This is a genomic window from Bacillus sp. HY001 (genome assembly GCF_007558965.1).
GTDB classification, from domain to species: Bacteria; Bacillota; Bacilli; order Bacillales; family Bacillaceae_G; genus Bacillus_A; species Bacillus_A mobilis.
In genome coordinates, this window is record NZ_VLTE01000015.1 from 1 (window position 1) to 56898 (window position 56898).

Annotated in this window: 65 protein-coding genes (1 of these 65 only partly in view); 46 read left to right on the top strand and 19 right to left on the bottom strand. The window is 34.5% G+C overall.

All coding sequences use genetic code 11. The annotated features are described in order from the left end of the window. The coding region (locus FOT98_RS09550; protein ID WP_186292107.1) for a helix-turn-helix domain-containing protein at positions 1–203 on the bottom strand (203 nt) is incomplete at its 3' end. Between the two features lie 706 nt (positions 204–909). On the opposite strand from FOT98_RS09550, the gene galT reads away from it, so the two are divergent. Next, positions 910–2400 carry a UDP-glucose--hexose-1-phosphate uridylyltransferase gene (gene galT / locus FOT98_RS09560; RefSeq protein ID WP_144291054.1) on the top strand — a complete coding sequence of 497 codons (1491 nt, stop codon included), beginning with the start codon at positions 910–912 and terminating at the stop codon, positions 2398–2400. A 312-nt stretch (positions 2401–2712) separates the two neighbouring features. On the opposite strand, the gene FOT98_RS09565 is transcribed toward galT, so the two are convergent. Beyond that, complete coding sequence (locus FOT98_RS09565; RefSeq protein ID WP_061676468.1) at positions 2713–3021, bottom strand: ArsR/SmtB family transcription factor; 309 nt, start codon at positions 3019–3021, stop codon at positions 2713–2715. Positions 3022–3129: 108 nt separating this feature from the next. Here FOT98_RS09565 and FOT98_RS09570 point away from each other — a divergent pair, with 108 nt between their 5' ends. Next, positions 3130–4065: an aldo/keto reductase gene (locus tag FOT98_RS09570; RefSeq protein ID WP_063261317.1), complete on the top strand. Its 936-nt coding sequence runs from the start codon at positions 3130–3132 to the stop codon at positions 4063–4065. Between the two features lie 49 nt (positions 4066–4114). Continuing rightward, entirely contained in the window at positions 4115–5290 is a 1176-nt protein-coding gene (locus FOT98_RS09575) for an MFS transporter (protein ID WP_063261318.1), read from the top strand. A gap of 294 nt (positions 5291–5584) precedes the next feature. On the opposite strand, the gene FOT98_RS09580 is transcribed toward FOT98_RS09575, so the two are convergent. Together FOT98_RS09580 and FOT98_RS09585 are read right to left on the bottom strand one after the other, a co-directional pair. Then, a complete protein-coding gene (locus FOT98_RS09580; RefSeq protein ID WP_061676466.1) occupies positions 5585–5809 on the bottom strand; it encodes a hypothetical protein in 225 nt (74 codons plus the stop codon). 84 nt (positions 5810–5893) lie between these two features. Further along, positions 5894–6241 carry a DUF4257 domain-containing protein gene (locus tag FOT98_RS09585; protein ID WP_061676465.1) on the bottom strand — a complete coding sequence of 116 codons (348 nt, stop codon included), beginning with the start codon at positions 6239–6241 and terminating at the stop codon, positions 5894–5896. A 196-nt stretch (positions 6242–6437) separates the two neighbouring features. On the opposite strand from FOT98_RS09585, the gene FOT98_RS09590 reads away from it, so the two are divergent. The 5 genes from FOT98_RS09590 (at position 6438) to FOT98_RS09610 (ending at position 11549) form a co-directional block, all read left to right on the top strand. Beyond that, a complete protein-coding gene (locus FOT98_RS09590; protein WP_061676464.1) occupies positions 6438–6965 on the top strand; it encodes a DinB family protein in 528 nt (175 codons plus the stop codon). A 181-nt stretch (positions 6966–7146) separates the two neighbouring features. Next, positions 7147–8196 carry a ribosome small subunit-dependent GTPase A gene (gene rsgA / locus FOT98_RS09595; RefSeq protein WP_063261319.1) on the top strand — a complete coding sequence of 350 codons (1050 nt, stop codon included), beginning with the start codon at positions 7147–7149 and terminating at the stop codon, positions 8194–8196. 204 nt (positions 8197–8400) lie between these two features. Continuing rightward, complete coding sequence (locus FOT98_RS09600) at positions 8401–10383, top strand: HAMP domain-containing methyl-accepting chemotaxis protein (RefSeq protein WP_063261320.1); 1983 nt, start codon at positions 8401–8403, stop codon at positions 10381–10383. Between the two features lie 194 nt (positions 10384–10577). Continuing rightward, on the top strand, positions 10578–10883 hold the full coding sequence (locus FOT98_RS09605; RefSeq protein ID WP_060490078.1) for a hypothetical protein: 306 nt from the start codon (positions 10578–10580) through the stop codon (positions 10881–10883). A gap of 297 nt (positions 10884–11180) precedes the next feature. Then, positions 11181–11549, top strand: coding sequence for a DUF3979 family protein (locus FOT98_RS09610; protein ID WP_061676460.1), 369 nt, complete (start codon positions 11181–11183; stop codon positions 11547–11549). Positions 11550–11585: 36 nt separating this feature from the next. Here FOT98_RS09610 and FOT98_RS09615 read toward each other — a convergent pair whose 3' ends face one another. Continuing rightward, positions 11586–12626 carry a YkvI family membrane protein gene (locus FOT98_RS09615; RefSeq protein ID WP_063261321.1) on the bottom strand — a complete coding sequence of 347 codons (1041 nt, stop codon included), beginning with the start codon at positions 12624–12626 and terminating at the stop codon, positions 11586–11588. A 241-nt stretch (positions 12627–12867) separates the two neighbouring features. On the opposite strand from FOT98_RS09615, the gene FOT98_RS09620 reads away from it, so the two are divergent. The 3 genes from FOT98_RS09620 to FOT98_RS09630 all read left to right on the top strand — a co-directional run bounded on the left by FOT98_RS09620 (position 12868) and on the right by FOT98_RS09630 (position 15025). Further along, positions 12868–13311 carry a Dps family protein gene (locus FOT98_RS09620; protein ID WP_000105194.1) on the top strand — a complete coding sequence of 148 codons (444 nt, stop codon included), beginning with the start codon at positions 12868–12870 and terminating at the stop codon, positions 13309–13311. 106 nt (positions 13312–13417) lie between these two features. Then, positions 13418–13873 carry a DUF3939 domain-containing protein gene (locus tag FOT98_RS09625; protein WP_063261322.1) on the top strand — a complete coding sequence of 152 codons (456 nt, stop codon included), beginning with the start codon at positions 13418–13420 and terminating at the stop codon, positions 13871–13873. Positions 13874–14080: 207 nt separating this feature from the next. Further along, positions 14081–15025 (top strand): alpha/beta hydrolase, encoded by a 945-nt coding sequence (locus tag FOT98_RS09630; protein ID WP_063261323.1) that lies wholly within the window; start codon positions 14081–14083, stop codon positions 15023–15025. 45 nt (positions 15026–15070) lie between these two features. Here FOT98_RS09630 and FOT98_RS09635 read toward each other — a convergent pair whose 3' ends face one another. Both FOT98_RS09635 and FOT98_RS09640 read right to left on the bottom strand, forming a co-directional pair. Next, on the bottom strand, positions 15071–16072 hold the full coding sequence (locus FOT98_RS09635; RefSeq protein WP_061676457.1) for an LLM class flavin-dependent oxidoreductase: 1002 nt from the start codon (positions 16070–16072) through the stop codon (positions 15071–15073). A gap of 105 nt (positions 16073–16177) precedes the next feature. After that, positions 16178–16369, bottom strand: coding sequence for a DUF3896 family protein (locus FOT98_RS09640; RefSeq protein ID WP_063261324.1), 192 nt, complete (start codon positions 16367–16369; stop codon positions 16178–16180). A gap of 240 nt (positions 16370–16609) precedes the next feature. Here FOT98_RS09640 and FOT98_RS09645 point away from each other — a divergent pair, with 240 nt between their 5' ends. Beyond that, positions 16610–18073 (top strand): flavin monoamine oxidase family protein, encoded by a 1464-nt coding sequence (locus tag FOT98_RS09645; RefSeq protein ID WP_063261325.1) that lies wholly within the window; start codon positions 16610–16612, stop codon positions 18071–18073. 84 nt (positions 18074–18157) lie between these two features. Beyond that, positions 18158–18742, top strand: coding sequence for a GNAT family N-acetyltransferase (locus FOT98_RS09650; protein ID WP_063261326.1), 585 nt, complete (start codon positions 18158–18160; stop codon positions 18740–18742). Positions 18743–18766: 24 nt separating this feature from the next. On the opposite strand, the gene FOT98_RS09655 is transcribed toward FOT98_RS09650, so the two are convergent. After that, positions 18767–19669, bottom strand: a complete 903-nt coding sequence (locus FOT98_RS09655; RefSeq protein ID WP_063261327.1) for an aldo/keto reductase — start codon at positions 19667–19669, stop codon at positions 18767–18769. Positions 19670–19834: 165 nt separating this feature from the next. Here FOT98_RS09655 and FOT98_RS09660 point away from each other — a divergent pair, with 165 nt between their 5' ends. Beyond that, positions 19835–20785: a CobW family GTP-binding protein gene (locus tag FOT98_RS09660; RefSeq protein ID WP_063261328.1), complete on the top strand. Its 951-nt coding sequence runs from the start codon at positions 19835–19837 to the stop codon at positions 20783–20785. A gap of 97 nt (positions 20786–20882) precedes the next feature. Here FOT98_RS09660 and FOT98_RS09665 read toward each other — a convergent pair whose 3' ends face one another. Continuing rightward, a complete protein-coding gene (locus FOT98_RS09665) occupies positions 20883–21353 on the bottom strand; it encodes a GNAT family N-acetyltransferase (protein WP_000172418.1) in 471 nt (156 codons plus the stop codon). 134 nt (positions 21354–21487) lie between these two features. Beyond that, positions 21488–22438: a metal ABC transporter substrate-binding protein gene (locus FOT98_RS09670; RefSeq protein ID WP_063261329.1), complete on the bottom strand. Its 951-nt coding sequence runs from the start codon at positions 22436–22438 to the stop codon at positions 21488–21490. Between the two features lie 266 nt (positions 22439–22704). Here FOT98_RS09670 and FOT98_RS32320 point away from each other — a divergent pair, with 266 nt between their 5' ends. The 3 genes from FOT98_RS32320 to FOT98_RS09680 all read left to right on the top strand — a co-directional run bounded on the left by FOT98_RS32320 (position 22705) and on the right by FOT98_RS09680 (position 24181). Further along, the gene (locus FOT98_RS32320; protein ID WP_168216100.1) at positions 22705–22854 is read left to right on the top strand and encodes a hypothetical protein; all 150 of its coding nucleotides are present in this window, start codon (positions 22705–22707) and stop codon (positions 22852–22854) included. Between the two features lie 115 nt (positions 22855–22969). Continuing rightward, the gene (locus FOT98_RS09675) at positions 22970–23629 is read left to right on the top strand and encodes an oxidoreductase (protein ID WP_061676451.1); all 660 of its coding nucleotides are present in this window, start codon (positions 22970–22972) and stop codon (positions 23627–23629) included. Positions 23630–23707: 78 nt separating this feature from the next. Further along, the gene (locus FOT98_RS09680; protein ID WP_063261330.1) at positions 23708–24181 is read left to right on the top strand and encodes a DinB family protein; all 474 of its coding nucleotides are present in this window, start codon (positions 23708–23710) and stop codon (positions 24179–24181) included. Positions 24182–24581: 400 nt separating this feature from the next. Here FOT98_RS09680 and namA read toward each other — a convergent pair whose 3' ends face one another. After that, positions 24582–25619 carry an NADPH dehydrogenase NamA gene (namA, locus tag FOT98_RS09685; RefSeq protein ID WP_063261331.1) on the bottom strand — a complete coding sequence of 346 codons (1038 nt, stop codon included), beginning with the start codon at positions 25617–25619 and terminating at the stop codon, positions 24582–24584. Between the two features lie 134 nt (positions 25620–25753). Here namA and FOT98_RS09690 point away from each other — a divergent pair, with 134 nt between their 5' ends. From FOT98_RS09690 to FOT98_RS09715, 6 genes are all read left to right on the top strand, one after another. Then, a complete protein-coding gene (locus FOT98_RS09690) occupies positions 25754–26206 on the top strand; it encodes a methylated-DNA--[protein]-cysteine S-methyltransferase (protein WP_063261332.1) in 453 nt (150 codons plus the stop codon). Between the two features lie 7 nt (positions 26207–26213). After that, positions 26214–27227 (top strand): DUF2628 domain-containing protein, encoded by a 1014-nt coding sequence (locus FOT98_RS09695; protein ID WP_080467626.1) that lies wholly within the window; start codon positions 26214–26216, stop codon positions 27225–27227. Positions 27228–27302: 75 nt separating this feature from the next. Beyond that, positions 27303–28964 (top strand): peptide ABC transporter substrate-binding protein, encoded by a 1662-nt coding sequence (locus tag FOT98_RS09700; protein ID WP_061676447.1) that lies wholly within the window; start codon positions 27303–27305, stop codon positions 28962–28964. Between the two features lie 58 nt (positions 28965–29022). After that, positions 29023–29439: a FosBx1 family fosfomycin resistance bacillithiol transferase gene (fosB, locus tag FOT98_RS09705; protein ID WP_063261334.1), complete on the top strand. Its 417-nt coding sequence runs from the start codon at positions 29023–29025 to the stop codon at positions 29437–29439. Between the two features lie 13 nt (positions 29440–29452). Continuing rightward, the gene (locus tag FOT98_RS09710) at positions 29453–29998 is read left to right on the top strand and encodes a short-chain dehydrogenase (RefSeq protein ID WP_063261335.1); all 546 of its coding nucleotides are present in this window, start codon (positions 29453–29455) and stop codon (positions 29996–29998) included. 13 nt (positions 29999–30011) lie between these two features. Then, on the top strand, positions 30012–30623 hold the full coding sequence (locus FOT98_RS09715) for a phosphoserine phosphatase 1 (RefSeq protein ID WP_063261336.1): 612 nt from the start codon (positions 30012–30014) through the stop codon (positions 30621–30623). A gap of 44 nt (positions 30624–30667) precedes the next feature. On the opposite strand, the gene exsB is transcribed toward FOT98_RS09715, so the two are convergent. Beyond that, positions 30668–31210 (bottom strand): exosporium protein ExsB, encoded by a 543-nt coding sequence (gene exsB / locus FOT98_RS09720; RefSeq protein ID WP_063261337.1) that lies wholly within the window; start codon positions 31208–31210, stop codon positions 30668–30670. Between the two features lie 181 nt (positions 31211–31391). Between exsB and cotH the strand changes: the two genes are divergently transcribed. The 8 genes from cotH (at position 31392) to FOT98_RS09760 (ending at position 39171) form a co-directional block, all read left to right on the top strand. Next, positions 31392–32468, top strand: a complete 1077-nt coding sequence (cotH, locus tag FOT98_RS09725; protein ID WP_063261338.1) for a spore coat protein CotH — start codon at positions 31392–31394, stop codon at positions 32466–32468. A 106-nt stretch (positions 32469–32574) separates the two neighbouring features. Then, positions 32575–33192 carry an NUDIX hydrolase N-terminal domain-containing protein gene (locus FOT98_RS09730; RefSeq protein WP_063261339.1) on the top strand — a complete coding sequence of 206 codons (618 nt, stop codon included), beginning with the start codon at positions 32575–32577 and terminating at the stop codon, positions 33190–33192. 104 nt (positions 33193–33296) lie between these two features. Beyond that, positions 33297–33899, top strand: a complete 603-nt coding sequence (gene uptA / locus FOT98_RS09735) for an undecaprenyl phosphate transporter UptA (RefSeq protein WP_000881202.1) — start codon at positions 33297–33299, stop codon at positions 33897–33899. Positions 33900–33995: 96 nt separating this feature from the next. Continuing rightward, positions 33996–35375 carry a putative polysaccharide biosynthesis protein gene (locus FOT98_RS09740; RefSeq protein WP_061676440.1) on the top strand — a complete coding sequence of 460 codons (1380 nt, stop codon included), beginning with the start codon at positions 33996–33998 and terminating at the stop codon, positions 35373–35375. Positions 35376–35559: 184 nt separating this feature from the next. Continuing rightward, positions 35560–36501, top strand: coding sequence for a magnesium transporter CorA family protein (locus FOT98_RS09745; RefSeq protein WP_000932392.1), 942 nt, complete (start codon positions 35560–35562; stop codon positions 36499–36501). 198 nt (positions 36502–36699) lie between these two features. Continuing rightward, a complete protein-coding gene (locus tag FOT98_RS09750) occupies positions 36700–37596 on the top strand; it encodes a permease (protein WP_061676438.1) in 897 nt (298 codons plus the stop codon). Positions 37597–37599: 3 nt separating this feature from the next. Next, positions 37600–38469: a TIGR03943 family putative permease subunit gene (locus tag FOT98_RS09755; RefSeq protein ID WP_063261340.1), complete on the top strand. Its 870-nt coding sequence runs from the start codon at positions 37600–37602 to the stop codon at positions 38467–38469. Between the two features lie 195 nt (positions 38470–38664). Beyond that, positions 38665–39171 carry an acyl-CoA thioesterase gene (locus tag FOT98_RS09760; protein WP_000141167.1) on the top strand — a complete coding sequence of 169 codons (507 nt, stop codon included), beginning with the start codon at positions 38665–38667 and terminating at the stop codon, positions 39169–39171. A 126-nt stretch (positions 39172–39297) separates the two neighbouring features. On the opposite strand, the gene FOT98_RS09765 is transcribed toward FOT98_RS09760, so the two are convergent. Then, entirely contained in the window at positions 39298–39384 is an 87-nt protein-coding gene (locus FOT98_RS09765) for a YjcZ family sporulation protein (RefSeq protein WP_071721689.1), read from the bottom strand. Between the two features lie 160 nt (positions 39385–39544). Between FOT98_RS09765 and cls the strand changes: the two genes are divergently transcribed. From cls to FOT98_RS09785, 4 genes are all read left to right on the top strand, one after another. Then, positions 39545–40729 carry a cardiolipin synthase gene (cls, locus tag FOT98_RS09770; protein ID WP_063261341.1) on the top strand — a complete coding sequence of 395 codons (1185 nt, stop codon included), beginning with the start codon at positions 39545–39547 and terminating at the stop codon, positions 40727–40729. Between the two features lie 31 nt (positions 40730–40760). Then, entirely contained in the window at positions 40761–41219 is a 459-nt protein-coding gene (locus FOT98_RS09775) for a spore coat protein (protein WP_063261342.1), read from the top strand. A gap of 186 nt (positions 41220–41405) precedes the next feature. After that, on the top strand, positions 41406–41585 hold the full coding sequence (locus tag FOT98_RS09780) for a hypothetical protein (RefSeq protein WP_001045960.1): 180 nt from the start codon (positions 41406–41408) through the stop codon (positions 41583–41585). A 103-nt stretch (positions 41586–41688) separates the two neighbouring features. Beyond that, positions 41689–42309 carry an NAD(P)-dependent oxidoreductase gene (locus FOT98_RS09785; RefSeq protein WP_061676433.1) on the top strand — a complete coding sequence of 207 codons (621 nt, stop codon included), beginning with the start codon at positions 41689–41691 and terminating at the stop codon, positions 42307–42309. A gap of 24 nt (positions 42310–42333) precedes the next feature. On the opposite strand, the gene FOT98_RS09790 is transcribed toward FOT98_RS09785, so the two are convergent. The 3 genes from FOT98_RS09790 to FOT98_RS09800 form a co-directional block, all read right to left on the bottom strand. Continuing rightward, on the bottom strand, positions 42334–42816 hold the full coding sequence (locus FOT98_RS09790) for a DUF456 domain-containing protein (protein ID WP_000217326.1): 483 nt from the start codon (positions 42814–42816) through the stop codon (positions 42334–42336). 1 nt (position 42817) lies between these two features. Further along, complete coding sequence (locus FOT98_RS09795) at positions 42818–44125, bottom strand: hemolysin family protein (RefSeq protein WP_063261343.1); 1308 nt, start codon at positions 44123–44125, stop codon at positions 42818–42820. Positions 44126–44333: 208 nt separating this feature from the next. Continuing rightward, entirely contained in the window at positions 44334–45203 is an 870-nt protein-coding gene (locus FOT98_RS09800; RefSeq protein WP_063261344.1) for a hypothetical protein, read from the bottom strand. Positions 45204–45447: 244 nt separating this feature from the next. On the opposite strand from FOT98_RS09800, the gene cbpA reads away from it, so the two are divergent. The 4 genes from cbpA (at position 45448) to FOT98_RS09820 (ending at position 48810) form a co-directional block, all read left to right on the top strand. Next, positions 45448–46095: a cyclic di-AMP binding protein CbpA gene (cbpA, locus tag FOT98_RS09805; RefSeq protein ID WP_061676430.1), complete on the top strand. Its 648-nt coding sequence runs from the start codon at positions 45448–45450 to the stop codon at positions 46093–46095. Positions 46096–46530: 435 nt separating this feature from the next. Then, the gene (gene brnQ4, locus FOT98_RS09810; protein ID WP_395940765.1) at positions 46531–47868 is read left to right on the top strand and encodes a branched-chain amino acid transport system II carrier protein BrnQ4; all 1338 of its coding nucleotides are present in this window, start codon (positions 46531–46533) and stop codon (positions 47866–47868) included. Between the two features lie 66 nt (positions 47869–47934). Then, the gene (gene csaA, locus FOT98_RS09815) at positions 47935–48264 is read left to right on the top strand and encodes a chaperone CsaA (RefSeq protein WP_063261346.1); all 330 of its coding nucleotides are present in this window, start codon (positions 47935–47937) and stop codon (positions 48262–48264) included. Between the two features lie 18 nt (positions 48265–48282). Beyond that, positions 48283–48810, top strand: a complete 528-nt coding sequence (locus FOT98_RS09820; protein ID WP_063261347.1) for a DUF1572 domain-containing protein — start codon at positions 48283–48285, stop codon at positions 48808–48810. On the opposite strand, the gene FOT98_RS09825 is transcribed toward FOT98_RS09820, so the two are convergent. Together FOT98_RS09825 and FOT98_RS09830 are read right to left on the bottom strand one after the other, a co-directional pair. Further along, a complete protein-coding gene (locus FOT98_RS09825) occupies positions 48783–49088 on the bottom strand; it encodes a permease (RefSeq protein ID WP_132132198.1) in 306 nt (101 codons plus the stop codon). The genes FOT98_RS09820 and FOT98_RS09825 overlap by 28 nt on opposite strands. A 4-nt stretch (positions 49089–49092) precedes the next feature. Continuing rightward, positions 49093–49389, bottom strand: a complete 297-nt coding sequence (locus tag FOT98_RS09830; RefSeq protein ID WP_063261348.1) for a hypothetical protein — start codon at positions 49387–49389, stop codon at positions 49093–49095. 89 nt (positions 49390–49478) lie between these two features. On the opposite strand from FOT98_RS09830, the gene spoIIP reads away from it, so the two are divergent. The 5 genes from spoIIP to FOT98_RS09855 all read left to right on the top strand — a co-directional run bounded on the left by spoIIP (position 49479) and on the right by FOT98_RS09855 (position 54238). Further along, positions 49479–50633 (top strand): stage II sporulation protein SpoIIP, encoded by a 1155-nt coding sequence (gene spoIIP, locus FOT98_RS09835; protein ID WP_063261349.1) that lies wholly within the window; start codon positions 49479–49481, stop codon positions 50631–50633. Between the two features lie 223 nt (positions 50634–50856). Continuing rightward, positions 50857–51354: a GNAT family N-acetyltransferase gene (locus FOT98_RS09840; RefSeq protein ID WP_063261350.1), complete on the top strand. Its 498-nt coding sequence runs from the start codon at positions 50857–50859 to the stop codon at positions 51352–51354. Between the two features lie 11 nt (positions 51355–51365). Then, positions 51366–52106 carry a M15 family metallopeptidase gene (locus tag FOT98_RS09845; RefSeq protein WP_063261351.1) on the top strand — a complete coding sequence of 247 codons (741 nt, stop codon included), beginning with the start codon at positions 51366–51368 and terminating at the stop codon, positions 52104–52106. A 23-nt stretch (positions 52107–52129) separates the two neighbouring features. Beyond that, a complete protein-coding gene (locus tag FOT98_RS09850; RefSeq protein ID WP_063261352.1) occupies positions 52130–52576 on the top strand; it encodes an NUDIX hydrolase in 447 nt (148 codons plus the stop codon). A 186-nt stretch (positions 52577–52762) separates the two neighbouring features. Beyond that, positions 52763–54238, top strand: coding sequence for an amidase family protein (locus FOT98_RS09855; RefSeq protein ID WP_063261353.1), 1476 nt, complete (start codon positions 52763–52765; stop codon positions 54236–54238). 49 nt (positions 54239–54287) lie between these two features. Here the strand turns inward: FOT98_RS09855 and FOT98_RS09860 are convergent, their stop codons facing one another. Continuing rightward, entirely contained in the window at positions 54288–55505 is a 1218-nt protein-coding gene (locus FOT98_RS09860) for an MFS transporter (RefSeq protein ID WP_063261354.1), read from the bottom strand. Positions 55506–55779: 274 nt separating this feature from the next. Between FOT98_RS09860 and FOT98_RS09865 the strand changes: the two genes are divergently transcribed. After that, complete coding sequence (locus tag FOT98_RS09865) at positions 55780–56208, top strand: NfeD family protein (RefSeq protein WP_063261355.1); 429 nt, start codon at positions 55780–55782, stop codon at positions 56206–56208. 2 nt (positions 56209–56210) lie between these two features. Beyond that, positions 56211–56898, top strand: partial view of an SPFH domain-containing protein gene (locus FOT98_RS09870; RefSeq protein WP_000257392.1) — the 5' portion only. It continues 284 nt past the right edge of the window; only the first 688 of its 972 coding nucleotides appear in the window; its start codon is at positions 56211–56213; the stop codon falls past the right edge of the window.

Here is a 56898-nt window from a genome sequence, read left to right on the forward strand (position 1 = left end):
AGCCAAACAAACTCTTTCTTCATGGCAGGAAGTTTGGCAGAGCATGTACCATATGTCAAACCTTTTCCTGTTTCTTTGTATGCATTATCCCATAGAGACAGGAAGTGATTGAATACAAAACGAGAACAACCAATCGTTTTATTAATCAGAATCGCTTGTGCTTTATTTGGATAGATACGAAATTTATACGCTTTATTGATCATCCTTCGTTTCACCTCCATTTCGATATATATCCATTATATACCGAACGCACATTCGATTTATAGTGGGATGATTATGGAAAATTGTCCGGTAACTCTTTACATATGTCGAACAATTAAGATGACTTCCTGCCATCTCTTGTTCGAAGCCAATTCATCTCCCACCTACTCGCTGGGCTACGTCCTTCACGCTCCTTGAGGAAGGAGTCTTCTTGGCTAAATTGATAAAATAAGACGGCGGCGATACCGGAGCAGATACATTTATTATTAAACTGGTGGGTTTAGGGGGAGAGACACAGAGGTAAAGAACAAGGTTTAAGATGAAGGGTAGATTCATAGTTAGTGTAATAATGTCATTGGAAGGTCTATCTCGGTGGAGATAGGCCTCATTGTATTCATTAAATCGCCGGAAATTGTTCTTCCAAAAATGATACTTTGTATGTTTTTAGTGAGATGTTAAAGGTGAAAAGCAAGATGTCTAAAAAATACGACAAGATGTTGATTGTAGAAGTGTTTTTACGTACGTATAATGTAACAAAATAGCTTATTAAACGGGCGATTCAAGTATGTTAATAGCTTCTTCGGAAAAAGCAAAATGTATATTAGAATGGTGGTTATCCTATACATCTGTTCATAAAATTATAAAAGGTACATAGAACTGGCATCGTAACAACATAAACCGCTAAAAGGTTAGAGGAGGTATATACGGATGATATATCAAGCTATCCAGCAGTTAATTGATCGGGCTATTGAAGTTCAATTGATTGAACAAGGAGATGAAATATATACAAGGAATAAAATTCTTTCTTTACTTCGTTTAGATGACTTTGTAGTGGAAGCGTCAGCGCCCGCACCCGCAAAGAAAGCAATTGCGGAGTTATTGGAGGAGTTAATTGAATATGCTTGTACGCATAGAGTTATTGAGGCAATAATGGACGAGAAGGAGATTTTAGCAAGTGCAATTATGGATGTTTTTATGTCCAAACCGTCGGTTATCAATTCTCTATTTTATGAAAAATACGAACAAAATCCGAAGGCTGCAACAAATTACTTCTATGAATTAAGTAAAAACAGCAACTATATTCAAATGAAGCAAATTGCCAAAAATATAAATTATAAAGTACATACGGAATATGGACCCATTGATATTACAATTAATTTATCAAAACCGGAAAAAGACCCGAAACAAATTGCTAGAGAGAGAGTATTGGAAAGTACAAATTATCCAAAATGTTTACTCTGTATTGAGAATGAAGGATATAGAGGCCGAATTGGACATCCAGCACGCTCGAATCATCGTATCATTCGTATGAATCTTACAGATGAAAGCTGGTTTCTACAGTATTCACCGTATATTTACTTCAATGAACACTGCATTGTATTGTCTTCAGAACACCGTGATATGAAAATTGACCGTCAAACATTTTTACGTTTGTTAAAATTTGTAGAAAAATTCCCGCATTATTTCCTTGGTTCGAATGCAGATTTGCCAATTGTAGGAGGATCTATTCTAACACATGACCACTATCAAGGTGGTAGTTATGAATTTGCTATGGCAAATGCATCAAATGACTTCATTTTTGAACTCACTAACTTTCCAGAAATGCAATGTTCTATTATTAAATGGCCTATGTCAGTTATTCGCTTAAGAAGTAACGACATAGAACAAATAGTAAATGCAGGGGAGTACATATTAGAGAGGTGGAAGGGATATAGTGATCCATCCGTTAATATATTTGCATTTACGTATGATGTTCCACATCATACGATTACGCCGATTGCCCGCTATCGGAATAATATGTACGAATTGGACCTTGTTTTGCGAAATAATCGTACAAGTGAAGAACATCCGCTAGGTATTTTTCACCCTCATGCGGAAATACAACATATTAAAAAAGAAAATATCGGTCTAATTGAAGTAATGGGGTTAGCTGTACTACCTGCGCGTTTAAAAACAGAACTTCAGGAAGTAGAAAAATTCTTACTTAATATTCCAAGTGATATTCCAACGCCTCATATACGATGGGCAAAACAATTAAAAATCAAATATGACAATCGGATACATGAACAAAATGTACAGGAGATTATAAGAGAAGAAGTGGGGAGGAAATTTATACAGGCGCTTGAAGATGCTGGTGTTTTTAAACGAGATAACGAAGGGATATCGGCGTTTAAACGTTTTATTCAGACCTTAAATTAGGAAATGAACTTAGTAGTTATAATAATTACCAAATGACCTAATTATATGATAAGGGAGGTAATAATATGGGGAAGTGTGAGCATAAGCAACTAGAGGAATTGAAACAGATAGGTGGCCCTATATTAATGATGTGTATAAAATGTAATCAAATAATTAAAGTGTCCAAGGGATCAAGTACAAAAATAAAGTAAAAAAGAATGAAGCGTATATATTTCTAGTGTGTGAAGAACAAAATTCAAACTGAGTAAAGTTTCACTTTATAAAAAGAATAGAAAAAATAAAGAAACATCCCATATTCATATGAGATGTTTTTTAGTATGGTTCTGTCGCATGTAATACGACGTCTAATAAACCGGGAAATCTAGCATGTAAGTCATCTTCACGAATTGAAATGAAGCGCTGTGTTCCTTCAAGGCGTGTATACATAACACCGGATTCACGTAAAACCTTGAAATGGTGAGATAAAGTTGATTTTGCAATTGGAATGTTTAACGCGCCACAAGATTGTTCATTTTTCTCTAGTAGCATAGTTACAATTTGTAAACGAATTTGATCGCTAAGTGCGTATAAGACAGAAGAGAATTGAATTTCTTCGCGATTTGGATGATAGAGAGTACGCATTTTTTCACCTACTTGTATAAGTTAATATAGTTTGCACTATAACATATAAAGTGGTATATTTCTATTGTTCGAATATATTCGAACAATAGAAATATAGGGGGAGAAAAAATGAAGCATACAAAATTACAAAAGGCAGGACTACATATTTCAAAGTTGGGGTTAGGAACAAACGCTGTAGGGGGGCATAATTTATATGCTGATGTGAATGAGGAAGAAGGAAAACGATTAATAGAAGAAGCTATCCAGCAAGGGATTACATTTTTTGATACAGCGGATTCATACGGTTTCGGTAGATCAGAGGAATTGGTAGGAGAAGAATTGAAAGGAAAACGCCATGAAGTTGTACTTGCTACAAAAGGTGGAATACAGCCGTTATTAAATGGAGAGGTTTATATTAATAATGAACGAAGCTATTTAAGAAATGCTGTGGAAAATAGCTTAAGAAGATTACAAACTGATTATATTGATTTATATTATTTACATTTTACAAATCCAGAAACAAGTTACATAGATTCAATTGGAGAGCTTACTCGTCTAAAAGAAGAAGGAAAAATTCGTTCAATTGGAATATCCAACGTAAACGTAGAGCAATTAAAAGAAGCGAATCAGCACGGACAAATAGATGTTGTACAATCACCGTATAATATGTTGGATCGTACTGCTGGGGAAGAACTTTTGCCATATTGTATAGAATCAGGTATTTCATTTATTCCATACGGGCCTCTTGCCTTTGGGATACTAGGTGGAAAATATACAGAAGATTTTAAATTGAGCGAAGGAGATTGGCGTCAAAGTGTAAATCTATTTGAAGAAAATACATATAAGAGTAACTTTAAAAAAGTTGAAAAGTTAAAAGGCTTAGCTAAAGAAGTGAATCTTGAAGTATCGCATTTAGCTTTAGCGTGGCTATTAAACCAAAAAGGAATTGATACTGTTATTCCTGGTGGGAAACGAGCGGAGCAAATAAGAGAAAGTGTAAGAGCGGTGGAAGTATCATTGAATGAGAAGGTTATGAAAGAGATTGAATCTATTTTAGAAGCTTAGTTGAGAAGAGGGATACTTCCCTCTTTTTATATAAAAGGAGAGGGTTTAAATGAAAAGAGTACTAGCTGTATTCTTTATGATCATGTTTATGATAGGTACAGATACTTTCTTAATTTCACCACTTTTACCGACATTACAAAAGGTGTATCATGTTTCAACTGAGCTATCAGGATGGATGGTGAGTTCATATGCTTTAGGATACGCTGGATTTGCACTTATTGCTGGTCCTATATCAGATGGCTTAAACAGAAAAAAAGTAATGGTAATAGGAATGAGTTTTTTTGCGTTAAGTACGTTTTTATGTGGAATGGCACCGAGTTTTCTATGGATGCTAGCATTTAGATTTTTAGCAGGTGTAAGTGCAGCCTTTGTATCTCCACAAGTGTGGGCATCTATTCCGCTTCTTATAGAGAAAGAGCAAATTGTAAAGGCAATTGGAATTGCAACAGCAGGGTTATCAATCTCTCAAATTTTAGGGCTGCCAGTTGGGGCATATTTGGCAATGATACACTATACAACACCATTTTTCATTATTGGTCTATTATCAGCACTACTTGTCATTCTTATCTATGTAGTATTACCAGAAATACAACCGGTTCATATAGGTGGAAGTAAAACAAACATCTTAAAGCGTTATAAACAATTACTTACTGATTCAAAGGTTTCACTTTCTTATTTTGCATATTTTGTTTTTCAAACTGGTAATTTTGCAGCATTTTCATTCTTTGGCGTATGGCTTTCCATTCAATTTGGCTTACAAGTTCATGAAATAGGAACAGCTATGCTCGTATTAGGATTAGGAAATTTAACAGGGAATATTTTTGGTCCTAGAATCGTAAATAAAATTGGTTATAACCTTTCTTTTTATGGTGGAATTGTATTTACAGCAGTGCTATATGTATTACTTCCTCATGTAAAGAACATTATATTGGTGGAGTTATTGTTTTTTGTTTTGTTTTTTGTGACAGGAATTTTATTTGTATTAATGATGAGACACTTACAAAACATGTCTAGTGTAGCAAGAGGGACAGGAGCCGCGCTTGCAAATGCTTCTATGTATATTGGTCAAATGATTGGAGCGGCAATAGCAGGAATGTTATTTGCAGCATCTCACAATTTTATACTTATAGGTAGCTTTACTGCGTTACTATATGTAGTAGCTTTATTTCTGTTTAGAAGAAGTGAAAAGCTTATTGAGAATAGTGAAACGGGAATTGCATCATAAAGCTTGTATAAATATTTCGCAAATCAGAATTAATAAGAGTGTGAATACATGAATGTGCTTTTTATTACAGTGGTTACTTAAAGTATAGAAATAATAGAAGAAATGTATTGTAACAAAGTTATGAGGAATCCAAAAATAAAAAATCCCTATAAAGATAGGGATTTATATATCGGCATATAGTTCCTTGGAAAAGGATATACTTAGTTTAGCATATCGGACTACTTATATTTGTGAAATAGATGTGAAAGTAATGTGAAAAATAGCGTAATAAAAAGCACTGTTTTAGCTAATGAACTAAAACAGTGCTTTTTTCTTTGATTGAACAGTTGCTGCATTTTCATCATGTATGCCTGCATCTTTAATAATTCGTTGTTTAGCTATATTTAATAGATGATTTACTGCTTCACCAAAATAGTTAGCTTCGTTTTTTGTGCGGGCTTCTCGTAAACATTTATAGTTTTCTAGCAGTTCCTCTTTTTCAGTGTTTGTTAAGAAATCTTCTATTTTCTTTTTTGTCATACGAAACACCCTTTCTTCTGACAAACGACGCAATAGAAAATATTTATTGTTTATTATAGCAATAATTTTTAAAGAAAGTATAGACTAACGTCGTAATAATTTGTCAATTTCTTGAATCTTCTCATCAGCTTTCCCAATCTGTGTATTTTTAGCTTGCTCACCACCAAGCGCTTGGTGCAGTAAGAAAGTCTGACCAGAAATAGCAGTCACAATGGATACTTTTATAATTTCTTTTATTAAGGTGACATCGAATAAAACGAGTCCAAGAAGTGCAGCTAGACTACCAGTGAGAATATCAGTCAAAAAACCAAAGTGAAAAAAAGTTTTCAAACGGCGTGGAAGCAATAACTTGCCTTGGTTATTGATAAGATGGGAAACGAAACCAGTAATGCCACCAACAAGAACAGCAGTTAGCCATTGATACATTTCCATCGAATCCACTCCTTTTAGTGAATAAGATTCGATTCTTTTATATTGATTCCTTTTAATATTTCATAGAAGCATATTGAGAAAGTTTGTTTGGGTTTATTATGTATTCAATTTAATTATAACAGAAAAATCTGATATATTTCAGTCTATTATATGAAGCGGTTATTCCTTAATATGAATGTAGAAAGGGGTGCGTGAGATGAATATAGATTATCGAATAAGAAGTGTGGATGGTTATACAAAAAATATAGGGGAATTAGTAAGCATGCTGGAGCATACGAGGGCTGTAACATTACAGGAAATAAAAGATCTATCAGTTGAGCAATTAGATTTAATTATGCCGAGTGGAGGAAATTCCATTGGAGCGTTATTAAAACATATAGCAGCTATAGAAAAAGCTCATCAACTTATTTCATTTCAAGAGCGCGACTTTACAAAAGAAGAATTAGAAATATGGGAAGACGCACTGTATTTAGGGGAAGCAGGGAGAACAATCCGTGGTCATGACATACAGTATTATGTACAACTTCTGCAAAGTGTTCGAGAAGAATCATTGAAGTATTTGATTGAACAAGATGATGAATGGCTTATGTCAGAAAGAAAGTGGCCTAACGATGTAGCGTATAACCAGCACTATCTGTGGTTTCATGTGCTAGAAGATGAGATTAATCACCGTGGGCAAATTAGAATGATGAAAAATAAATTGTTTGAAAATTACGTTAAATAGAGTAGCTTTTTAAATAAATATTCCATATAATGAGAGTAATTAAAATGAGAACGGGGTGATGTATTATGGTGAAAATAACTTATATGAATAATAAACCAAATACAAAGGTGGATGGAAAGGGCGAGACTGTATAAGTTAGCGCACGATCCTTCCGCTTAGTTAAACTAGGGAGGATATCAATTTGAATCAAAATATTTTAGAATCATTCGGCTGGGATTCTTTTTTTGAGGAACAAGCTGTAGAGAACTTTGAAGTAGGACGTATTTTACTTGAGCATAAGCATATATATCGAATTATTTGTAATGATGGTGAATATATGGCAGAGCTGTCTGGAAAGTTTCGACATGAAGCAGTAACGAAGGGAGATTATCCAGCGGTTGGTGATTGGGTGTATATAAAGAAAATAGAGAATGAAAAGAAAGCAATTATTCATCGTATTTTTCCGAGAAGAAGTTCTTTTTCTAGACAAGAGGCTGGTACTCGAATGGAAGAACAAGTAATAGCAGCAAATGTAGATTATCTATTTTTAGTGAATGCACTTAATCATGATTTCAATGTAAGAAGAATGGAACGTTATTTACTATTAGCGTATGAAAGTGGTGCAATGCCTGTTATTGTTTTAACAAAGAGTAGCTTATGTGAAGATGTGGAACAGAAAATTGTAGAAACGGAAGCCGTGGCAATGGGTGTTCCGATCTTCATCGTTGATAGTTTAGAACATACTGGCATTGATTCGTTGCAGCAATTTGTTTCTTCAGGAAAAACAATTGCTCTAGTCGGATCATCCGGGGTTGGAAAATCGACTTTGCTAAATGCTCTTATAGGAATTGAAGTAGCAAAAACGGGAGATATTCGTGAGGAAGATAGTAAAGGAAGGCATACGACAACTCATCGTGAATTGTTCCGATTACCGAGTGGTAGTTTAGTTATTGATACTCCGGGTATGAGGGAACTGCAGCTTTGGGAAGGTAGCGATGCAATTCAAACAACATTTTCTGATATTGAAGAATTAGCAAAAACGTGCCGTTTTAGGGACTGTAAGCATGAAAATGAGCCAGGATGCGCAGTGCATCATGCAATTGATAACGGAATTATTACGATAAATCGTTTGCAAAGCTATAAAAAATTACAAAAAGAACTGGCGTATTTTATGAGAAAACAAGATGCTGTTCTTGCAAGAGCAGAGCGTGATAAGTGGAAGAAGATTTCTAAGCAGCATAAAAAAATGTAAAAAACCAAAGGGTGGTTCCCTTTGGTTTTTTGCTTTTGTAAATTTTATAATAATATTATTCATATATATGGACAAAGAGAAATTAATTGTTTAAACTTTACAAAGTATTCATCATAATAGGTTATGAAAATAATAATTCGGGAATGGGAAATATTTATAATTCACTAGATTTAACTTTTGAAATTGAAAAGCAGGAGGTTTGTAATGGGTAGACTATTAAATTGGTTTCGTGATATGAAAGTAGCAAAAAAACTACTAATTTCATTTTTTGTCATTTTAATTGCGGCTGTCTCTATTATCGGAGGCATGTCTTATCAAACGGCTAAAAAGAATTTTGAATCACAAATTACGAGCAGTGCTCACGACAATATAAAAATATTAGATAATTTAATCAATCAAATGATTGATGCAAAATTTAATGATGTGAATAATTTTGCACGGGTGATTCAAGGTAATATGTATCAAGGGGATAATCAAGATGAATTAAGAAAGATGTTATCTCAATATATCAATTTAAATAAAGATGTTGAACAAGTATACGTTGCTGGGAATGATAAGAAATTTGTGCAAGAACCAAATATACAAATGGCAGCAGACTATGATCCAACAGAACGTTCTTGGTATAAAGATGCAGTCGCAAAACAAGGTGGTATTGTAATTACTGAGCCGTATAAGGCGCAAGGAAATGGACATATTGTCGTAACGATTGCAAAACAAGCAGAAGATAAAAACGGTGTTGTAGCGATAGATTTAAGTTTAGATAATTTATTAAAAACAACAAAGTTAATCAATATTGGTAAAAAAGGGTATGCTTTCATCTTAGATGGAAAACAAAAAATAATTGCACATCCTCAAGAAAAATCAGGAGAAAAAGCAGCTGATTCTTGGGCGAAGAAAATTTATGAAGATAATCATGGCGCTTTTTCATATACGTATGACGGTAGTGAAAAGCAAATGGTATTTGCTACAAATGTAAAAACAGGTTGGAAAATCGGTGGGACGATGTACTCAAATGAAGTAATTGAAGCTGCTCAACCTGTATTTTATAATATGTTAATTGTTATGTTCATTTCATTAGTTATAGGCGGAGCACTTATTTATTTTGTGACACTTTCTATAACGAAGCCATTAAAAAGATTAGTTACTACTTCTAAAGAAATAAGTGAGGGAGATTTAACGCAAACAATCGAAATTCATTCTAATGATGAGATTGGCCAACTTGCAAAAGGATTCAATGAGATGACAGATGCATTGCGAACGTTAATTGGAAGAATTAATACTTCGGCTGGACATGTTGCAGCAGCATCAGAAGAGCTAACGGCAAGTGTAAGACAAGCGAGTGAAGCGACTGAGCAAATTACAATGGCCATGGATGAAATATCGAGCGGGGCAACAACACAAACGACAAGTGTAGAAAATGGTGCAATGTTACTATTTGATGTAACAGAAGGAATTCAGCATGTAGCAAATAGTTCATCATCAATTAATACAGCTTCTGCTCATACTCGTGAAAAAGCAGAAGATGGCGGGGAACTAGTAGGAAAAACAGTAAATCAAATGCAGTCTATTGCAGAATCTGTTTCGCAATCAGATGAAGTTATACAGTTATTAAATAATAAATCAAAACAAATTGGTGACATACTAGAAGTAATTCAAAATATTGCAGATCAAACAAATCTTCTAGCTTTAAATGCGGCAATTGAAGCTGCAAGAGCAGGAGAGCATGGAAGAGGATTTGCAATCGTTGCAGATGAAGTACGTAAATTGGCGGAGAAGTCTAGCGTATCTTCTAGTGAAATTAGTAAATTAATATGTGAAATACAAGATGACATGAATAAGACGGTAAAATCTATGGGTCATGTAAATGAAGAAGTTCAATCTGGACTTGTTATTGCGAATGAAACGAAGCAAAACTTTACTGAGATTTTACAATCTACAAATGAAATTGCAGATCAAATTAAAACGATGGTCGAAACGGCTAATGGGATGTCAAAAGGTGCAAATGAAGTATCTATTTCAGTAGGTCAAATTGCAATGACAGCACAGAATAATGCGACGAGTACTCAAAACGTTGCAGCATCAGCAGAAGAACAACTAGCGTCCATTGAGGAGATTAGTTCGGCGGCTGGTACATTATCTCAAATGGCTGAAGAGTTACAAGGGCTAATTGAAAGGTTTAAAGTTTAACAGAGGACAGACTATCTCAAAATAGCAGTATGCTATTGGAGTAGTCTGTTTTTATTATGTAATATGGAATGAGATAAAGAGTATCTTTATAATATTTAAAGGTATATTTTGTGTTAAATTTGTCGAAAAATAGAGGTATTTCTTAATTTTGTGTATAATTATAATCATATAGAATGCAAATAAAGGAGATTACTATGGGAGTTTATTGGGGTACCAAAAGACATTCTTGGCTTAGTTATGTCTCATTTTGGTTAAGTATTTCATTTTTTATTGTTTTTCTAATTGAAGTGTTTATTTTAAAAACACTTTCGAATAGTTCGGTGCAAATTGTTAAATATTTTTATTTTATACTTGTACCAGTAAATATCTTTCTTAGCTTAAAGTTACTCTTTAAGAAGAATGAAAAGAAAGCATTACCTATTTTTAGTTTCATCGTATCATTATTATTTACAATTTTAATACTAGTATTAGCGTTAGCAGCTACTGGGAAATTCTTTTAAGGAGAGTGTTATAAGACACTCTTCTTTTTTTGTTATTGTAAGAAAATACTAAGTGAAAGATGGACAAAGAGTGCATTTCATTAAGTTTGATATGATTTCAATACTTTAGAAGAATAGTAAATAATGAAATAAGAGACGATCCATATAATAATGAAGAGAATCAGGTGTTTTACATACAGTTATGAAGCAAATGAATACGGTAAGAACGGCGATATATGGTACAATACATATGGATAGTGATAGAGATAAAGGGTATATAAAATACTCATCGTTTTTTAGTAAGAGAGGGGTTATCTTATGCTATACGAGGATTTGATGACATTATTTCAAGCTGCTCCGAAAGAAGAAGGTAGAGGCGGCTGGAAATATATAATCCAGGAACGAAATGATAAATATGAAATTGTTGATGAAATGTTGAAAAATCAAATGAGTGTTGAATTGTATTTTAATGAATATGATGAGGTGAAAATCACTTTATATAAAGATGGAATGCCTATTTCTACTATGCAAAGAATTGCGATTTCAAAAGTGGAATTAGACGAAGAGGAAGAAGGGATTCAATTCGTTTTAGAACGTATGCCTAGTCGGATGATTCGCTTGCAATTAAAGCCATATTTAGCACTCGAAATGGGTCCATACTGGGAAGTGTGTGATGATTGTGAATGAACATAAAAGGAGCATCCAATAACATGGATGCTTCTTTTATGTTTTTTGAAGTTGTTTAAAAGCAATAATTGGGAGTAAAATGATGCTGACCCATCCAATTATAGGATATAGAATGTGGAGTAATTCACTGTAACCAATGTAACTAAAGCAATAACTAATTAGTAAAATAAAGAAAATAATATTGTTACTTTTCCAACTGGTGATGGATTGCATTTGTTTTGTCATTCCGAACACATTGCCAACTAAAGTTGTGAACACTTCACCGAAAATGATAAGAACAAAGAAAAAGTGAAAAGTTGCATTGAATTTTCTTATGACTTCAGCCATTGGGATATTATATTGATAAAATTGATCGACTGATAAGATAGCTAAATGGCTACATAATAAAATTAAAGATAGTCCTGCACCACCTAAAATACCGCCCCATAAAATAGCCTTTCGATCTTTTACTTCACTGGCTAACGGGACGAGAACGCTTTGGGCGAGCGAAAGATTTAAGGCGACATATGTAATAGGACTAGTAATCCACTTCATATTCCAGCTTTCTGCAGGAATAGTGCTACTAAGAGGAGTTGTACCGTGAAAAAAAGTTGTAATAGCAAGTCCGATAATAAAAATCATCATAATAGGTACGACAAGTGTATTAACTTCAAAAACCCCTTGTAATCCGCGACTACCTATAATGAGACAGGCGATCACTGTAATGAAAATACCGAGTTGTCTTGGTAAACGAAGTTGCTCTTCAAATACCGCTCCAGCTCCTGATAACATTACGCTAGTTACACCAAATAATACGAGTAATAATAGTGTATTTACAACATTTCCAACTACATCTCCAAATAAATATTTGTTAAATTCTTGCGCTGAAAATGCACCGATTTGTGATGAAAGTAACATCATCTTTGTGCCAAGCCAAATAAAAAAAAATCCACTTACACATATGCCAATTGTTCCATAAAATCCGTTCACTGTAAAAAATTCAACAATTTCTCGTCCAGTAGCAAATCCAGCTCCAACGACTGTTCCAATATAAGTAGCAGCGACTTTCTTTGCTACTTGCCATTGTTGATTGTCCATGTTATCCCTCTTTCTACTACGATGAGCTTGATTTACTATTATGCATATGTATGAGCTTGGACAATTAGACGTATGAAGTGTTTGAAAACATACATGAATTAAAAGATATTAGGGAAGTATTAAAGGTGTTAAAACTTTGTTACATATGAGCCAATCTTTCGAAAGGAAAGGAAATGTATGGTAACATGTAACTAGGTTATTAAAAGATAAACATTATGAAATGATAAGAGGAGTGGATTGTATGAGTACGAAAACAAATGTTGTTGAAGTATTAAACAAGCAGGTAGCAAACTGGAATGTGTTATATGTGAAATTACATAATTATCACTGGTATGTGACAGGACCACACTTCTTTACATTACATGAGAAATTTGAAGAGTTTTACAATGAAGCTGGAACAAATATTGATGAATTAGCAGAACGTATTTTAGCTTTGGAAGGTAAACCGCTAGCGACAATGAAAGAATATCTTGCAACATCTAGTGTGAATGAAGGGACAAGCAAGGAATCTGCAGAAGAAATGGTGCAAACATTAGTGAATGATTACTCTGCACTTATTCAAGAATTAAAAGAAGGTATGGAAGTTGCTGGTGAAGCTGGTGATGAAACCTCAGCGGACATGCTATTAGCAATTCATACAACATTAGAACAACATGTTTGGATGTTAAGTGCGTTCTTAAAATAAATATAAGTATATAAAGAAAAAGTCATTGAAAAATTCTTTCAATGGCTTTTTTTGTAATTTTTCAGTTTTCTTTTATGCTATAATATAGTAAAAAGGAGGCGATGCGATGTTTCGCTTTTTCAGAACTGGAAAAGAAGAGCGTGAAATTACGAAGGATGAATTAGAACAAGCGATGGCTAAGTTTCTAGAAACGAATGCTAATATCGTTTATACAGTATTAGTAAATGATGATTATACAGTAAATTATGATTTGTTAAAGCCGTATTTACCTGCATTTCCAACAAATAGTTTTCTTATTACGAAGGAAACGCTTGAGGTATTTGAACATACAGAAGAAAATCTAAACCTAGTTAAAGAAATTGATATCGTACAAAAAGCAGTAGATCAATACGTAACAGAAAAAGAAATGTTTCCAATTGTTGAAGGTAGTGAAGATCGCCTAATATGCGGGATGAAATTAGGACCGTATTTAAATCGTATATTAAAAAGAGATTTATATATTTCAGAAAAACATTATTTAGTTTCAAGTAAACCAGACAGAAAAAAACAAAAGAGTGGGTAGATGTATTGAGAACAACAATAAATATATTGTTGTCTTTTTTTGGTTATTAAAATATTAATTTTTCAGTCTATTTAATTTTATAATAAACTTATTCGACGAAGAAGTGTAATGATTAAGTATTGTTTGCGTGAGTTATATACAGTGATTATATAATGGTACAAAGGTTTGAAAGATAAATAGGATAAAAGGTTACGGGGGAATTGGGGTATGAAAAATAATACGACTTACATTCAATTATTAAATGAAACGTTACATCGTTACGCAAATAAAGGGAGTTTGGAAGCGTACACTTATATAATGGAGCATGCGAAAGGCATAGTGGGAAATGAGGCGCAAATATATAATTTCAAATATGCACTAGCGGGTGCAGCAGGGCTTGAAGAAGAAGCGATGCATGTAATGAAGGAAGCCATTATAGAAAAGGGTTTTTGGTATGGAAATGAATATTTAATGACCGACGACGATTTAAAACCACTACATAAATTTGAAGAGTTTCATAAAATGGTTCAATTATGTAAAGAAAGAGAAGAATTAGCAAAGAAAACAGAACGAGCAGACGTGAAATGTATTGAAGGTAAGAAAAAAGAAAAACTATTTATTGCAATGCACGGAGATCAAGAAAATATAGGAATAGTAGAACCATATTGGAAATCTGTTTTGGATCAAGATTATACGTTGGCTTTACCACAATCTTCGCAAATTCAGTTTTCAGATGGATTTGTTTGGGATGATATACATAGAGGAAAAGAGGAATTAAAAGAGCATTACGTTACGTTTACAGAAAATCATACAGTAGAAAATGTAATAATTGGTGGTTTTTCTGCTGGCGCAAGAGTAGCTTTGTATACGATTTTACAAAAAGATATAGAGGTAGATGGTTTTATTTTTGTAGCGCCGTGGCTTCCAGAGATTGAAGAATGGAATGAGTTGTTGGAAGTGCTACAAGATAAAAATATCAAGGGGTATATAGTGTGCGGAGATCAAGATGAAGATTGTTTCGAATGTACGCAGCAAATTGTACGATTATTAAGAGATAAGAATATAGAACATAAGTATAAAGTTGTACCCAATTTAAATCATGATTATCCTGAGGATTTTGAAGAGCTATTAAAAGAAGCTATTGCATATATAAACGACAAAAGTAATAAGTAGTAAGAAAGGGAGATGCATCATAATTGATGTATTTCCCTTTTATCATTATAAATGAAAAGCATTTGCTAGTAAGCGATAAGAATTCAATTTATCTTCAAATCGATGAGTAATTGTAACAATCATAAATTCGTCAGTATTGTACGCTTTGCTTAAGTTTACGATTTGTTCTTTCACAGAAGATGGATCACCGACGATCATACGTTGACGATTTTCTTTTATACGGAATAGATCATAAGCGCTGTATGAATAGTTTTGTGCAGTTTCGATAGAAGGAGTACCAGTTGTACGCTTTCCTTGTTCTAGTAATAAGATTGATAAATCTAAACTAGAAGCAATTTTTTCCGCCTCTTCATTCGTTTCTCCGCAAATAACAAAAATAGAGACGATTGATTTTGGTTTGTCTCCTAGATAGGAAGGTTGGAATTGTTCCTGATAAGCCTTCATTACTTCAGGGCCACCGTATCCATTAATAAACTGTGCGAATGCAAAAGAAGCACCTTGTTTTGCAGCAATCATAGCACTCTCTCCGCTAGAACCGAGCAACCACATCTCAGGAGATGTTGGAATGACAGGGGTAGCCTTTAAATTTGCATAATGATGGTTTTCTGGTACTTGATCATGTAAGTACATTGCAACATCTGCAATTTGTTCTGGATATTGATCCAGTGAGACCATTTTGCCTTCTTGTAGTGCGCGAGTAGCAATTGGCATACCACCAGGTGCTCTGCCGACACCAAGGTCAATACGATTTGGATAAAGAGCTTCTAAAACGCGGAAATTCTCAGCAACTTTATACGGGCTATAGTGCGGTAACATAACACCACCTGATCCAACTCTCATACGATCCGTTTTTGCAGCAATATGAGAAATAAGTATTTCAGGACTTGAACCAGCAAGGCTGACGGAATTATGATGCTCAGATACCCAAAAACGTGTGAATCCTAATTTTTCAACTTCTTGTGCAAGTGTAACTGTATGAGAAAAAGCTTGGGCTGCTGTACTACCATCTGAAATAGGTGATTGGTCTAATACACTTAATTTGATCATAGAATATACCTCTCAATCTTAATGTACATCCTATTATATATTTACTTACGAAAAATGCGTAATAAAATGCTCAAAATAAGAAGTGGATACATCCTATATCTACTTCTAACGAGAAAAGCCCCGTTCATAATGATTCATTTCGACTAAGTCTAAAATATATTCATAGTTATCAATCTCAAGATTTAATTGTTCACGCTCTTTTTTAGATAGATGCTTACTACTAAGTTTGTTGCATAGTTGTTGTTTCTTTCCTTCTAAATACTTCTTTGTATCGTGGTAGTCGTAAGTTTGTTTCATTTTCAACCACTCCTTTTTGCTGTTGCTATATTATACGAAGCGTGAAGATATGTGAGAGCTATCTCTTATGTACTTTTAGTGAATATTCCACTTGCTATGTTGTTATGTTTATAGGAATTTATGAATAAAATGCACTAAACCACTAATGCCCATAAAAGCCCGATTGGTTCAACTAATAATCAGTAGGGGAAGAGCCCCCCACTGATTATAGTTTCACTTTATGAAGTAAGGGGTGGAATTGTGCAGAAAGATATAATGTATAACACTGAGATGGATGAAGTGTTGAAAGTTATAAATAAAGGATTAAAGAAGACGACGCGCCCGAAGCAAATTATTGTAGTAGGCGCAGGCATGGCTGGATTAGTTTCGGCATCTTTATTAAAAGCTGCAGGACATGAAGTAAAGATTTTTGAAGCAAACAACCGAGTAGGTGGCCGTATAGAGACGGTTAGAATGGAAGATACCGGATTATATTTGGATGTAGGGGCAATGAGAATTCCATATTCGCACACATTAACGATGGCATATATAAGAAAATTTGGGCTACAGGTAAGCCCTTTTATTAATAGGAATGAGACGGATATTATTTACGTAAATGGACGGAAAACGACATTAAAACAATATGAAAAAGACCCAAGTATATTAAAGTATCCTGTGGAAATGAATGAAGTCGGGAAAACGTCTGAGGAGCTATTATTGTTAGCGGTACAGCCAATTATAAATTTTATAAAAAAGAACCCAGAGAAAAATTGGGATATTGTAGTAAAGGATTTTGGGAGATACTCGACAGGGCAATTTTTAAAGTATCATCCTTATCAATATAATACTTACTTTTCACCAGTAACAATTGAGATGATCGGTGTTTTATTAGATTTAGAAGGTTTTTTAGAAAGGTCATTTGTAGAGACGTTACGCTTTTTATATATTATGCAAGAGGAGAGTGGATTTTGTGAAATTGTGGGAGGGAATGATAGATTACCAAAGTCCTTTTTACCACAATTAGAAGAAAATATTATATATAATCAAAAATTAATGAAGCTGCATCAGCATGAAAACGGTGTGACAGCTTTTTATCGAAACGAGGAAACCTTTGAATATAGTAGTATTACAGGGGATTTAGTTATTATTACAATTCCATTTTCGACAATGCGCTTTGTGGAAGTAGATCCATTTGATTCTATATCTCATGAAAAATGGAAAGCAATTCGTGAATTGCATTATATGCCAGCAACGAAAATAGGAATGCAATTTAAAAGTCGATTTTGGGAAGAACAAGGACAATTAGGTGGCAGGATTATAACGGATTTGCCAATTCGTTATGCCTATTATCCAAGTCACGGAATTGGAGAGAAAGGACCTGCTATGATGTTAGGCAGCTATACATGGTCTTATGATGCGTTGTTATGGGATGGGTTATCAAAGGGAGATCGTATTTATTACGCATTACACAATTTGGCAACGATATTAGGTGGTCAAGTATATGATGAATTCATGTCTGGAATATCAAAAAGTTGGACATTGGATCCATATGCACTTGGAGGATTTGCGCTATTTCAGGCTGGTCAAGAATCTGAACTACAACCAGCAATTATAAAACCAGAGGGGAGATTATATTTTGCAGGTGATCATACAACGTTATATCACGGATGGATACAAGGTGCGATTGAATCGGGCGTCCGTGTTGCGGTAGAGGTGAATGATTAAAATGTATAAAATTCAGAAATTTCTTTACTGTATAGTTTGAGATGGATATTATTATATATAAAAGAATTAAAAGGAGTGTTGAAAGTGAATCCGTTATTATTCGATTTTCCTTCTGAATTTTATACTGAAAGGCTATTTATTCGAATGCCGAAACCAGGTGACGGTAAAGCTGTATACGATGCAATTGGAGCTTCTATGCAAGAATTAAAACCATGGATGGTTTTTGCGCAAAAAGAGCAAACAGAGGAAGAAGTAGAAGTGAGTATTAGAAAATCACATATTCAATTTTTACAGCGTGAGGATTTAAGATTACTAGTTTTTTCGAAAGAAACAGGTGAATTTATTGCATCCGCTGGATTACATCGTATTAATTGGGATATACCTCAATTTGAAATTGGATATTGGATTGATTCAAGGTTTAGTGGAAAAGGCTATATGGTAGAGGCTGCAAAGGGTATAACGAATTATGCTTTTTCTGAGCTAAAAGCAAATCGCGTAGAAATTCGATGTGATTCTTTAAATAAGAAGAGTAGGGCTATACCTGAGAAATTAGGCTTTAAGTTAGAGGGTACATTGGAAAGTGCGAGTGTAGCGGTAGATGGAAATGGATTAAGGGATATGTGTGTATTTGCCATGACAAGAAATACATATGAAAAAGAAGAGCTGTAAAGAAACAGCTCTTCTTTTTCTGTATTATGGTACAGGATGTCCATTAGAGCTTTCGAAAATTGTAAACCATTGTTGACGATCTAAATTGACTTTTGTAGAAAGAGCGGCTGTTTTAACACGATCTAATTTACCAGATCCAACGATTGGCATCATATTAGCTGGATGAGCAAGTAGCCATGCATACATAACTGTATCGATGCTAGTAACACCTAGTTCAGTAGCAACCTTCTGTAAAGTTTCACGTACACGTACGGCACGTTCTGATTGACCAGTAAAGATTTCTCCGCCAGCAAGAGGCGACCAAATCATAGGATTGATTCGTTTTTCTTGGCATAGATCAATTGTTCCTTTTTCGAAATGCTCAAGATGCATCGCAGATACTTCAATTTGATTTGTAAGGAGCGGGAAATCTAAATAGGAACTTAACATATTAAACTGTGAAGGTAAAAAGTTAGATACACCGAAGTGGCGGACTTTGCCTTCTTGTTTTAAACGCGAGAACGCTTCTGCTACTTCATTTGGATCCATAAATGGATCAGGGCGATGAATGAGCAATACATCAATATAATCTGTATGTAAGTTTTGTAATGAGTCTTCCGCGCTTTTTATTATATGTTTAGCACTCGTATTGTAGTGAGCAACATATCGCTCTGGAAATTTCGGTGATGGGGGAGCGATTCCACATTTTGTGACAATTTGCATATCTTCGCGTAAGGAAGGCTTGAGTTGTAACGCTTCTCCAAATAATCCTTCACACGTATAGCCACCATAAATATCGGCGTGATCGAAAGTAGTAATTCCCATCTCCATACAAGCTTCAATGAAAGAAAGTAACTCTTGCTTTGTCATATTCCATTCTGCTAAACGCCAAAAACCTTGAATAACACGAGAAAATTCTAGTGTTTCGGCCATTTGAACTCGTTCCATTATAAGTACCCCCTTGAGGAATAAAAATTTTTTTGAAAAGGCTTTCTTGCTATGTATTATTATATAGTTACAGTGTCGTACATACAATAAATATGTTTTGCTACAAAAACGATTTTCTCTATATGCTATAATGTAGAAACATATAGCTATAAGGAGATGTAAGGAATGATTCCAGTAACAATATTAACTGGTTTTCTTGGATCAGGGAAAACGACATTATTAAATCGCATTTTATCAGAGAATCACGGTCAGAAATTAGCAGTGATTGTAAATGAAATAGGGCAAATTGGTATTGATAATCAGTTGATTATGAATGTCGAAGAAGAGATTATGGAGATGACGAATGGATGTTTATGTTGTACTGTACGTGAAGATTTACTCGTCGCTTTAAAACAATTACTGGACGTAAAAGCAGAAGGGAAAATGGATTTTGATGGATTAGTAATTGAAACGACTGGTCTTGCAAATCCAGGTCCGATTATTCAAACATTCTTTTTAGATCCTGTTATTCAATCTGCATACCAAATAAACGGTGTTGTAACAGTAGTAGATAGTTATCATATACATAAACATTTTGAAAAAGGACTAGAAGCAAAGGAACAAATTGCATTTGCTGATGTCGTTTTAGTAAATAAATTAGATTTAGTGGATGAAAGTGAAAAGGAAAATCTCTTGCAGGAACTGCAAGGTATTAACCCAACTGCAAAGTTAATTGAGGCGACTAACTGTGATGTGGATATTCAATCGTTACTACAAATTCAGACGTTTAAAACGAAAGATACGTTACAAATTTATCCTCATACAGAGCATAATCATCTAGAAGGTGTAAAATCGTTTGTACTGCGTGAAGAACGTCCGTTAGATTTACAAAAACTAAATGAATGGATGTCAGCTGTCGTTCAAGAACTAGGTGAATATTTATATCGCTACAAAGGAATTTTATCGATTGATGGAGTAAATAAACGTATCGTTTTCCAAGGTGTGCATACACTGTTTGCTGCATCATACGATAGAGAGTGGCAAGAGGGCGAAGAACGAGTAAGTGAAGTCGTGTTTATCGGAAAAGATATTAATAAAGAATGGTTCCAAGAACATTTTGAGGAGTGTGTGAAATAAGTCTGCATATATTGCAGGCTTATTTTTTGGAATTAACTAAGTACTCTATGGAAAAATGCTAGATTGCAAAAAACGAAGGATAATAAAAAGCCCGTTTTCACAGGCTTGTATGTTCATCTAATAGTAACTCCATTACAACACCTACAACTGGGCCTTCGTCATCAATATCGCCATTTAAGCGGAAGCCAAATGACTCGTATAATCCCATTGCGAGTTTGTTGTCTGGATGTAAACTTAAATAAATTATTTTACATTCAAATTTATCTTGTAAGAATTGAATGAGTATGCGAAGGAAACGTTTTGCGTATCCTTTTCCTTGATATTGCTCGTCAATCATAAAGCGATCTAACCATACGCTTTTACGTTTTTCCCAATACCATCCGTACATTGCATATCCTACAAGTGTTTCTCCATCGTATAAACCTACTGACGTTCCGTTTCCTTCAAATAATGATTCTGCTAGAGAAAACGCATTGCTTTCAATAAATTGCTGCTGGTCTTTTGCGACGTTTAAAGCAGCTACCGAACGCCAATTTTTTTCTGTTACTTCACAAATGTGAAGAGTCATAATTCCAACTCACCTTCTAAATTAATATAGCATAAAAGCTAATATGGATAATTTTACTTGTTATTTTGGTCAAGTCAAGTAAGAACAAGTAAAAAAGAAGCTGCATGACATATGCAGCTTCTTTAAAAAAATGATTAGTTAGTAGCTTCTTTCAATGTGTTTACGTTTTCTTCCATTAAAGTGAAGTAATCTTTATTGTTCTTCGCATCATTTTCAGAAATAGTAGCAAGATGATTTAAGCGTAAAATTTTTGTACCCGTTTCTTTTTGAATGACAGATGCTACTTTTGGAGTAGAAAAAGTTTCAAATAAAATATATTGTAGATTATGTTCTTTTACTGTTTTTGTAATTTCAGCAAGCTGTTTTTGAGATGGTTCATCAGAAGCTGAAATACCCGCGATAGCAATTTGTTTTAGGCCATAGCGTTGTTCCCAGTAACCATAAGCCGCATGAGAAACTAAAATATCTTTCGTTTTTGCATTCGCAACAGCTGCTTTAAATTGATCATCTAAATCAGTGAATTTTGTTTGAAGTGCTGCGAAGTTTTTTTCGAACTCTTGTTTATGGTCAGGTTGTAATTCTACAAGTGCATTTTTAATTTTTTCTGCCTGTTTCATTGCTAAAGTAGGATCTAACCAAATGTGCGGGTCTTTATCGTGATGATGTTCATCCTCTTTATGGCCGTCTCCGTGATCATGATGCTCTTCTTCTGTAGAAGTACGCAGTTCAATACCTTTTGATGCATTTACAATTTTAACATTTTCTTTTTGCAATGCTTTTTCCATTTTTTCAGCAAATGGTTCTAATTCAGCACCGTTATAAACGAATAAATCGGCTTTTGCAACTTGTACGGTTTGTTTTTGACTTGGTTCAAATGTATGAGAATCTGCACCAGGCGGGTAAATCGCTTCAACAGTTACATAGTCGCCACCAATTTTTTTTGCGAAATCAGCAAGAGGAAAAATAGTTGTATAAACAGTTAGTTTTCCATCTTTCTTGGCCTTGCCTTCTTTTTTATTTGAGCAGCCAGTAAAAATTAAAGTGAAAATAAGTAAGAATGAAAATATAGTCAATCTTTTAGGCATGAAGTTCTCCTCTTTTCTTTTTTACGGATATATTTTCCCCAATTATAGAAGAAAAATATCATTTTAATACAAAACGGAATAATTACGTTTTAGTTTGCGAACTTAGTATAATACATCTTTTATAAAGTTGCAATAAATAATAATCATTCCGATTTGATTTTGTTATAAAGTTGTCAAATATAGAGGTGTTATTTTTGCGAATACATGCATATGTGACAACGCTGTGTTCATATATATGAAAGGAGGGTGTAGAGGGGGATGAGTGTTTGGGTTACTTAATGGAAGCTATTTTATTGATATTAGCGGTAGTATTCCCATTAGCCTTAGTCTTAATTTTTTTAAGAAGATTAATAAGTAATTTAGGAGATGCATCAACAGTCACAAAATTACGAGAGAACGATGAGAAAAAAGAGTGAGTAAAGCACTATGCGTACGCATAGTGCTTTACTTGTGGTAAAATGAGAGAAGGAAACTCCTAAAAGTTGTATTTTGCTGAAGGAGAGAAAAGTAAAATAAGAGGTATATGCATATATGAATAAGCGAACAGCGTTAGTACTTGGTGCAAGTGGTTTAGTTGGACAAGAGATAACGCGTCTATTACTTGAATCAGATTACTACGATTCGGTTACTATTTTTGTAAGAGAACCAATACAATGGCAACATGAAAAGTTACAGCAAAAGCAAGTAGATTTTTCAATGTTAGAGGAATATAAAGAGTTTTTTGCTGTAGATGATGTATTTAGTTGTCTAGGAACAACGATCAAAAAAGCAAAAACAAAGGCAAATTTCAAAAAGGTAGATTATGAATATACGTTAAGAGCTGCTTGTTTAGCTGAAAAACAAGGGGTGCAAAATTTCTTAGTTGTGTCCTCGATGGGAGCAAATCCTAAATCATTTTTCTTTTATTCGCAAGTTAAAGGGAAAATGGAAGAGGAATTACAAAAATTAGTTATTGGTGGTATTCACATTTTTAGGCCGTCATTATTAGTAGGAAATCGACAAGAATTTCGTTTTGGAGAACGAATGGCTGAAAAGTTATCTCGTATGATTCCATTTATATTTAAAGGGGCTTTCAAAAAATATAAACCAATTTCAGCGAAAGATGTGGCGAAAGGGATGTATATCACTGCATTGCGAGAAGAAACGGGTATCTATTTTTATAACTCAAATGAAATTACAACGATAGAATAACAAACGAGAAGAATGATATGTACTAGTCCATACTTTTTGAGGGTTTGCAAAAGGAGGATATACGAATGAGTAAAAAACTTGCAAAATGGAATTCAGCAAGTTTTTTACGAAGAAGCATGGTATCCACCTATAACAGACGCGTTAAAGGATCTTACCGCTGCACAAGCGTGTTGGCAACCAGAAGGAAGGGCTAGTAATACAATTTGGGAAAATGTAAACCATTTACTTACTTTTAAAGAACGCCTGCTTGCCCGCTTACACGAAGATGAAACATTTGTTGCACCACAAAATAATGATGAAACGTTTGTCCAAGGAGGATGTAATGATGAAGATGCTTGGCAACAAACAGTGTTGCGAACAATTCAAGTGCATGATGCTTTACAATCTGTATTAGTATCCCTTCAAGAAGCAGAACTAGATCGACTTATCCCTTCTCTTCCGATTTGGCAACAATATCAGAACATTCTTTTGCACGATGCTTATCATACAGGACAAATTGTACAAATTCGCAAGCTTCAAGGTTCATGGCCAGCGCATCGTTCCTATTTATAAACGAAACAAACGAATTTAAAACAGTATACTATTATAATAAAAAACAATTTCCTACTTAATTTGAGAAATTGTTTTTTTATTACTTCAGTTGTGATCCATATTATTGAATGTGGATTGTAACCTTGTCGCATATTTAGAGTGTGAATATGCTTGTTTTGTTCATTGAGTTTAATTGTTTTTATATAACGTTATTTAAGTGTATAGCTGCATGTAGTGAGAATAAGGAGATAAAAAATAGGCGTATCAAGCAAAATGTTGATACACCTTAAAATGATATTATAAAATAACATACATTGTCTTGTAGTATACTTTTAATTTCTCTGTAAGTAGTCGTACATAATATTCTCGGTTTTATCCCGCTTTAATGGGCAGTAAGACCCCCACTGATTAAAGTTTCACTTTATTTATTCGTTTGGATTTTCCCTGGTGCTCGCTTGTATTGGTATGGTTCTTGTAACTCAAAGCCAAGTTCATTGGCGGCTATTCTTGGGAAGTAAGGATTACGAAGTAACTCACGTCCGATAAAAATTAAATCTGCTTCGTTATTATTTAAAATTTGTTCTGCTTGTGCCCCGGTCGTAATTAATCCAACAGCACCAGTTGCAATGTTAACATGCTCTTTAATATGTTTCGCATATTGTACTTGATACCCGGGATATACATCGATGTGTGCCGGTACAACAGCCCCAGAACTACAGTCGATTACATCTACCCCTTGTTCTTTCATCCATTTTGTATACTGAACGTAATCTTGAACTGTTAACCCATCAGGATGATAGTCATTTGCTGAAATACGAACGAATAACGGTCCGTTCCAAACTTCATTTATTGAGTCAATAATTTCACGTAAGAAACGATAGCGATTTTCAGGTGAGCCCCCATATTCATCAGTCCGCTTATTAGAAAGTGGAGAAAGAAATTCATTAATAAGATAACCGTGAGCACCATGTATTTCAATAACGTCAAATCCAGCTTGTTTTGATCGTATTGTAGCTTGCTGAAAAGCGAATATAGTATTTTTTATTTGCTGTGTATTCATTTCTACTGGTATTTTCATTGTTTCATTAAACGGAATTGCTGATGGAGCGAGAGCATCCGTTTCTAATTCTGCTTTTCTTCCGGCATGAGCGAGTTGAATGGCAGCTTTTGCACCGTTATCATGTATAAAAGTTGTCGTTTTATGTAAGCCTTCAATTAGGCTGTCATCCCATATACCTAAGTCTTTGTTAGAGATTCTTCCTTCCGGTAACACGGCTGTCGCTTCAATCATAACTAAACCAACTTGACCGGCAGCTCTCGTTCCGTAATGAACGAGATGGAAATTAGTTACTTGGCCATCCTCGTTTTCTGATGAATACATGCACATAGGTGACATAACGATACGGTTTTTTAATGTAACGTCCTTAATTGTATAAGGTGAAAAAAGTTCGGAATTCATCCAATAGCCTCCTAGATTGAATTTTCTTACATTGTATCATTCTCTTTTTTGTTTTCCCTAATAAAACGCTTATACGAAAAATTTTGTCTATTCGTGTTACAATAATTAATATGAATTGAATTGGAGGATGACATATGTATCAGGCTTATTATGAAAGTGAATTAGGTTTGCTGGAAATTACAGCGAACGATAAAGGAATTACGTCTGTTATATTTGTGGATGAGAGACAAGAAGAACATAAAAATGAAACGATAGATCAATGTATAAATGAGCTAGATGAATATTTTAAGGGGAAAAGAAAAGAGTTCACGGTCCCGTTGTCTGCTGAGGGAACATCATTTCAAAAAAATGTATGGGATGCGCTCTATACTATTCCTTATGGCGTAAGTGCTTCATATTTAGATATTGCAGAGAAGGTTGGAAATACGAAAGCGGTACGAGCAATAGGAGGAGCGAATAGTCGTAATCCAATTTCAATTATCGTTCCGTGTCATCGTGTAATAGGAAAGAGCGGGAAGCTTGTTGGGTATGCTGGTGGTTTATGGAGGAAAGAGTGGTTATTAAAACACGAAGGTATTTTGAAATGACGTATGGATGAGAAGAGGGATTGTTTTGAAGTGTATAAATTGTGGGCAACTTTGCAAGGGAAATCAGTTGAATTGTGAAAGTTGCCAGCGGACCTTGCATAATGAACAAGGTGAAGGAAGTTCGCTAATAGACAAGGAATTAGAAGTATATGTAGGGAGACAATATCCGCATTACAAAAGGAAATGGGAGCTTGAGGAAAAGCGGATTGCTAGATGGAGCTGGAATGGTTGGGCAGCTATTTTTAATGTAGGTTGGCTTGGATATCGTAAGTATTATGTACCTGCAGCTTTATTGATATTGTTATTATTAGCATGCGATGCATTTTCTTATTATATGGGTTTCAACGTAGCACTGCCGATCATTAATATGGTGCCTCTTACATTTTTATTGCTCATTTTTATTTTATTTGGAATGGCGATTTTTGCGAATGGATTATATTATCAATTTGCAGAAAGGCGTATATATCGAATAAAAGCACGAGAAATTCAAGATGAATCGGTTGAGAAGTATCTCATTCGTGATAGTGGTGGAACGAGTAAAATGGGAGCGACAATTGTTACGATTTTAGCAGTTGCTAGTATCTTCTTCAGCCATTTCTTTTTCCCGACTGATCGAGATATTATCCAAAAGGTTCGTGCAGGCTCACTATATGAATATCCGTTCTTTTCCATTGGTGAATCGTTTGAAAATTATTTTAGAAATCCAGGTTGGGTATATTACCGTGGCACTGAAGGATTAGAATTGGTAGAGTTCCAAGGAGAAAGTCCTGATATGCCAAGGAAAAAGGTGAAGATCCAATTTGTTGTTGATTATAAATTGGGCGAGATTGAGCCGTACTCCTTGACGATTAATGGAGAATCAAAAAATGAGGAAGACTTTTTGAAGATAATGGAAGAAATATTTAAAGTTCAAAATCCATTTGACATAGAGGATGGATTACAAGTAAAAAGAATAGAAAAAGAAGCGGATAGAAGGGCATTCTATCCGCTTCTTTATTTACTGTACAAAAATAATATTTGAAATAATCTGAATCTTTTGTATAATGGTATGTATTATACTACTTTCATTTATACATATAGATTGGGGGAAGGAAGAATGAAGAGAAAGGTAACAACGATTGCTGCAGTTGCATTATCGACAAGTGTATTAGTTGCAGGTTGCGGAAATGGGGAGAAGGCATCTACAACGAAGAAAGAAGCAGGTAAGGGAGCAGCAGATAAGCAAGTATTAAACTTATTAGAAGCAGCAGAAATTCCTTCAATGGATACGTCAAAATCAACAGACTCTGTATCATTCCGTGCCTTTGTCAATGCAATGGAAGGTTTATATCGTTTAGATAAGGATAATAAACCAACTCCGGGTATGGCAAAAGATGTGAAGATTAGTGAAGATAAAACGACATATACATTTGAATTACGAGATGCAAAGTGGTCTAATGGCGATCCAGTTCGAGCGCAAGATTTTGTATTTGCATGGCAACGCGCATTAGATAAAGCAACGGCAGCTGAGTATGCATTTATTTTATTTGATGTGAAAAATGCACAGAAAGTAAATAAGGGAGAATTACCGTTAGATCAATTAGGAGTAAAAGCAAAAGATGATAAAACGTTAGTAGTAGAATTAGAACAACCAGCACCATATTTCCTTGAGCTTACTTCATTCCCAACATTTTTCCCTTTAAATGAAAAATATGTGAAAGAACAAGGGGATAAATATGCATTAGAAGCAGATAAACTATTATATAATGGACCATTTACGATGAGTGAATGGAAACATGAACGAAGCTATCAGTTAAAGAAAAACCCTAATTATTGGGATAAAGATACTGTGAAGTTAGAAGAGATTAATGTAAATATTGTGAAGGAAACGAGCACAGGAGTAAATTTATATGATAGTGATCAAGCGGATCGAGTTATTTTAAGTTCTGAATTCGTTGATAAATATAAAAAGAATAAGCCAGATGAATTTAAAACGAAGTTAGATCCACGTATGTATTTCTTACGTTTTAACCAAAAAAATGCAACGTTTAAAAACCAAAAAGTTCGTGAAGCGATTGATCTAGCATACGATAAAAAAGGAATCGCCAATGTTATTTTAAATGACGGATCATTACCAGCATATTTCTTAGTACCTGAGAAATTTACGACAGGACCAGATGGAAAAGATTTCCGTACTGTAAATAAAAATTTCCGTGATAGCAAAGATAATGCAGAAAAAGCAAAAAAATTATGGGAAGAAGCGAAGAAAGAGCTTGGCCAAGATACAATTACAGTAGAATTTCTAAATGATGATAACGGTAGCCGTAAAAAAGTGGGCGACTTTATTAAAGAAGAGTTAGAGAAAAATTTACCTGGTATTAAAGTGAATTTGAAACAACAACCATATAAGCAGAAGCTAGAGTTAGAAAAGAAATTTGAATATGAATTCTCATTATCAGCATGGAGTCCAGACTATCCGGATCCAATGACTTATATTGACATGTTTGTTACTGGAAGCTCATTTAATGAAATGGATTATTCTAATCCGAAGTATGATGATTTAGTAGCGAAATCAAAAGGAGAGCTATTAAAAGATGATAAAGCACGCTGGAGTGCCCTTGCAGAAGCTGAAAAAATCTTAATTGGTCAAGATGCTGCTATTTCTCCTGCGTACCAACAAAGTACGGCATATTTAGAAAAACCATACGTGAAAGGTATTGCGAATCATACGTTTGGTGGGGACTTCAGTTATAAATGGGCATATATTACAAAGAAATAGTATAATGAAAGGTGAGTGAATTTTCGCTCATCTTTTATTTGTATAGGAGGAATTAGAGTTGTTAAAAGGAATCAATCATCTTTGTTTTTCAGTAACTAATTTAGAAGATTCTATTACATTTTACGAAAAAGTATTGGAAGGGGAATTATTAGTTAAAGGGAGAAAACTCGCATATTTCAATATATGCGGGGTATGGGTAGCGCTTAATGAAGAAACACATATTCCGAGAAATGAGATTCATGAATCTTATACGCATATTGCGTTTTCAGTTGAACAGAAAGACTTTGAACGCCTACTGCAGCGATTAGAAGAAAACGATGTTCATGTTTTACAAGGAAGAGAACGGAATGTAAGGGACTGTGAGTCTATATATTTTGTTGATCCTGACGGCCATAAGTTTGAATTTCATTCAGGGACATTGCAAGACCGACTTAATTATTATAGAGAAGATAAACCTCATATGACATTTTATTAAGGGAGGAAAAAAGTTGCATGCGCTAGTAATTGGCGGGACAGGAATGCTAAAGAGAGTCTCTATGTGGCTTTGTGAGAAAGGATTTCATGTTTCTATTATTGGACGAGATGAAGTGAAATTAGAAAATGTTAAGCGAGAGAGTGCTGCGCCAGAAAGGATTACATGTCTATCATTAGATTATCATAATAATGACGATGTAAAGCTAGCTATTAAAAGTACAATTGAGAGGAATGGTCCAATAACAGTAGTTGTCGCATGGATACACGCAAGTGCGAAGGATACGTTATCACTCATTTGTAGAGAATTAGAGTTGTGGCCGGAAACATACAATGTTTTTCATATTTTTGGTAGTAAAGCGTCGCGTATGCCCGCACAAAAAATAGGAGGTACGCGGTGTAGCTACTATAGAATAATATTAGGTTATATATTAGAAGATACGTACGGGAGATGGCTTACCCATGAAGAAATATCGGATGGGGTAATAAAAGGAATTGAGAGTAAGTGTGATGAATGGATTGTAGGACGAGTAGAACCGTGGGAATTGCGGCCAACATGGTAAGGGGGAATGAGAAATGAAGACAACTGTATATGTAACAAGGCATGGTGAAACGGAATGGAATGTAGCGAAGCGAATGCAAGGGCGGAAAAACTCTGCTTTAACTGAAAATGGTATGCTACAAGCTAAGCAATTAGGAGATCGAATGAAAGATTTATCTATCGATGCGATTTATAGTAGTCCGAGTGAAAGAACCCTTCATACTGCAGAGCTAATAAAGGGCGATCGTGATATACCGATAATTGCGGATGAGCATTTTTATGAAATTAACATGGGTATATGGGAAGGACAGACAGTCGATGATATAGAAAGGCAATACCCAGACGAAATACAATTGTTTTGGTATGAGCCACATCTTTTTCAGTCAACATCAGGAGAAAATTTTGAGTCTGTTTATAAAAGGGTAATTGAAGGGATACAGCTTCTTCTAGAAAAGCATAAAGGAGAAAGTATATTAATTGTTTCCCATGCGGCAGCGGCAAAACTACTTGTAGGACATTTCGCAGGTATTGAAATAGAAAATGTTTGGAATGATCCATTTATGCATAGTGCTAGTCTTAGTATAATAGAATTTGAAGAAGGTAAAGGTGAAGTGAAGCAATTTGCAGATATAAGTCATTTTCAGTAAGCATAAAAAAAGGCCGTGAAAACGGCCTTTTTTTATATGAAAAACTAGCAATTACGTTTTTTGTACCAGAAGTGATCGAATTTCTTGTTTTTGCAAGATGGGAATTTATGTCCGCCATCTTTGCAATCGTTCCATTTCTTTCCGTCATCACACGAATCGTCGCAAGAGCCACCGTGTCCGTTCGGGAAGAATTCGCATTTTTTACAGTAACATCGTTTAGTCCAGTAAAATTTCTTTTCAAAGCGTACACATTTTGTAACGAATGTGCAATGCTTTCTGCGAGTACGTTTTGTAACTAAAACGCATTCTTTTCTACGTGTTACTTTCGTAACGAATGTCCATTTTTGAACGCGCACACGAGTACATTTTGTAACAAATGTCCACTTTTTAACGTGAGTACATTTTGTAACGAACGTACAATGTTTCACGCGAGTACATCTTGTTCTTGGGCATTTACAATCTTCGCTACAATCTATTTTTGTCGTGCAATCATCATCGCACTCAAATGTACTTGGATCTTGATGTAAGAAATCTTCCATCCCCGCACTTTTGATTTCCTCGACAGCTTTTCTAATATCACGTTTCATAGAAATCCTCCTTATCATGTATTCAGGTGAAAAGGTACTCTTTTTCCTTAACATGATATGAGATATGACGTCTTTCTGAACAGGACAAGAGTGTAATTTTATATAAATAGATGATAGCGGATGTATGGACAAGACAAGGCGCATACATTGAATGAAGAGAACTGAGAAGGGATGAGAAAACATGCTGCCTTCATATGATTTTTTTATTCATCCAATGTACGTAGTGGAATTGAAAAAAGACATTTGGTCAGACAGTCCAGTGCCAGCCAAATTAACTTATGGAAAAAAGAAGTATGACATTGATATCGTATACCGAGGGGCTCATATTCGTGAATTTGAGAAAAAGTCTTATCATGTTATGTTTTATAAACCAAAAAAGTTTCAAGGTGCGAAAGAGTTTCATTTAAATTCTGAGTTTATGGATCCGTCTCTCATACGAAATAAATTATCTTTAGATTTTTTTCATGATATTGGTGTACTTTCACCAAAATCACAACATGTATTTATAAAAATTAATGGTCAAATTCAAGGTGTATATTTACAGTTAGAATCAGTTGATGAAAACTTTTTGAAAAATAGAGGATTACCAAATGGTTCTATTTATTATGCGATAGATGATGATGCGAACTTTTCTTTAATGAGTGAGAGAGATAAAGATGTTAAGACAGAGCTTTTTGCGGGATATGAATTTAAATGCTCGAATGAAAATAGCGAAGAACAGCTGAGTGAATTTGTATTTCAAGCGAATACTTTGAAGAGGGAAGCTTATGAAAAAGAAATTGGAAAGTTTTTGCATGTAGATAAATATTTAAGATGGTTAGCTGGCGTCATTTTTACGCAAAACTTTGATGGTTTTGTTCATAACTATGCGCTATATCATAATGATGAAACAAATTTATTTGAAGTGATACCGTGGGATTATGATGCGACTTGGGGGCGTGATGTACAAGGAAGGCCGCTAAATCATGAGTATATTCGTATTCAAGGCTATAACACGTTAAGTGCAAGATTGTTAGATATACCTGTTTTTAGAAAACAATACCGAAGTATTTTGGAAGAAATATTAGAAGAACAATTTACCGTTTCATTTATGATGCCGAAAGTTGAAGGTTTGTGTGAATCGATTCGTCCATATTTACTTCAAGATCCATATATGAAAGACAAATTAGAAACATTTGATCAAGAAACTGATATGATTTATGAATATATAAATAAGCGAAGAAAGTATATACATGACCACCTACATGAATTGGATTAATTTTGAAAGAGATTGGAACATTATCAATCTCTTTTTTTGTATAATAAAGATGTATCAGTAGAACTAACTTAATATGCAATTAAAAGAGGATGGGAGATGTGGAAACATGACGGTAAAGTGGATTGATTGGGTAAAACAAATACAAGCTATAGCCCAAGCGGGTTTAACGTATTCTAAAGATGTGTATGATATAGAGCGATTCCAACAATTACGGGATATTTCCATTTCGATGATGTCACATTACACAAAGACAGATTGGGAAGTTGTAGAGAAGTTATTTGCAAATGAGACAGGTTATCAAACACCAAAAGTTGATATAAGAGCAGTCGTTTTTCAAAATGAAAAGTTATTATTTGTGAAAGAAAAAAGTGATGGGAAATGGGCATTGCCAGGTGGATGGGCTGATATCGGTTATACGCCAACAGAAGTAGCAGCGAAAGAAGTTATAGAGGAGACGGGTTATGAAGTAGATGATTTTAAACTACTCGCTATATTTGATAAAGAAAAACATCAACCATCGCCTTCAGCAACACACGTATATAAAATTTTTATTGGTTGTAAGATTATTGGTGGCGAAAAGAAAACGAGTATTGAAACAGATGATGTGGAGTTCTTTGGCGAAAATGAATTGCCTAATTTATCGATTGCTAGAAATACCGAAGAGCAAATTAAAGAAATGTTTGCCTACATGAAAGAATCTCAGAAAGAAATATTAATAGATTAATCATGCGTATGCCAATCAAATTGTTGGAATGAAGATATTGGCAGAATGCAACCTTTATGTAATAATGGGATGGTATGTGAAGAAAAAAGGAGATAGAAAATAAAATGTTAGCAAGCATAATAGATCAGTTATTGCAATTTTTTGCAAGCTTAGGTTACTTTGGAGTAGCGCTAGCTTTAATGATTGAAATTATCCCGAGTGAAATTGTACTATCGTATGCGGGCTTTTTAGTTGCAGATGGTAAAATTAGCTTTGTCGGTGCAGTCATTGCTGGAACAATCGGTGGTACGTTAGCTCAAATATTTTTATATTGGCTTGGATACTATGGAGGACGTCCAGTTGTAGAGAAATACGGGAAATATCTACTTATTAATAAACATCATTTAGACATAGCGGAAGGTTGGTTTAAGCGTTACGGAGCAGGAGTAATCTTTTCTGCGCGTTTTATCCCAGTCGTACGTCACGCAATCTCTATTCCGGCAGGATTAGCTAAAATGCCGTTAAAATTATTTACACTGTATACTGTAGTTGCGATTATTCCATGGTCAATACTATTTATATACTTAGGTGAAAAGCTTGGTGGAAATTGGAGACACATTAAAGAGTATGCATCTGATTACACACATTACATAATTATAGGAGCTGTTCTCTTTGTTGCTTTATACTTCGGTTTAAAGTATTTCAAAAAGAAAAAAGCAGCGCGTTAAAGTCAATGATTTTTCATTGGCTTTTTTATTTGTTCTGGTTCTAAAAAAAAGGAGTTGTCCATAATGTGTAATAATAAAGCGTAGCGGAGGAATGTGATGAAAGGGTCACCGTTTATACGTGGAACGATATTTTTAACGATGGCAACGATGATATCTAAAATGTTAGGGTTTATATATGTTATACCATTTACAGCAATGGTTGGTACGAGTGGGTACGTTTTATACACGTATGCATATCGTCCATATACGATTATGCTTAGCATTGCGACGATGGGACTACCGCTTGCAGTTTCGAAAATGGTATCAAAATATGATCAACTGAATGATTATCATACGGTTAAGAGAGTGCTAAAGAGCGGTATCTTTTTTATGTTGATAATGGGAGTAATCTCATGTTTAACCCTATATATATTAGCTCCACATTTAGCTAAACTTGTAATCGATGGAAATGATCAAACAGGGAATAGTGTAGCGGCGGTCACAACTAATATTCAAATTGTAAGCTTTGCGTTAATACTTGTACCGGTAATGAGTTTATTAAGGGGATTCTTTCAAGGGTTCCAATCGATGGGGCCCTCTGCTTTAAGTGTAGTGGTAGAACAATTTTTTCGAGTCTTAACCATTTTGATAGGAAGTTTTGTCGTTTTATATATTTTAAAAGCTTCTATCTCTCTAGCTGTTGGTATTTCAACGTTCGGTGCCTTTATGGGAGCGATAGGTGGATTAACGGTTTTAAGTGCGTATTACATTAGAAGGAGAAAGCACTTAAAGAAAAAAGAAATGGCAAGTATTCCGCAAACAACGAAATCTTTTTTCTCGCTTTATAAGGAGCTCTTTACATATTCAATCCCGTTTGTTGTCGTTGGTTTAGCAATCCCGTTGTATCAGACGATTGACACATTTACAATTAATAAACTACTTATACAAATAGGCTATATGCAAGGCGAAGCAGAGAAGATTAATGCAATAATTGGTCTTGTTCAGATGGTTGTACTTATCCCAGTTTCCGTTGCGACTGCTTTTAGTATGTCTCTCGTACCTGAGATGACAAAAGCCTATACAGCAGGAAATGTGAAGTTACTGTACAAACATTTTACGAGGACGAATGTATTAGTAGTAGGTATTACGGTACCAGCAGCAATTGGAATGATGTTGCTAGCAAAACCAGTATATACGCTTTTATTTGGTGCCGGCAATGACCCGGAGATGGGGAGAGTGATTTTACAGTATTATGCTCCTGCCTGTATACTATTTTCGCTATTTACAGTAACAGCTGCGATGTTACAAGGAATTAATCAACAACAGAAAACAGTGCTAGGATTAGTGATTGGCATTATTGTGAAGATAGTTTTAAATATTGTATTGCTTCCGTATTTCGATTATGTAAGTTTTATTATTTCAACATACGCTGGTTATACGATTTCAGTTGGCTTTAACTTGTGGATGCTTTCTAAATATGTTATAAAGGCAACATAAGCTTTTTAAGGCAGAGAGCACTCTGTCTTTTTCTTTGTTTATAATATTTTTCTTATAAAAACGTTTTCAAAATAATTTTTCTATTGAAATTTAAACGTATGTTTCATATGCTGAGAATGGCGGTTCAAAAACTGTTCTGTAAGAGAGGTAGATTCCTACATGTAAAAAGAATCGGGGTGATAGTATGTTAAATATTTATTTAACAGACCGAAACGGAAAACTACAAGAGGTTGAGGAAATGCAAAAGGGTTGCTGGATTAATGTACTTCATCCAACGGAAGAAGAAATTCAATATCTAGTACAAACTTTAAATGTAGACTTAGATTTCATTAAAGACCCTTTAGATGATGAAGAACGCTCTCGTATTGAAAAGGAAGACAATAATACTTTAATAATCGTGGATATTCCAACAGTTAGACATGATGAAGAAGGAAATTCGATTTATGACACGATTCCAATAGGTATGATTGTCATGCCAGATTGCTTTGTGACAATTTGTTTAGAAGAAAATCCAATTTTTGAACGTTTTATTAATCAACGTATTAAAGAATTTTATACGTTTAAAAAGACACGCTTTGCACTTCAGCTCTTATATACGATTTCTACTTATTATTTAAGATACTTAAAGCAAATTAACAGAAAAACAATCGATTTAGAGCATCAATTAAATAAGTCGATGAAAAATAAAGAGATTTTCACATTGCTAGGCCTTGAAAAAAGTTTAGTTTACTTTACAACATCATTAAAGGCGAATAAAATTGTAATTCAAAAATTAATGCGTAACAGTACATTTTTAAAAATGTATGAAGACGATCAAGATTTATTAGAAGATGTATTAATTGAAAATAAACAGGCTATTGAAATGGCGGAAATATATAGTCACATTTTAAGTGGAATGATGAATACTTTTAGCTCCGTTATATCAAATAATTTAAATAGTGTTATGAAACTGTTAACGTCTATTACAATCATTTTATCATTACCAACGATGGTTTCTAGTTTCTTTGGAATGAACGTAAAGGTTCCATTTGAAGGGGAAGCACATGGTTTTGTAATTGTACTCATAATATGTGTAACACTATCTTTCACATTAGCGTTTGTTTTTTGGAAGAAACGTTACTTTTAATGAGAAGAAAGCTGCTCTAGCATAGTTGTGTAACTGCGCTAGAGCAGCTTTTTTGCTATGAAATCCAAAGTTTTGAATCGAATATAACCTATAAAATGTAATGTATATGAAGTGAGTGTATTCCGTATAAGTCTTGTCCAATTAATAAAATAGGGTTAAAATTACATATTGTTAATGAAAAGTTGGAGGAAATACATCATGGAATTGTTTCAATTACCGAAAGCATTCCTGCAAATGAATACAATCTTTATCTCCATATTAATCGAAGCACTTCCTTTTGTGCTCATTGGTGTATTTATTTCAGGATTCATTCAAATGTTTGTGACAGAGGATATGGTAGCGAAATGGATGCCGAAAAACCGTTTTCTGTCTGTTTTAATGGCGACTTTTTTAGGTATGATGTTTCCGGGTTGTGAATGTGGAATTGTTCCGATTGTAAGGCGATTAATCGGAAAAGGGGTTCCGCCATATGCCGGGATTGCATTTATGTTGACTGGGCCAATTATTAATCCGGTTGTATTATTTGCAACATACGTTGCCTTTGGAAGTAGTATGCACATGGTATGGTATCGTTCTATTGTAGCGATTATCGTAGCAATTATCGTTGGAATTATATTATCATTTAAGTTTAAAGAACATCAATTAAGAGATGATCACTTCCCAGAAGTGAATCATAAGCGTCCATTACGTAAAAAAATGTGGGATGTATGTACGCATGCTGTTGAGGAATTTTTCTCGATGGGAAAATATTTAGTATTAGGTGCCTTAATTGCAGCTGCAGTTCAAACGTTCGTACAAACTTCAACACTGCTTGCTATAGGACAAGGGCCGTTTTCTTCACCAGCTGTTATGATGGGACTTGCTTACATTTTATCACTTTGTTCAGAAGCGGATGCATTTATTGCTTCGTCATTCCAAAGTACATTTTCAACAGCATCACTTGTCGCGTTCCTCGTATACGGACCGATGGTGGATATTAAAAATATGTTTATGATGCTTGCAACATTTAAAACGAAATTTGTAATTGTCGTTACAGTTACAGTTACACTTGTTGTTTATGCAAGCTCACTACTCATTTATGCGATGGGGTGGTAGGTTATGTTTCGAGCATATATATTATTAGGTTTTACAATCTTAATCGCGCAGCTTCATATTTCAGGTAATATTACGAAATATATCAATATGAAGTATGCCTATTTATCAAAAACAGCAGCTATTATTTTAGGTTTTTTAACGGTCGTTCAAATTATTATCGTTTTCCAAAAAGAACATCAAAAAGAAAAAGAACAGCACAATTGTGGTTGCGATCATAGCCATTGCGGACATGATCATTCAAAAGATGAGAATACATGGTGGAAAAAAGCATTTTCGTACACATTGTTTTGTTTTCCGATAGTCTCAGGATTGTTTTTCCCAATTGCAACGTTAGATTCAGATATTGTTAAGGCGAAAGGGTTTCATTTTCCAGTAGCACAAGCAGAAAGTAAAGATCCATTTATGACAAGGCAATTTCTAAGACCTGACACGAGCATTTATTACGGGAAAGAAGGATACCGTGGTGTAATGGAAAAAGGGAAAAAAGAGTTCGTTACGAAAGATAGTATTACTTTAAAAGATGAAGATTTCCTAAAAGGGATGGAAACAATTTATAATTATCCTGGAGAGTTTACTGGGAAAAAATTATCTTTTAAAGGGTTTGTTTTCAAAGATGATTCTTCTAAAAAAGAACAATATTTCTTATTCCGTTTCGGTATTATACATTGTGTAGCGGATTCTGGTGTATATGGTATGTTAGTGAAAAAACCAGAAGGAGTAGAATGGAACAATGATGATTGGATTCAAGTTGAAGGAGAAATAGCAACGGAATTTTATCAGCCATTCCATGCGAACATTCCGGTTTTAGAAGTAACGAAATGGAATAAAGTTGAACAGCCGAAAGAACAATATGTATTTAGAGGAGCCGATTGATCACATCGGTTCTTTTTTGTGGACTAAGAGTTCTGAATGTTGTTAATATTAAACGTGTAGTGATAGTAAGTTCATACTGTTCTAATGTTAATGGGAAATGGAACTCTTACCGAATTTCTTTGCTCCAGCCGAATTTTGTGGTGGGTAGTTCACTGTCTGCAAATAGTGGATTAAATAATCAAAGAGGTGATAACAATGACTGAAGTAAAGGGAAAAACAGCTAATGAATCCAGAGTGTTTAAAACGAGCCGAGTATTTCCAACAGATTTAAATGATCATAATACGCTATTTGGTGGAAAAATATTAGCCGAGATGGATATGGTTGCTTCTATCTCAGCAACGAGGCATGCAAGAAAAGAATGTGTCACAGCATCTATGGATTGGGTAGATTTCTTACATCCTGTTCGCTCTTCAGATTGTGTTAGTTATGAATCTTTTGTAATTTGGACGGGTAGAACTTCTATGGAAGTATTTGTGAAGGTAGTAGCAGAAGATCTAATTTCAGGTGAGAAACGTATAGCAGCAACATCATTTGTTACATTCGTTGCACTTAGTAAGGAGAATAACCCGGTTCCAGTTCCTCGAGTAATCCCTGAAACAGAAGAAGAGAAAGAATTACATCGCATTGCTGTGTTGCGTGCAGAACAACGCCATATACGTAAGGCAGAGAGTAAGAAAGTAGCTACATTACTAACTTTTTGAATTGAATATGTAGTCGTTAAAGGTATTATAACGGACTGAAATGTTTTTCATATGAAAAGCGGACACCTAAAAATAGGTGTCCGCTTTTATAGTTTTTTCATCCACATATCATACGAAGATAACTACTTAGCAGAAGCAAGCAGCACCGACGATGATCAAGAGGATAAATAATACGACTAATAGCGCGAATCCATTACCTTGTGCGAAGCCCATTGTTATTTCCTCCTTTTATTTTAAGATACAACATACAATATGCAAATGAGCTATCGTTTGATATGGACATATATCATGGAATGACATATTTTCTTGAATGATAATGTATTAAAAAAGGGAAGATATAGAAATAACAGTAAGTGGAGAAAGGAAAATATCCATGAAACACTTTTTCGCTGTACTCCTTTTTTTAGTAGGTGTATTCATTTGGATGAACATCGATGTGGAAATGGGGAAAAAAATGGCTAGTGAATATGAATTAGGACAAGTTCGATTAGGTGACTTTCAACTATATACGAACGGCGAAGAGTTATATAAGAATTTATTTGAGGATATACGTAATGCAGAAAAGTACATATATATCCATTTTTATATTGTAGGTAAAGATGAAATAAGCCAAGAATTTTTGCAGTTGCTCGAGAAAAAGGCATCGAGCGGAGTAGAAGTAAAATTGTCAGTCGATCGAATAGGTGGATACAAGCTGAAGAAAAAGATAATTCGTCAATTAAAAAGAAACGGTGTCCAGTTTACGTTTAGTAAAAAGCTTAAACTGAAACATGTATTCTATTCATTGCATCAACGGAATCATAGACGTATTGTTACGATAGATGGGAAGATTTCATATGTCGGCGGTTTTAATATTGGAAAGGAGTACCTTGGACAAGATCCGAAATTTGGTCCGTGGCGTGATTATCATGTACGAGTCAATGGGAATGGTGCTACCGATATGGAAAGAAAATTTGCTGCTGACTGGAAAGAAGATACAGGAGAAATAATGCCTGTACATGAAAGTTTACCTGCAATAGGGGATGTGAAGTATCAATACTTATTTTCAGATGGAAAAGGTTTATGGGAGAAATATGGAGCGCTTTTAAAACAGGCTAAAAAGTCTTTAATTATTGCTACGCCATATTTTGTACCAAGTAAAGAAATGATAAATGAGTTAAAAGATGCATTACATCGCGGTGTCAATGTGAAAATTCTCGTACCATTTAAAAGTGATGCGGTATTGTTAAAACAAGCGGCTTATCCATATTTGAAAGATATGAACGATGCTGGAGCAGAAATTTATCAATATCGAAATGGTTTTTTTCACGGGAAAGTAACGATCATTGATGGAGAAATTGTCGATATAGGTACAGCGAACTTTGATAATAGAAGTTTTTATTTAAATTGTGAATCTAATTGTCTCATATATGATAAAAAAGTTGTTGCTGACGTATGGAACCGATTAAAAGTAGATTTTCATAAATCAAAAAAATTTTCGAAAGAAGATTTTGAGAAAATTAGTAAATGGGATTGGTTTTTAGCAAGAATAGCAAATGTTATAGCATCATATTTATAGTGTATATACAAAAGAGAAGGGAGGTACTTTCATGGATTGTATGAAAGAATTAATGAGGTATAGTTATATGCTTATATATAAGGTTGGGGAGTATACAGGAAAGGTAAGAGACGAAGAATTAAAGGAGCTATTACAGCAGCATTTACCTTATATGTTGCAAGCATATAATGAACAAGTGAATTTTCAAGAAGGAGAGAATGTACAGCATATAACTTGTGAACCAATTTCATTTCATTTTCATGAAATGGAAAAGGAAACTGATAGTAAATATACAGGGGATGTCCATATTGCAACTTGTTATATTTCGCATTTAAAACGGTTATCACTAAAGTTCGCTCAAGTGGCAGTTGAAGTTGCGAATCCGGAATTCCGCTCCTTTTTAGAAAATTGCTTCCTGAAAATGAACCGTTATGCCTATAGTGTATGGCAATATGTTGTGAAGAAAGAGTATAAGATTAAACATGTATATGAAAATGAAAAGTTTGCATAAGAAACTAAGGCGGAAAGATAGGCGCCTTAGTTTTTTACTTTTCATAGAGAAAAAAGAATAGGAGTCTATATGTATTATCGGAAAATTTACAAAAGTTTACCGTTTATTTACTATTTTTCAATCTTTCCTTTAAAAATAGAGAGTAATATGGGGTTGTACATATTCTATCTAAAGGAGGAAACGCAAATGAACAAATGGGTTAAATCATTAACTGCTATGGCACTTGCAAGTTCTTTATTAATGGTAGGTTGTAGTAAAGGTGAGGACAAGAAGAAAGAAGACGATACAACAACACAACAAGAGGACAAAAAGGATAAAGAAACAAGTGGAACTGAGAAGTCTACGGATTCTAAAGAAAAGAAATAAAATAATAAAAATAGAGCTTCCTCCTAAATATGAGGAAGCTTTTTTGTTGTAAATTGAGTGAGATTATTGAAAAATAGAGAAAGAATGAAAAGGGGGAAAACAAATGAAAGTATGTATATTGGGAGCAACTGGGCGAGTAGGTTCAAACATAATAAAATTAGCATTAAAGGATTCAGCTGAAGTGACTGCATTAGCGCGTGATGTAAATAGAATGGAAATACATCATGAAAGGTTACGAGTCATAGAAGGTAATGTATGGAATGAAAATGATATAAAGAAAGCGATAGAAGGAAGCGATATAGTAATTAGTGCACTTGGTACGGATCAAAATGGGACATTAGCGAAGAGTATGCCACAAATTATAAAGCAAATGAAAGAAGAAGGAGTTCATAAAATCATTACAATAGGAACAGCTGGTATTTTACAAGCGAGAACAAATTTAAATTTATATCGTTTTCAATCAACTGAATCAAAAAGGAAAACGACAACAGCAGCAGAAGATCATTTAGCTGCATATAAGATACTTAGTCGTAGTAATTTATGTTGGACTGTCGTTTGTCCGACGCATTTAATAGACGGTGATGTGACAGGGGTATATCGAACTGAAAAAGATGTATTACCAGAAGGTGGAGCGAAAATAACAGTTGGTGATACAGCGCAATTTACGTGGAATCTATGTAGTGAAAACAAATATGAGAATAGTCGAGTCGGAATTTCCTATTAAAAAACCATCCCGAAATTGGGATGGTTAAAAGATGATATAACATACAAATATGATAATCATAATGATTTGGAGAATGGCTTTCGCTACTGTACTGCTTAAAAAACCAACTACAGTAGCAACTCCTACTAGAAAGGCGTCTTTTGGCGCTTTTTTATGCATGAGTTCTGTAATAAATACCGATAAGAACGGTATGATAATTAAACCGAATGGTGGGAAGAAGAAAGAGCCGACAATGATAGAAATCATACCGACACGTTCGCCCCATTTAGAACTCCCATATTTCTTTAGGAAATATCCATTTGCGATAAAATCAGCAACGAAAATGAAAAGTGTGAAAATGACTTGAATAATCCAAAAGGAAGTTGTTAGTTCTCCGCCATTTATACCAAAATGGTAAATGAAATATCCAGCCCATACAGCAAGGATGCCTGGAATGATAGGGTAAATAAAGGCGAGAAATGAAACAATGAAACAGGCAATGATACAGATTGTTAATAATACTGTCACTTTATAACTCCTTCTTCGTGTCTAATTTATGTACCGCAATTTTTTTCACTTGATGTCCATCAAGTTCTAGTGCTTTAAATTGAAAACCGGCAAATTCAATGAAATACCCAGCCTCAATATTTAAGTCCACTGCTTGAGAGAGGAACCAGCCTCCAATTGTATCTAAATCGCTATCATCAATATGTAGGCCAAACATATCATTTACTTCAGAAATGAGCACCTTCCCGTCTAAAACAGTAAGCTTCGGCGTACGTTTTTCAATCATAGGTGATTCATCTGCATCAAATTCATCTTGAATTTCTCCAATGATTTCTTCAAGAATATCTTCCATTGTTAAAAGTCCAGCAGTACCACCATATTCATCCATAACGATTGCCATCTGAACACGATTCTTTTGTAGATGTACGAGTGTTTTGCGAATTGGAACAGTTTCAAATACAGTTAGTACTGGATGTATGTAAGATTCAAGTGGCTTATGAATGCCTTTCGTTTGATCGTGAAATACTTCTTTCGTATTGATCATACCGATAATATCATCTTTATCTTTTTCGATGATCGGATAGCGTGTAAACTTTTCAGTTGCGACGATATTCATATTTTCTTCTAACGTATTTTCAATAGATAAGCAAATCATTTCTGTACGAGGGACCATAATTTCTTTTGCAACTCGGTCGTCAAATTCAAAAATATTATTCACATATTTATATTCGGTTTGGTTTATTTCACCGCTTTTGAAACTTTCACCTAAAATGAGGCGTAGTTCCTCTTCAGAATGGGCAAGTTCATTTTCTTTCGCAGGCTCTAATCCGAGTAGTTTTGTGAAAAAGATAGCTGCACTATTAAGTAACCAAATGAATGGATACATAATTTTATCAAATAAAATAAGTGGTCGTGCAAACTTAAGTGTGATTGCTTCTGCTTTTTGAATGGCGAAAGACTTTGGAACTAATTCACCTAATACAACATGGAAAAATGTAATAAAACTAAAAGCGATAATAAAGGATAAAGTATTCGCCATTGTTCCAGTAATATTAATCTTTTCAAAGAGCGGTCGTAGTAAATGTTCCACAGTTGGTTCACCAAGCCAACCAAGCCCTAAAGAAGTAATCGTAATCCCGAGCTGACAAGCTGATAAATAAACATCTAAATTAGATAGGACACTTCTTGCAGCTAAAGCTTGTTTATTGCCTTCATTTGCAAGCTGGTCAATTCGACTTTTTCGTACTTTTACAACAGCGAATTCTGATGCAACGAAAAAGCCTGAAATAAGGATAAGTATAAAGATGAGAAAAATATTTAATATGTCCAAGTGTGTTCTCTATTCCGTAGTTTGGAATAAAGATGTCACCTCCTGCAATTATGTTATACTTTTATAATAAATCCAAACGAAAAGAATAGTCAAAGAAAAAGGGTAAATATTGGTATGTTTCTGCAATAGTTTTTGAATTTGCTGTTATTTTGTCCGCTATACAAAAGGAATAACCCTCCACTTTCAGATTCTAGAGGGTTATTTCAAATTAAGGTTTTGGAATACTTCTCGTTAAAGCGTATGATTGTTGTTTGACATGATTTGTCGTCCATAGTGTTTGAAGGAAAGAGAGTATGCAATACGGGACATACAAAAGCAGTAAGCTAATTGTGACAATTACAGGTGCATTTCCGCCGAATTGAACGATAAATTGTAATAGTCCGCTTGCATGAAAAACGCATTCCATAAAAACGAATGAAAGAATAATGGAACCTAGAATAGATTTATGGTTCGAAGTAAGCGCCAAAAACAATGTATCTACAAGGAAAGAAGATTGTTTTATTTCATATTCATTTCTGTTACTTAAGAAAGGGACCCACTTTTTTATTGCTTGCATAACGATAATCATGGAAGCACTACAAACGATGATGAAAGATGAGTAGTAGGGAAGTTTTATAAATTTTGCGATGTATAGGAGTAGAAATAAGACTGAGCATTGTAATAATACGGTACAAAAAGAGTACGGTATCCATCTTAATAAAGAAGTGAACTTCTTAACCGAATGAGGTGCTTTAAAAAATAAATGACCGATCCCTAAACTGATGAAGAATCCGATCGCAAGAGTAAAGGTAAAACGAACAATCGATACAAAATATATTTCCCATATGTAAGGGAATAACGGTGTTGAATGATTCGAAGTATGAACCATCTGATTTGCTGAGAAAAAGATAGATTCGTGCATCCAATCAATCTTTGGAATTGTCATAGAAGAAAGTTGTGCGAAGTTATGAAAAATGCTTATAAAACCAGTTATGTATGAGTATTTATGTGTAATGAATAAAGCAGGAATAGGACTAATGATAAAAATAATGAGAACACCGACGATAAATTTACATATATGTGAGCGCAATAAAGACATGTAATCACCTACCCTTAGAATATTCAGAAAATTCTTATTCTTATTTTAGCTTTTTTCTGTGTAAGTTACAATATATTTTTCTTAAAGAAGTTTAGTATTGTAGGGGATATAAGTGAATGAAACGTGAATAAATTATGACAAGAAAATGAATAATTTTCAGAAAAGTAAAATAAATTATTTATTTTTTTCTGAAAATATAATATAGTTATGGCACAGAAAGTATTTTAACATAAGGAGGCTGTTTATGAGGATTAAAGGGAATTATGTGCCGAAAAGGGAAGTTCTATTTTGCTCAAGTTCAATTACAATAGGGGAAGCGCTGAAGCATTTAAATAAAACTGGCTATCGGTGTGTACCAGTTTTAGATGAAAAAAAAGAGAAATATTTAGGGAATATATATAAAGTAGATATTTTAGAATATAAAGGTTCGCTGGAGGAGAGTGTAGTACAATTATTAAACGATAAAGAAGGATATGTCAGAGAAGATTCTTCGTTCTTTAAAGTATTTTTTACAATAAAAAAATTACCTTATTTATCAGTGGTTGATGAAAAAGGAGTTTTCCTTGGAATTTTAACACATAAAAAAGTTTTTGAGTTGTTAGAAGATGCTTGGGGCGTTCATTCTAGTAAATATTCTGTCATGATTGGAACACAAGATTATAATGGGGCCATTCAAAAATTATCGACAGTATTAAAAAAATATACAGGTATCCAAAGTTTAATGACTTTTGATAATGATGCCTTATTAGTTCGTAGAATTATGTTTACATTAGGAGAAGAGTTTAACGACGGTGAATTAGAGACGTTATTGACAGATTTAGAAGATCACGGATTTAGAGTTGTGTATGTGGAAGAGATGAAAAATCCACGTGAAGTTGAAACGATAGAGTAACATGCAAAAGCCATCTAATTATGTTGGATGGCTTTTGCTATGTTACGTGCATAAAATTATTTGAAAATAATGATAGGATAAAAGGTGGGATTGTAACAATATTTGTGTAAAAGAATAAAAAATGTAGATAATTTTGATTTTCAAAAAAATCAATTTGAAAATATGTTTTTATTTTTCAACTAAATATGTTACTATATGTGTGATAAAAACAAAGAGGTCTGACAACTATACTCCACGCAATACCACTCTAATGAGTTAAATATTCAAAAAAATCAAAATTAATAGTTAGAGTAAGAATAAGGGGAATGGAGAAATTATGGAGAAAGACACTGCTTTGTAAGGGGCATATTTTATCATCTTGAGCAGAGAGGAGGATGCATAGCATATTGTGAAAATAGAGATAAACAATGAAAAAGTGCTATGCAAATGAAAAGTATGAAGGGACGTTTAAGGCCAGGTGATACGATAGCAATTGGTTTAATGTTATTTGCACTATTTTTAGGAGCAGGAAATTTAATTTTCCCACCAGTTTTAGGGCAACAAGCTGGAGAGAATGTTTGGATTGCTACAATTGGATTCCTTGTAACGGGAGTCGGATTACCCCTATTAGCTGTAACAGCTGTCGCGTTTGTAGAGGGGGACTTGAAAGCGCTATCTTCTAGAGTTCACCCTATATTTGCGTTTATTTTCCCATTGATTAGTTATTTAGCGATTGGACCATTTTTCGCGATTCCGCGTACGGGAGCCGTTTCATTTGAAATGGGTATGAAGCCATTTTTATCAGAGGCAATGGTTTCAGAATGGTACATGCTGTTTCTATTCACAATAGTTTTCTTCGGAATAACGTGGTATCTATCATTAAATCCATCTAAATTAGTGGATTGGTTCGGAAAATTTCTTACCCCATTGTTAGTATTAATTGTCGCTGTTATTGTCGGAAAGGCAATTATTGATCCAATTGGAGAACCAGCTGCGCCGCTAGCGGCATATCAAGAAAATGCTTTCTTTGGTGGATTTATACAAGGATATTTAACGATGGATGCAATTAGTGCGCTCGTATTTGGAATTGTCGTTGTACAAGTTATCCGCTCTAAAGGGATAAAAGAGAGTAGTGAAGTTGCAAAAATAACAGTAGTATCAGGTATTATTGCTGTACTTGGTTTAACGTTAATCTATTTATCACTTGCTTATCTTGGTTCAACGAGTACATCACTTGGTGTATCAGAGAATGGTGGGCTTATTTTAACGAATGTTGTAAATGAGTTATATGGAACAAGTGGTAAAGTTTTATTAGGACTTGTTATTATACTCGCTTGTTTAACAACTTCTGTTGGATTAACATCAGCTTGTGCGGGCTTCTTTACAAACTTATTCCCAAAACTTTCGCATAAAACGATTGTAACAATGGTATGTGTGTTTAGTTTAATTGTATCTAACTTAGGTTTAACACAATTAATCGCAGTTACTTTACCAGTGTTAATGATCATTTATCCAGTTGCAATTGTATTAATTGTACTTTCTTACTTCCATAAATGGATTGGGAAGCGTAATACAATTTATATTGGAGCTATTTTAGGAGCATTGTTAATTAGCTTCTTTGACGGTTTAGAAAGTGCGAACATTAAAATTGACGCGATTTCTAACGTACTACAAATGTTACCATTATATAAAGAAGGAATAGGATGGTTAATCCCATCATGTATTGGCGGGATTCTCGGTTTCTTCTTCTATAAATCAAATGAATCAAGTGAACTACAAAAGAAAGGTGCTTAGGCGCCTTTCTTTTTTTAAAGGTGATTTTTGCATTTTGTCTAAGTAATAAATGGAAGGAGTGATAAAATGGCTAATTTTGAAGATTTTTTAACTTTGGATGTAAGAATTGGAACTGTAATACATGCAGAGGAATTTAAAGAAGCGAGAGTTCCGGCGATTAAGCTGAAAATTGATTTTGGGGAGCTTGGAGTTAAGCAGTCAAGTGCTCAAATTACGAAAAGATATAATCCGGAAGATTTAATCGGTCAGCAAACCGTTGCGATTGTAAACTTTCCACCGAAGCGCGTGGCTGGATATAAATCAGAAGTACTTGTGCTTGGCGGAGTACCTGAAGCTGGTGATGTAGTATTACTTCAGCCTAATATGGAACTGCCAAATGGAACAAAAATTAGTTAGTGTAGAGGCGGGGGGAACATGGATATCGGACGAGAATATTTACAATGTGCCATTTCAAATTTTAAAGCAACAAAGAAGCAAGGAGAGAGTGTACTTTCGCAATTATCGTATGAACAGATTGAATGGTCTTCTCATGAAGCAACAAATAGCATAGCGGTTATTATAAAACATCTGCATGGCAATATGCGTTCTAGATGGACGGATTTTTTAACGTCTGATGGTGAAAAAATAGATCGTAATCGAGATGCTGAATTTGAAGGTGGCTATCATTCTAAGGAAGAGGTTCTCACAGCATGGAATGAAGGATGGGAATATGTTTTTAAAACGATGAATGTCCTAACGCCGCAACAGTTGTTACAGACGGTATATATTCGCAGTGAAGCACAGACTGTTATACAAGCAATTGAAAGACAAATTTCTCATTACGCTTTGCATATTGGACAGATTATTTACATCGGTAAAATGTTAAAAGAAAATGAGTGGGAATGTTTAAGTATTCCGAGAGGACAGTCTGCACGTTATGTAGAGAAAAAACGTTCAACATAATAATAGGAAAGAAACCGATATAAAATGGGGAATAAGAAAATAACCCAAATAATAGATGGTTCTGTAATCATAAGAATGCTGCCAAAAATAAGTCCGTATATAATAAGAAAGAAATTAAAAAGCGTATTCACGGGAATAAATCGTGAGATGAACACTTGCTGTCGTTTAAAACAATCACCGTGAAATAAATATAAGCGGAAGTACGATGTGGTAGTAATAAGATCTTTCTTTCGCGCAATTCTTTTTTTGCATATATGACAGATGAATGGTGGTCGCATTTCATTACGCTCCATGTTTCATATTTATAATTAGGTAAGACAAAAGTAAGTATAAAGTGTATATCCCTATATATGCTCCTGATATAAGAAAAAATGGATTTAGTAAAATACCATGAATGCTTGTCATGAAAACTAAATCTTGTATTAAAACATTATATATATTAATAGAAATAATTGTACCGAGTACATAAAGTGCTAAGTACGCTGAAATATGTAACGCAACACGGATTGTAGGATGCTTAGCAAGCCAGTAAAAAATAAATGATAGTACAATGGGTAATGTTCCTATTAGTAGCTTCAATTCATTTCACCTCATAAACAATATAGCCGGAATTTAGACGGTCTATTCTCTAGAGCTTGTACATAACTTGGAATAGAGAGGGTGATAGTATGAATCGAGGCTTTTTTTATGTGAAATTCACAAGTGTACGTAAGTTAGTTTTATTTATTATTGCTACAGTACTAGCGACTTTTTTTCTTATTAGTATGATGGTAACTTCTATGAAAGAGACAAAGTCAACGTATTTATATAATTGGTTAAACGAGCTATCAATGAATGGTTACATGTACGTTCTTGGGAAAGAAAATCATTATTTTACACAGGAGTATCGAAATTTAAATCAAGATTTTTCGATTTCTTCGTTTCTCTTTTCTATGGCTACGAATATCCGTTTTAATGATGTACGTAGTTTTGTCGGCAAAGAGCTACCTGGTTTTGGTCAGTACGATACAGAAATTGTAATTGCGGGTGAAGGGACAAATTATTCTAACTTACCGATAGAGTCGAGTGTTCCGCTTGAAGAAGTAGTAAAAGAACGGACTGGTGAAGGTGGACAGGCTCAAAAGCCAGATACGAACAAAGAGAAAAAGCAACCGGCTCAAACGACAGGAAAAAGACAAGTTGCATTTATTTATCATTCGCATAGTTGGGAATCTTATTTGCCGTTATTAAATTTAGCAAATGATCCCAATCCAAATAAAGCGACCAGTTCTGTCACGAATATTTCAATAGTCGGCGATCGGTTTCGTGAACAATTAGCAAGCGAAGGGATCGGAGCTACTAACGACAAGACAGATATCGGTCAAAAGTTGATTAGTAAAGGGTTAAATAGTAATAGTTCTTACAAAATGTCACGGGAAATTGTACAAGAAGCAATGACTGGTAATAAAGAACTACAATACTTTTTCGACTTACACCGTGATAGTGCTCGGAAGAATGTTACGACAAAAACCATTGGCGATAAATCATATGCAAAGCTTGCATTTGTAGTAGGGAAAGGAAATAAAAACTATGAAAAAAACTTGCAATTAGCGACGGCTTTACATGAGGCGATTAGTAAGAAGTATCCAGGAGTGAGTCGTGGTGTCATTCAAAAAGGATTCCAAACAGGAAATGGTGTCTACAATCAAGACTTATCCGGGCAAGCGATATTAATTGAAGTTGGTGGTGTAGATAATACGGAGGAAGAACTAAATCGATCGATTGATGCCCTTGCTAAAGCGTTTGGTGAATATTTCTGGCAGGCAGAAAAGGTGAATGGATAAAGTGAAACATAAATAAGTGGAAGAATTTGAAAAAACGTGAGTGTAATACTTACGTTTTTTTGTCATGATGAGACGTCACAGAATAGACATAATTTGTCGTTGTTATAGTAATATCGAAATTTGTCAAATTATACTGGGAGATTTACAAAGGGATTTTCAGGAAAGTAGAGAAAATCTTTTTACAAGGAAAACTTTTTATTATGAAACTGATAGGGTGATAGAAGTGATTAGGGAGATCAAAATAGAAGATGCAGCACCATTTTTGCAATTAAGTAAGCAACTAGATGAAGAAACGAAATTTATGTTATATGAACCAGGAGAAAGAAAATTTACAGACGAGCAACAAGAACAGATGATTCATCGATTTATTGAAAATAAGTATGCAACGATTTTCGTAGCAGTTGAAGATGAGAGAATAGTAGGGTTTATTTTAGTGAATGGAAATCATATTCAAAGAAAAAGACATGTAGCAAGTATTGTAATTGGTATTTTGCAAGAGTATAGCGGGCGAGGTATTGGGACGAGATTGTTTAAAGAGGCTGAGAAGTGGGCAAGATTACATGATGTATGGCGTTTAGAATTAACGGTAATGGCCCACAATACAAGAGCTCAGGCACTATATACAAAAGCTGGATTTGAGAAAGAAGGTGTCAAAAGAGCTGCTCTTATTATCGATGGAGAGAACATCGATGAGTATGAAATGGCCAAATTATTAAAATAAGAGGTCGTTATATGAAAAAAAGATGGACACTACTTGGTATCGTAGCGATGATACTCATTGTTGGAGTAGCAGGAATCAATTATAAAATGTATAAGGATAAGCAGGCGCGTGAGGTAAATGTAAATAACATATTTCCGAAAGCGAAAGAAACGATTGCGAATATGGATGGAGATATTGCGGTAATTAGTAATCCAAATTCGATGCTTGTGCTTGTGAATAAAAATAGGCGTTTACCAGATGGATATAGACCGCCAGATTTAGTTATTCCGAAAGTGCGTTACTCAAGTGAAGGTGATCAAGAAAAGAAAAAAATGAGAAAAGAGGCAGCAGGGGCGCTTGAGGAAATGTTTCAGCAAGCTGATAAGGAGGGCGCTTTTCTTTTTGCGGTTTCTGGATTTAGATCTTTTGATCGACAAAAAGCATTAAATACGATGTATAAAAAACAAGATGGAGAAGCAAAAACAGCGATGTCTAGCGCAGTTCCTGGAACGAGTGAACATCAAACTGGACTAGCGATGGATATTACATCACAATCTGCTAAGTTTCAATTAGAGACAATTTTTGGCGAAACGAAAGAAGGGGAGTGGCTTTCTGAAAATGCCCATAAATTTGGTTTTGTCATTCGATATACAAAAGAGAAAGAATCGCTTACAGGTTATCGATATGAACCATGGCATGTGAGGTATGTGGGAAATCCACAAGCTACATATTTATATGAAAATCAACTGACACTTGAAGAAGTAACGCAGTGAACAATTGAGGGGAGAGAAGGATTATGACGGTGTTATATAAGAAAAAAGTACACGCATATGTAACAAGAGAAAAAGAAGGAGTTATGCAACTGCTTGTTTTTAAACATCGTGATATACCTGAAGCTGGTATACAAATACCAGGGGGAACAGTTGACGAAGGGGAAACGTTAGAAGCAGCACTTTTACGTGAAGTACAAGAAGAATCTGGATTACGTCATTTATGCATAGAAAGATTCCTAGCCGATTACATCATACTTGTGAAAGACAAAAAAGAATATCAAAAGCGCCATTTCTTCCATGTAACGTTACTAACAGATGTAAAAGATGATTGGGAATATATTGTAAGTGCTGGTGAGGAAGATGAAGGTTTAGTATTTTGCTACGAATGGATTGATATTGCAAAATGCCCTGAATTAGCCGGAAAACAAGGTGAGTTTTTACATTTGCTAGATGAGGTATATGTAAAGTAGTAAAAGAGTCTGAAGCGGAAGTTTATTCGTTTCAGACTTTTTTTATTTTTCAGGAAATAAAAGGTTTTTACATCGGTAAGTTGAATTCCTTTAAAAGGATTGTATTTGTATATACGAGGAGCGGAGAAAATGAACAAGTAATAAATACATGATATCAATAAAAGGATTTATAGAAGGAGAATGACGATGGAGATTCAGTTCAATACACGATTACAAAAAGAATTAACAATTCATGAAATACAAGCAGCGATGGAAGCTGGGCAATTAACTTCAAAAGAATTAGTTATGTATTACCTCCATAGAATCGCAAAATATGATCAAGACGGACCAAAAATTAATTCTATTTTAGAAATCAACCCGGATGCAATCTTTATTGCAGAAGCGTTAGATTATGAAAGAAAGATAAAAGGTGTAAGAGGTCCATTACATGGTATGCCTGTGTTACTTAAGGACAATATTGGAACGAATGATTCCATGCATACAAGTGCAGGTACGATTGCCTTGGAACAAAATATAAGTAGTGAAGATGCATTTCTTGTGACGAAACTGCGAGAAGCAGGAGCGGTCATAATAGGAAAAACAAATATGACAGAATTAGCAAACGCAATGTCATTTGACATGTGGGCTGGATATAGTGCAAGAGGTGGGCAAACAATAAACCCTTACGGTACAGGTGAGGATGATATGCTTGTTGGTGGCTCAAGTACAGGATCTGCGATAGCAGTTGCGGCTAACTTTACAGTAGTATCTGTTGGAACGGAAACAGATGCTTCTATATTAAGTCCAGCAGTTCAAAACTCTGTAGTCGGTATTAAACCAACTGTTGGTTTAATTAGTCGTAGAGGTATTATTCCGTTCACGTATTCGCAAGATACAGCCGGTCCATTTGCTAGGACAGTAACAGATGCCGCTATTTTGCTAGGGAGTTTAACTGGGGTAGATGAGAAGGATGTAGCTACTCATAAAAGTGAAGGTATAGCAGAGCGTGATTATACAAAGTATCTTGATGTTAATGGCTTACATGGAGCAAAGATTGGTGTATTTAGCAATGCATCGAAAGATTATTATGAAACTGGAGAGTACGATGAACAATTGTTTAAGGAAACAATTGAGGTGTTGCGTAGTGAGGGAGCAACAGTAATAGAAAATATTGATATTCCTTCTTTTCATAGAGAATGGAGCTGGGGAGTTCCGCTTTATGAACTAAAGCATAGTTTAGATAACTATCTTTCTAAATTACCTTCTACTATTCCAGTGCATTCTATTTCAGAGCTAATGGCGTTTAATGAAAACATAGCTGAAAAAGCTTTAAAATATGGACAAACTAAGTTAGAAAGAAGAAAAGATTTTCCCAATACGTTAAGGAATCCTGAATATATAAACGCAAGATTAGAAGATATATATTTTTCGCAAGAACAAGGTATTGACTTTACACTGAAAAAATATAATCTTGATGCAATTTTATTCCCTTCCTATATCGGCTCCACTATATGTGCGAAAGCGGGTTATCCGTCTATAGCAATACCGGCAGGATATATGGATAACGGGAGACCGTTTGGAATTACTCTTGCAAGCACGGCTTTTTCTGAGGGGACCTTGATTAAATTAGCATATGCTTTTGAACAAGCGACAAAACATAGAAAAATTCCGAGTTTGTCATAAATAGAATATATAAAAAGGACAGGAGTTTCTGTCCTTTTTGCTTTATTGATTACATTGAAATATCTTTCTGATCTGTCTTATGATATTTTAATAGGCTGAAAGATAAACAAGCAGAACATAAAATAAGAAAAGCAGCGATGATATAAATCGTACGAACACCAAATAAATCGGTAATAATTCCAACGCTAAGCATAGAAAGACCAGAAGCTGTAGAGAGGAGTGCACCATGAGCTGTATAAATTTTTGATAGTAAAGTAGGGGCGACACTGGATTGTAGCACTGTCGTTTGAGAAATATCTCTAATTTGATAACATGGACCCATTAGAACGCATAGAAAAAGCGCAATAAACCCGCTACTTGTCATACCATATAAAAATGTAAGAATACTAAACATAAGAGAGCCTATCGCCATGGAGCGTATTAAATTGTTTTGAATGTATGTACTCATTTTCCACGCTAATATCCCGCCAATTAACGTCCCAACATAATAACTTGTATTAATATACCCCCACCACTCTTCACCTTTATGAAGGACAGTTGTTACATAAGCCATCGTAATAGCACCGATCCATATCGTCCCTGCGAAAGTTTCAATTAAGTCCATGCATGTAACGATACGGAGAGACGGGTTCTGAAATAAGAGTTTCCAACCTTCCAATAAAGCAGTGCCTTTTGAAGAAGAAGGCTCTATTACTCGTTCATTATGTATGGAACGCAATGAAACGTGTAGTGCAACACATCCAAAAATCATCAATATGTTATTCAACATAAGTGTAGAAGTGGCGCCGATTAGAAGAACAATAACACTTGTAAATGAATAAGCAGCGGCCTGCGCAATTTGTGTGGAAAAGGAAAAAATACTATTTACTTTTACTAATTTTTCTTTTCGTGTAAGGCGAGGCAGGATACTGTATAATAATGGTGCGCTCCAGCCGCTACATAATGAAATGAAAAAAATGAAAATGAATAGTGCTACAACGTTTGTGGATAGGGATGGAAATAAAATCATTAATAAAAATAATAGGGCAGTTTTTATCCATTGTAGTGTGAAAAGTAATGAATAAGATGAAAAACGATTCATGATAAGTGGTGCAGATGTATTTGCTATAAGATTAGTTATGACTTGGAGTAATGGAAACAGAGCAGTTAATGTTGCTGATTTCGTTGTGATATACATATGGGTTGTAATAATCATGATGTATACGATGTCAGCGAGAGTAATGCATATTTTTGATCCTAAATAGTAAGTTAATGAACGATTTTGCAAATAAATACACCCCTTTCTTTTAAAAAAAATTCACTAGCCAGAATAATTATAATTTGGAAATTAAATTTTCGAAAGAATTTAATTTTTTGTCACTTTTTGAAAGGGATTTTCATGTATAATGAAGAATATATTAATATAGTATTTTAATAATACTCATTATAACAGTGAATATGTACAATAGCTTGTAGTAAGCGCCCCTGTATAAGAAAGGGCGGATAAACCATTCTTTTTTTCATATACATATAGAAAATGAGAAAGAAAGTGAGGGTTGTATATGGCTGCTTGGGTAATTTGGTTTATAATAGCGGGTATTTTATTTATTGCAGAAATGTTGTCGATTACGTTTTATATGCTTTGGCTTGGAATTGGAGCTGTTGTCGGAGGTCTAATTGCTTTGTTTGCTCCTGATGCGCTACTGTTACAAGTTATTGCTGGCGCGATTGTAAGTTTAACATTGACTTTCTTTACGAAAAGAATTTCAAAAAACTTTCGAGAAGCAAAAGGTTTTACTGATACAGTAGATATGTTAGTCGGTAAAAAAGGGATTGTTATGCAAGCGATTACAAATGAAGCGAATGGTATTGTGAAGGTGGATGGAGATACTTGGACAGCTATTGCAGATGATCCAATTAATGCTGGAGAAAAAGTTATTGTTATAAAGAGGAATAGTACTATATTACAAGTGAAAAAGGAGAGTGAATAAATATGGCAGTAGCATTAACATTAACGATTATTTTCGCACTAATTGTTGTTACATTTATTGCATTAACAATTAAGATTATTCCACAGCAAAAAGTTGGAGTCGTGGAGAGATTTGGTAAGTTTCAGCGTATTATGCAGCCTGGATTAAATTTATTAATACCAATTGTAGACCGCGTTCGTGTATATCATGACTTACGTATTCAACAAACGAATGTACCACCGCAGAAGGTAATTACGAAAGATAATGTACAAGTAGAAATTGATACAATTATTTTCTATCAAATTGTGGAACCAGAACTTGCGACATATGGTATTTCGAACTATGAATATGGTGTTCGTAACATTACTTCTGCAACGATGCGCCAAATTATCGGTAAAATGGAACTGGATGAAACGTTATCTGGTCGTGAAAAAATTTCAACAGAAATTCGCTTAGCACTTGATGAAGCAACAGAAAAATGGGGCGTTCGTATTGAACGTGTTGAAGTTGTTGACATTAATCCGCCGAAAGATGTGCAAGCATCAATGGAAAAACAAATGAAAGCAGAACGTAATAAACGTGCGATTATCTTAGAAGCGGAAGCTGCAAAACAAGATAAAGTCCTTCGTGCTGAAGGGGAAAAGCAAAGTAAAATATTAATGGCTGAAGGGGATAAAGAAGCACGTATTCGAGAAGCTGAAGGTATAAAAG

Excerpts from the sequence above, each read along its gene's own strand:
- FOT98_RS09585 (WP_061676465.1), bottom strand. The coding sequence starts at position 6,241 with ATGGAAATGTATCAATGGCTAACTGCTGTTCTTGTTGGTGGCATTACT.
- FOT98_RS09800 (WP_063261344.1), bottom strand. The coding sequence starts at position 45,203 with ATGTCTTTATTGCGCTCACATATATGTAAATTTATCGTCGGTGTTCTC.
- FOT98_RS09775 (WP_063261342.1), top strand. The coding sequence starts at position 40,761 with ATGGATTGTATGAAAGAATTAATGAGGTATAGTTATATGCTTATATAT.
- FOT98_RS09740 (WP_061676440.1), top strand. The coding sequence starts at position 33,996 with ATGAAAGGGTCACCGTTTATACGTGGAACGATATTTTTAACGATGGCA.
- FOT98_RS09820 (WP_063261347.1), top strand. The coding sequence starts at position 48,283 with ATGGATATCGGACGAGAATATTTACAATGTGCCATTTCAAATTTTAAA.
- FOT98_RS09600 (WP_063261320.1), top strand. The coding sequence starts at position 8,401 with ATGGGTAGACTATTAAATTGGTTTCGTGATATGAAAGTAGCAAAAAAA.
- FOT98_RS09635 (WP_061676457.1), bottom strand. The coding sequence starts at position 16,072 with ATGATCAAATTAAGTGTATTAGACCAATCACCTATTTCAGATGGTAGT.
- FOT98_RS09715 (WP_063261336.1), top strand. The coding sequence starts at position 30,012 with ATGAAGACAACTGTATATGTAACAAGGCATGGTGAAACGGAATGGAAT.
- FOT98_RS09730 (WP_063261339.1), top strand. The coding sequence starts at position 32,575 with ATGACGGTAAAGTGGATTGATTGGGTAAAACAAATACAAGCTATAGCC.
- cls (WP_063261341.1), top strand. The coding sequence starts at position 39,545 with ATGAAACACTTTTTCGCTGTACTCCTTTTTTTAGTAGGTGTATTCATT.
- FOT98_RS09780 (WP_001045960.1), top strand. The coding sequence starts at position 41,406 with ATGAACAAATGGGTTAAATCATTAACTGCTATGGCACTTGCAAGTTCT.
- FOT98_RS09570 (WP_063261317.1), top strand. The coding sequence starts at position 3,130 with ATGAAGCATACAAAATTACAAAAGGCAGGACTACATATTTCAAAGTTG.
- csaA (WP_063261346.1), top strand. The coding sequence starts at position 47,935 with ATGGCTAATTTTGAAGATTTTTTAACTTTGGATGTAAGAATTGGAACT.
- brnQ4 (WP_395940765.1), top strand. The coding sequence starts at position 46,531 with ATGAAGGGACGTTTAAGGCCAGGTGATACGATAGCAATTGGTTTAATG.
- exsB (WP_063261337.1), bottom strand. The coding sequence starts at position 31,210 with ATGAAACGTGATATTAGAAAAGCTGTCGAGGAAATCAAAAGTGCGGGG.
- FOT98_RS09610 (WP_061676460.1), top strand. The coding sequence starts at position 11,181 with ATGCTATACGAGGATTTGATGACATTATTTCAAGCTGCTCCGAAAGAA.
- FOT98_RS09690 (WP_063261332.1), top strand. The coding sequence starts at position 25,754 with ATGTATCAGGCTTATTATGAAAGTGAATTAGGTTTGCTGGAAATTACA.
- FOT98_RS09855 (WP_063261353.1), top strand. The coding sequence starts at position 52,763 with ATGGAGATTCAGTTCAATACACGATTACAAAAAGAATTAACAATTCAT.
- FOT98_RS09605 (WP_060490078.1), top strand. The coding sequence starts at position 10,578 with ATGGGAGTTTATTGGGGTACCAAAAGACATTCTTGGCTTAGTTATGTC.
- spoIIP (WP_063261349.1), top strand. The coding sequence starts at position 49,479 with ATGAATCGAGGCTTTTTTTATGTGAAATTCACAAGTGTACGTAAGTTA.
- FOT98_RS09825 (WP_132132198.1), bottom strand. The coding sequence starts at position 49,088 with ATGCGACCACCATTCATCTGTCATATATGCAAAAAAAGAATTGCGCGA.
- FOT98_RS09695 (WP_080467626.1), top strand. The coding sequence starts at position 26,214 with ATGAGAAGAGGGATTGTTTTGAAGTGTATAAATTGTGGGCAACTTTGC.
- FOT98_RS09700 (WP_061676447.1), top strand. The coding sequence starts at position 27,303 with ATGAAGAGAAAGGTAACAACGATTGCTGCAGTTGCATTATCGACAAGT.
- FOT98_RS09660 (WP_063261328.1), top strand. The coding sequence starts at position 19,835 with ATGATTCCAGTAACAATATTAACTGGTTTTCTTGGATCAGGGAAAACG.
- galT (WP_144291054.1), top strand. The coding sequence starts at position 910 with ATGATATATCAAGCTATCCAGCAGTTAATTGATCGGGCTATTGAAGTT.
- FOT98_RS09630 (WP_063261323.1), top strand. The coding sequence starts at position 14,081 with ATGAAAAATAATACGACTTACATTCAATTATTAAATGAAACGTTACAT.
- FOT98_RS09755 (WP_063261340.1), top strand. The coding sequence starts at position 37,600 with ATGTTTCGAGCATATATATTATTAGGTTTTACAATCTTAATCGCGCAG.
- FOT98_RS09565 (WP_061676468.1), bottom strand. The coding sequence starts at position 3,021 with ATGCGTACTCTCTATCATCCAAATCGCGAAGAAATTCAATTCTCTTCT.
- FOT98_RS09760 (WP_000141167.1), top strand. The coding sequence starts at position 38,665 with ATGACTGAAGTAAAGGGAAAAACAGCTAATGAATCCAGAGTGTTTAAA.
- FOT98_RS09745 (WP_000932392.1), top strand. The coding sequence starts at position 35,560 with ATGTTAAATATTTATTTAACAGACCGAAACGGAAAACTACAAGAGGTT.
- FOT98_RS09865 (WP_063261355.1), top strand. The coding sequence starts at position 55,780 with ATGGCTGCTTGGGTAATTTGGTTTATAATAGCGGGTATTTTATTTATT.
- namA (WP_063261331.1), bottom strand. The coding sequence starts at position 25,619 with ATGAATTCCGAACTTTTTTCACCTTATACAATTAAGGACGTTACATTA.
- FOT98_RS09665 (WP_000172418.1), bottom strand. The coding sequence starts at position 21,353 with ATGACTCTTCACATTTGTGAAGTAACAGAAAAAAATTGGCGTTCGGTA.
- FOT98_RS09765 (WP_071721689.1), bottom strand. The coding sequence starts at position 39,384 with ATGGGCTTCGCACAAGGTAATGGATTCGCGCTATTAGTCGTATTATTT.
- FOT98_RS09785 (WP_061676433.1), top strand. The coding sequence starts at position 41,689 with ATGAAAGTATGTATATTGGGAGCAACTGGGCGAGTAGGTTCAAACATA.
- FOT98_RS09670 (WP_063261329.1), bottom strand. The coding sequence starts at position 22,438 with ATGCCTAAAAGATTGACTATATTTTCATTCTTACTTATTTTCACTTTA.
- FOT98_RS09580 (WP_061676466.1), bottom strand. The coding sequence starts at position 5,809 with ATGACAAAAAAGAAAATAGAAGATTTCTTAACAAACACTGAAAAAGAG.
- FOT98_RS09675 (WP_061676451.1), top strand. The coding sequence starts at position 22,970 with ATGAATAAGCGAACAGCGTTAGTACTTGGTGCAAGTGGTTTAGTTGGA.
- FOT98_RS09845 (WP_063261351.1), top strand. The coding sequence starts at position 51,366 with ATGAAAAAAAGATGGACACTACTTGGTATCGTAGCGATGATACTCATT.
- FOT98_RS09620 (WP_000105194.1), top strand. The coding sequence starts at position 12,868 with ATGAGTACGAAAACAAATGTTGTTGAAGTATTAAACAAGCAGGTAGCA.
- FOT98_RS09625 (WP_063261322.1), top strand. The coding sequence starts at position 13,418 with ATGTTTCGCTTTTTCAGAACTGGAAAAGAAGAGCGTGAAATTACGAAG.
- FOT98_RS09750 (WP_061676438.1), top strand. The coding sequence starts at position 36,700 with ATGGAATTGTTTCAATTACCGAAAGCATTCCTGCAAATGAATACAATC.
- cbpA (WP_061676430.1), top strand. The coding sequence starts at position 45,448 with ATGAGGATTAAAGGGAATTATGTGCCGAAAAGGGAAGTTCTATTTTGC.
- FOT98_RS09655 (WP_063261327.1), bottom strand. The coding sequence starts at position 19,669 with ATGGAACGAGTTCAAATGGCCGAAACACTAGAATTTTCTCGTGTTATT.
- FOT98_RS09615 (WP_063261321.1), bottom strand. The coding sequence starts at position 12,626 with ATGGACAATCAACAATGGCAAGTAGCAAAGAAAGTCGCTGCTACTTAT.
- FOT98_RS09640 (WP_063261324.1), bottom strand. The coding sequence starts at position 16,369 with ATGAAACAAACTTACGACTACCACGATACAAAGAAGTATTTAGAAGGA.
- FOT98_RS09575 (WP_063261318.1), top strand. The coding sequence starts at position 4,115 with ATGAAAAGAGTACTAGCTGTATTCTTTATGATCATGTTTATGATAGGT.
- FOT98_RS09850 (WP_063261352.1), top strand. The coding sequence starts at position 52,130 with ATGACGGTGTTATATAAGAAAAAAGTACACGCATATGTAACAAGAGAA.
- uptA (WP_000881202.1), top strand. The coding sequence starts at position 33,297 with ATGTTAGCAAGCATAATAGATCAGTTATTGCAATTTTTTGCAAGCTTA.
- cotH (WP_063261338.1), top strand. The coding sequence starts at position 31,392 with ATGCTGCCTTCATATGATTTTTTTATTCATCCAATGTACGTAGTGGAA.
- FOT98_RS09590 (WP_061676464.1), top strand. The coding sequence starts at position 6,438 with ATGAATATAGATTATCGAATAAGAAGTGTGGATGGTTATACAAAAAAT.